At 33.4% G+C, this 57,671-nt stretch carries 55 protein-coding genes, 1 tRNA gene and 1 pseudogene (2 of these 57 only partly in view); 18 read left to right on the forward strand and 39 right to left on the reverse strand.

What is annotated here, in order from left to right:
- The 5 genes from KHA98_RS16560 to KHA98_RS16580 all read right to left on the reverse strand — a co-directional run.
- On the reverse strand, positions 1-567 hold the 5' portion of the coding sequence (locus tag KHA98_RS16560; RefSeq protein WP_213259011.1) for a GIN domain-containing protein. Its footprint begins 267 nt before the window's first position; only the first 567 of its 834 coding nucleotides appear in the window; it begins with the start codon at positions 565-567; its stop codon lies beyond the left edge, outside the window.
- Positions 568-654: 87 nt separating this feature from the next.
- A complete protein-coding gene (locus tag KHA98_RS16565) occupies positions 655-1,389 on the reverse strand; it encodes a head GIN domain-containing protein (RefSeq protein WP_213259012.1) in 735 nt (244 codons plus the stop codon).
- A gap of 3 nt (positions 1,390-1,392) precedes the next feature.
- Positions 1,393-3,126 (reverse strand): PspC domain-containing protein, encoded by a 1,734-nt coding sequence (locus KHA98_RS16570; protein WP_213259013.1) that lies wholly within the window; start codon positions 3,124-3,126, stop codon positions 1,393-1,395.
- A gap of 3 nt (positions 3,127-3,129) precedes the next feature.
- On the reverse strand, positions 3,130-3,462 hold the full coding sequence (locus KHA98_RS16575; RefSeq protein WP_213259014.1) for a PadR family transcriptional regulator: 333 nt from the start codon (positions 3,460-3,462) through the stop codon (positions 3,130-3,132).
- A 156-nt stretch (positions 3,463-3,618) separates the two neighbouring features.
- Entirely contained in the window at positions 3,619-4,098 is a 480-nt protein-coding gene (locus KHA98_RS16580) for a DUF4870 domain-containing protein (RefSeq protein WP_246522370.1), read from the reverse strand.
- Positions 4,099-4,330: 232 nt separating this feature from the next.
- On the opposite strand from KHA98_RS16580, the gene KHA98_RS16585 reads away from it, so the two are divergent.
- Complete coding sequence (locus KHA98_RS16585; RefSeq protein WP_213259015.1) at positions 4,331-4,783, forward strand: DUF4442 domain-containing protein; 453 nt, start codon at positions 4,331-4,333, stop codon at positions 4,781-4,783.
- Between the two features lie 115 nt (positions 4,784-4,898).
- Here KHA98_RS16585 and KHA98_RS16590 read toward each other — a convergent pair whose 3' ends face one another.
- From KHA98_RS16590 to KHA98_RS16630, 9 genes are all read right to left on the reverse strand, one after another.
- Positions 4,899-5,063 carry a hypothetical protein gene (locus tag KHA98_RS16590; RefSeq protein WP_213259016.1) on the reverse strand — a complete coding sequence of 55 codons (165 nt, stop codon included), beginning with the start codon at positions 5,061-5,063 and terminating at the stop codon, positions 4,899-4,901.
- A gap of 129 nt (positions 5,064-5,192) precedes the next feature.
- Positions 5,193-5,876, reverse strand: coding sequence for an SH3 domain-containing protein (locus tag KHA98_RS16595; protein WP_213259017.1), 684 nt, complete (start codon positions 5,874-5,876; stop codon positions 5,193-5,195).
- Between the two features lie 9 nt (positions 5,877-5,885).
- The gene (locus KHA98_RS16600) at positions 5,886-6,308 is read right to left on the reverse strand and encodes a hypothetical protein (protein ID WP_213259018.1); all 423 of its coding nucleotides are present in this window, start codon (positions 6,306-6,308) and stop codon (positions 5,886-5,888) included.
- Positions 6,309-6,421: 113 nt separating this feature from the next.
- Entirely contained in the window at positions 6,422-8,674 is a 2,253-nt protein-coding gene (locus KHA98_RS16605; protein WP_213259019.1) for a multicopper oxidase family protein, read from the reverse strand.
- A gap of 9 nt (positions 8,675-8,683) precedes the next feature.
- A complete protein-coding gene (locus KHA98_RS16610; protein ID WP_213259020.1) occupies positions 8,684-11,215 on the reverse strand; it encodes a heavy metal translocating P-type ATPase in 2,532 nt (843 codons plus the stop codon).
- A gap of 640 nt (positions 11,216-11,855) precedes the next feature.
- Entirely contained in the window at positions 11,856-12,374 is a 519-nt protein-coding gene (locus tag KHA98_RS16615; RefSeq protein WP_246522373.1) for a helix-turn-helix domain-containing protein, read from the reverse strand.
- 44 nt (positions 12,375-12,418) lie between these two features.
- Positions 12,419-12,949, reverse strand: coding sequence for a DUF3347 domain-containing protein (locus KHA98_RS16620; protein ID WP_213259022.1), 531 nt, complete (start codon positions 12,947-12,949; stop codon positions 12,419-12,421).
- 112 nt (positions 12,950-13,061) lie between these two features.
- Positions 13,062-13,445 (reverse strand): hypothetical protein, encoded by a 384-nt coding sequence (locus tag KHA98_RS16625; RefSeq protein WP_246522375.1) that lies wholly within the window; start codon positions 13,443-13,445, stop codon positions 13,062-13,064.
- Positions 13,446-13,515: 70 nt separating this feature from the next.
- Entirely contained in the window at positions 13,516-14,349 is an 834-nt protein-coding gene (locus KHA98_RS16630) for an AraC family transcriptional regulator (protein WP_213259023.1), read from the reverse strand.
- Between the two features lie 104 nt (positions 14,350-14,453).
- Between KHA98_RS16630 and KHA98_RS16635 the strand changes: the two genes are divergently transcribed.
- The 4 genes from KHA98_RS16635 to KHA98_RS16650 all read left to right on the forward strand — a co-directional run bounded on the left by KHA98_RS16635 (position 14,454) and on the right by KHA98_RS16650 (position 22,810).
- A complete protein-coding gene (locus KHA98_RS16635; protein ID WP_213259024.1) occupies positions 14,454-15,620 on the forward strand; it encodes an MFS transporter in 1,167 nt (388 codons plus the stop codon).
- A gap of 534 nt (positions 15,621-16,154) precedes the next feature.
- A complete protein-coding gene (locus KHA98_RS16640) occupies positions 16,155-19,361 on the forward strand; it encodes a SusC/RagA family TonB-linked outer membrane protein (protein ID WP_213259025.1) in 3,207 nt (1,068 codons plus the stop codon).
- Between the two features lie 17 nt (positions 19,362-19,378).
- On the forward strand, positions 19,379-21,202 hold the full coding sequence (locus KHA98_RS16645) for a RagB/SusD family nutrient uptake outer membrane protein (RefSeq protein ID WP_213259026.1): 1,824 nt from the start codon (positions 19,379-19,381) through the stop codon (positions 21,200-21,202).
- 39 nt (positions 21,203-21,241) lie between these two features.
- Positions 21,242-22,810 (forward strand): DUF5123 domain-containing protein, encoded by a 1,569-nt coding sequence (locus KHA98_RS16650; protein ID WP_213259027.1) that lies wholly within the window; start codon positions 21,242-21,244, stop codon positions 22,808-22,810.
- 217 nt (positions 22,811-23,027) lie between these two features.
- Here KHA98_RS16650 and KHA98_RS16655 read toward each other — a convergent pair whose 3' ends face one another.
- The 5 genes from KHA98_RS16655 to KHA98_RS16675 form a co-directional block, all read right to left on the reverse strand.
- On the reverse strand, positions 23,028-23,600 hold the full coding sequence (locus KHA98_RS16655) for a pentapeptide repeat-containing protein (protein WP_213259028.1): 573 nt from the start codon (positions 23,598-23,600) through the stop codon (positions 23,028-23,030).
- Positions 23,601-23,634: 34 nt separating this feature from the next.
- Positions 23,635-23,835 carry a hypothetical protein gene (locus KHA98_RS16660; RefSeq protein WP_213259029.1) on the reverse strand — a complete coding sequence of 67 codons (201 nt, stop codon included), beginning with the start codon at positions 23,833-23,835 and terminating at the stop codon, positions 23,635-23,637.
- A gap of 71 nt (positions 23,836-23,906) precedes the next feature.
- On the reverse strand, positions 23,907-24,827 hold the full coding sequence (locus KHA98_RS16665; RefSeq protein ID WP_213259030.1) for a helix-turn-helix domain-containing protein: 921 nt from the start codon (positions 24,825-24,827) through the stop codon (positions 23,907-23,909).
- Positions 24,828-24,829: 2 nt separating this feature from the next.
- Positions 24,830-25,393, reverse strand: a complete 564-nt coding sequence (locus tag KHA98_RS16670) for a DUF6642 family protein (RefSeq protein WP_213259031.1) — start codon at positions 25,391-25,393, stop codon at positions 24,830-24,832.
- A 124-nt stretch (positions 25,394-25,517) separates the two neighbouring features.
- On the reverse strand, positions 25,518-25,976 hold the full coding sequence (locus KHA98_RS16675) for an Lrp/AsnC family transcriptional regulator (protein WP_213259032.1): 459 nt from the start codon (positions 25,974-25,976) through the stop codon (positions 25,518-25,520).
- A 160-nt stretch (positions 25,977-26,136) separates the two neighbouring features.
- Between KHA98_RS16675 and KHA98_RS16680 the strand changes: the two genes are divergently transcribed.
- The 3 genes from KHA98_RS16680 to KHA98_RS16690 all read left to right on the forward strand — a co-directional run bounded on the left by KHA98_RS16680 (position 26,137) and on the right by KHA98_RS16690 (position 28,696).
- Positions 26,137-27,042: an EamA family transporter gene (locus KHA98_RS16680; RefSeq protein WP_213259033.1), complete on the forward strand. Its 906-nt coding sequence runs from the start codon at positions 26,137-26,139 to the stop codon at positions 27,040-27,042.
- 150 nt (positions 27,043-27,192) lie between these two features.
- Positions 27,193-28,005: a helix-turn-helix domain-containing protein gene (locus KHA98_RS16685; RefSeq protein ID WP_213259034.1), complete on the forward strand. Its 813-nt coding sequence runs from the start codon at positions 27,193-27,195 to the stop codon at positions 28,003-28,005.
- Positions 28,006-28,084: 79 nt separating this feature from the next.
- Complete coding sequence (locus tag KHA98_RS16690; protein WP_213259035.1) at positions 28,085-28,696, forward strand: DUF417 family protein; 612 nt, start codon at positions 28,085-28,087, stop codon at positions 28,694-28,696.
- 46 nt (positions 28,697-28,742) lie between these two features.
- Here KHA98_RS16690 and KHA98_RS16695 read toward each other — a convergent pair whose 3' ends face one another.
- The 9 genes and pseudogenes from KHA98_RS16695 to KHA98_RS16735 form a co-directional block, all read right to left on the reverse strand.
- On the reverse strand, positions 28,743-29,555 hold the full coding sequence (locus KHA98_RS16695; RefSeq protein WP_246522377.1) for a DUF4249 domain-containing protein: 813 nt from the start codon (positions 29,553-29,555) through the stop codon (positions 28,743-28,745).
- A gap of 31 nt (positions 29,556-29,586) precedes the next feature.
- Positions 29,587-32,205: a TonB-dependent receptor gene (locus tag KHA98_RS16700; RefSeq protein WP_213259037.1), complete on the reverse strand. Its 2,619-nt coding sequence runs from the start codon at positions 32,203-32,205 to the stop codon at positions 29,587-29,589.
- Positions 32,206-32,306: 101 nt separating this feature from the next.
- The gene (locus tag KHA98_RS16705; protein ID WP_213259038.1) at positions 32,307-33,146 is read right to left on the reverse strand and encodes a FecR family protein; all 840 of its coding nucleotides are present in this window, start codon (positions 33,144-33,146) and stop codon (positions 32,307-32,309) included.
- 12 nt (positions 33,147-33,158) lie between these two features.
- Positions 33,159-33,368: a hypothetical protein gene (locus KHA98_RS16710; RefSeq protein WP_213259039.1), complete on the reverse strand. Its 210-nt coding sequence runs from the start codon at positions 33,366-33,368 to the stop codon at positions 33,159-33,161.
- A 46-nt stretch (positions 33,369-33,414) separates the two neighbouring features.
- Positions 33,415-33,936, reverse strand: coding sequence for an RNA polymerase sigma factor (locus KHA98_RS16715; RefSeq protein WP_213259040.1), 522 nt, complete (start codon positions 33,934-33,936; stop codon positions 33,415-33,417).
- A gap of 777 nt (positions 33,937-34,713) precedes the next feature.
- Positions 34,714-35,118 (reverse strand): helix-turn-helix domain-containing protein, encoded by a 405-nt coding sequence (locus tag KHA98_RS16720; RefSeq protein WP_213259041.1) that lies wholly within the window; start codon positions 35,116-35,118, stop codon positions 34,714-34,716.
- Positions 35,119-35,431: 313 nt separating this feature from the next.
- Positions 35,432-35,689 carry a hypothetical protein gene (locus tag KHA98_RS16725; protein ID WP_213259042.1) on the reverse strand — a complete coding sequence of 86 codons (258 nt, stop codon included), beginning with the start codon at positions 35,687-35,689 and terminating at the stop codon, positions 35,432-35,434.
- A 166-nt stretch (positions 35,690-35,855) separates the two neighbouring features.
- Positions 35,856-36,113 (reverse strand): annotated as a pseudogene (locus KHA98_RS16730) (GIY-YIG nuclease family protein).
- A 51-nt stretch (positions 36,114-36,164) separates the two neighbouring features.
- Positions 36,165-36,238: transfer RNA gene (locus KHA98_RS16735), tRNA-Met, on the reverse strand.
- Between the two features lie 150 nt (positions 36,239-36,388).
- Here KHA98_RS16735 and KHA98_RS16740 point away from each other — a divergent pair.
- Positions 36,389-36,781 carry an START-like domain-containing protein gene (locus KHA98_RS16740; RefSeq protein ID WP_213259043.1) on the forward strand — a complete coding sequence of 131 codons (393 nt, stop codon included), beginning with the start codon at positions 36,389-36,391 and terminating at the stop codon, positions 36,779-36,781.
- 54 nt (positions 36,782-36,835) lie between these two features.
- The gene (locus tag KHA98_RS16745; RefSeq protein WP_213259044.1) at positions 36,836-37,672 is read left to right on the forward strand and encodes an aminotransferase class IV; all 837 of its coding nucleotides are present in this window, start codon (positions 36,836-36,838) and stop codon (positions 37,670-37,672) included.
- Here the strand turns inward: KHA98_RS16745 and KHA98_RS16750 are convergent.
- The 6 genes from KHA98_RS16750 to KHA98_RS16775 form a co-directional block, all read right to left on the reverse strand.
- Positions 37,669-38,229: a YqgE/AlgH family protein gene (locus tag KHA98_RS16750; RefSeq protein ID WP_057117838.1), complete on the reverse strand. Its 561-nt coding sequence runs from the start codon at positions 38,227-38,229 to the stop codon at positions 37,669-37,671. The genes KHA98_RS16745 and KHA98_RS16750 overlap by 4 nt on opposite strands.
- Before the next feature lie 127 nt (positions 38,230-38,356).
- Positions 38,357-38,629: an HU family DNA-binding protein gene (locus KHA98_RS16755; protein ID WP_012022249.1), complete on the reverse strand. Its 273-nt coding sequence runs from the start codon at positions 38,627-38,629 to the stop codon at positions 38,357-38,359.
- 180 nt (positions 38,630-38,809) lie between these two features.
- Positions 38,810-39,757, reverse strand: a complete 948-nt coding sequence (gene fmt, locus KHA98_RS16760; RefSeq protein WP_213259045.1) for a methionyl-tRNA formyltransferase — start codon at positions 39,755-39,757, stop codon at positions 38,810-38,812.
- Entirely contained in the window at positions 39,757-41,652 is a 1,896-nt protein-coding gene (locus KHA98_RS16765; protein WP_213259046.1) for a RecQ family ATP-dependent DNA helicase, read from the reverse strand. The genes fmt and KHA98_RS16765 overlap by 1 nt, the downstream gene beginning before the upstream one ends.
- A gap of 64 nt (positions 41,653-41,716) precedes the next feature.
- On the reverse strand, positions 41,717-42,250 hold the full coding sequence (locus KHA98_RS16770; RefSeq protein WP_213259047.1) for an AAA family ATPase: 534 nt from the start codon (positions 42,248-42,250) through the stop codon (positions 41,717-41,719).
- A 294-nt stretch (positions 42,251-42,544) separates the two neighbouring features.
- A complete protein-coding gene (locus KHA98_RS16775) occupies positions 42,545-43,462 on the reverse strand; it encodes an alpha/beta hydrolase family protein (RefSeq protein ID WP_213259048.1) in 918 nt (305 codons plus the stop codon).
- 262 nt (positions 43,463-43,724) lie between these two features.
- Here KHA98_RS16775 and KHA98_RS16780 point away from each other — a divergent pair, with 262 nt between their 5' ends.
- The 4 genes from KHA98_RS16780 to KHA98_RS16795 all read left to right on the forward strand — a co-directional run bounded on the left by KHA98_RS16780 (position 43,725) and on the right by KHA98_RS16795 (position 47,118).
- Positions 43,725-44,021, forward strand: coding sequence for a DUF493 family protein (locus KHA98_RS16780; protein WP_213259049.1), 297 nt, complete (start codon positions 43,725-43,727; stop codon positions 44,019-44,021).
- Positions 44,022-44,024: 3 nt separating this feature from the next.
- Positions 44,025-44,747, forward strand: a complete 723-nt coding sequence (locus tag KHA98_RS16785) for a DUF4290 domain-containing protein (protein WP_213259050.1) — start codon at positions 44,025-44,027, stop codon at positions 44,745-44,747.
- Positions 44,748-44,836: 89 nt separating this feature from the next.
- Positions 44,837-46,150, forward strand: coding sequence for a UDP-N-acetylglucosamine 1-carboxyvinyltransferase (murA, locus tag KHA98_RS16790; protein WP_213259051.1), 1,314 nt, complete (start codon positions 44,837-44,839; stop codon positions 46,148-46,150).
- An 89-nt stretch (positions 46,151-46,239) separates the two neighbouring features.
- Positions 46,240-47,118, forward strand: coding sequence for a cation diffusion facilitator family transporter (locus KHA98_RS16795; protein ID WP_213259052.1), 879 nt, complete (start codon positions 46,240-46,242; stop codon positions 47,116-47,118).
- A 274-nt stretch (positions 47,119-47,392) separates the two neighbouring features.
- On the opposite strand, the gene KHA98_RS16800 is transcribed toward KHA98_RS16795, so the two are convergent.
- The 3 genes from KHA98_RS16800 to KHA98_RS16810 all read right to left on the reverse strand — a co-directional run bounded on the left by KHA98_RS16800 (position 47,393) and on the right by KHA98_RS16810 (position 51,036).
- Complete coding sequence (locus tag KHA98_RS16800) at positions 47,393-49,882, reverse strand: DUF5686 and carboxypeptidase regulatory-like domain-containing protein (protein ID WP_213259053.1); 2,490 nt, start codon at positions 49,880-49,882, stop codon at positions 47,393-47,395.
- Positions 49,883-49,952: 70 nt separating this feature from the next.
- Positions 49,953-50,366 carry a type II 3-dehydroquinate dehydratase gene (aroQ, locus tag KHA98_RS16805; protein ID WP_213259054.1) on the reverse strand — a complete coding sequence of 138 codons (414 nt, stop codon included), beginning with the start codon at positions 50,364-50,366 and terminating at the stop codon, positions 49,953-49,955.
- 112 nt (positions 50,367-50,478) lie between these two features.
- Positions 50,479-51,036: a porin family protein gene (locus KHA98_RS16810; RefSeq protein WP_213259055.1), complete on the reverse strand. Its 558-nt coding sequence runs from the start codon at positions 51,034-51,036 to the stop codon at positions 50,479-50,481.
- 583 nt (positions 51,037-51,619) lie between these two features.
- Here KHA98_RS16810 and KHA98_RS16815 point away from each other — a divergent pair.
- The 4 genes from KHA98_RS16815 (at position 51,620) to KHA98_RS16830 (ending at position 55,559) form a co-directional block, all read left to right on the forward strand.
- The gene (locus KHA98_RS16815) at positions 51,620-52,195 is read left to right on the forward strand and encodes a porin family protein (RefSeq protein WP_213259056.1); all 576 of its coding nucleotides are present in this window, start codon (positions 51,620-51,622) and stop codon (positions 52,193-52,195) included.
- Between the two features lie 137 nt (positions 52,196-52,332).
- Positions 52,333-52,920: a porin family protein gene (locus KHA98_RS16820; protein WP_213259057.1), complete on the forward strand. Its 588-nt coding sequence runs from the start codon at positions 52,333-52,335 to the stop codon at positions 52,918-52,920.
- An 81-nt stretch (positions 52,921-53,001) separates the two neighbouring features.
- Complete coding sequence (gene xerD, locus KHA98_RS16825) at positions 53,002-53,898, forward strand: site-specific tyrosine recombinase XerD (protein WP_213259165.1); 897 nt, start codon at positions 53,002-53,004, stop codon at positions 53,896-53,898.
- Positions 53,899-54,038: 140 nt separating this feature from the next.
- On the forward strand, positions 54,039-55,559 hold the full coding sequence (locus KHA98_RS16830) for a sensor histidine kinase (RefSeq protein ID WP_213259058.1): 1,521 nt from the start codon (positions 54,039-54,041) through the stop codon (positions 55,557-55,559).
- Between the two features lie 79 nt (positions 55,560-55,638).
- Here the strand turns inward: KHA98_RS16830 and rny are convergent, their stop codons facing one another.
- Both rny and KHA98_RS16840 read right to left on the reverse strand, forming a co-directional pair.
- Positions 55,639-57,201, reverse strand: coding sequence for a ribonuclease Y (rny, locus tag KHA98_RS16835; RefSeq protein ID WP_213259059.1), 1,563 nt, complete (start codon positions 57,199-57,201; stop codon positions 55,639-55,641).
- Positions 57,202-57,408: 207 nt separating this feature from the next.
- Positions 57,409-57,671 carry the 3' portion of a cell division protein ZapA gene (locus tag KHA98_RS16840; protein WP_213259060.1) on the reverse strand. Its footprint extends 31 nt past the window's final position, so only the last 263 of its 294 coding nucleotides appear in the window; the start codon falls outside the window, past its right edge — the gene reads right to left on this strand; its stop codon occupies positions 57,409-57,411.

Raw genomic sequence — 57,671 nt, forward strand, 5'->3', positions numbered from 1 at the left:
ATCGCATTTGAATTTTATAGCAGAAACTAATGATTTAATTGCGGCATTTTTGCTTAATTGAATACTTGCATCTTCTGCTTTTAGATTTATTTCAGCTCTTGATTTGTCATCAGAAACTAGATTGAATTTTTTTGCATTAACATTTAAAAAGAGTTTTGAATAATCAACACTATTAAAAGTAATATCGTCTAATTTTAATTCCTGAATGGCATAAATTACAGCTTCATTTTTTGCAATAACTTTATTCAGAGTACCAGTATAAATAACATGAACAGTTAATTTTTTAAAAATAGTACTTTCTTTAGAGGTATATAAACGTAACGTTTTATCTCGTAAATCCATACCAACAATATCGTGTAGGTTATCATCGGCTTCAATTTTTATTTCGTTTTTCTCGCCACGTTCCAGGTAAACTTCCAAATTGTCATCTACTTCGAGTCCGTCAAAACTTTCCACTTCTTTTATAGATGTGGTTACAATCTTAGTTCCTTTTACTTTTTCTCTTTTTTGAGCAAAGGTTAATGTAGTAATACATAATAATAGGAACAGGGCAGTACTTTTTTTCATTAATTCTAGATTTGATTTTGACAAATATAAAAGAAATCATCCACTTTGGGTGAATGATTTCTTTTATATTTAACACATATATAAGGTTTAGCCTTTATTAATGTTTCCTCCTGAGCTTTGACTTTTCTCGATAGTTTTAGGCGTAATGTCATAACTAATGTTTCCGCCGCTGCTTGCCTGAGCTTTAAGACTTACAATTGGGTGAACACTTACAGTTCCTCCGCTTGACGCATCTGCATCGATATCATTTGCCAGTAATTTTGTAGCTTCAATAGATCCTCCGCTTGATACCGAAGTTTTTACTTTTAAGGCTTTTCCTGTAATATTTATAGAACTTCCGCTATCAGAATCCAAGGCAATATTATCCGACTCTACATTAACATCCATAGACGCTGCACTTGAAGCTTCTAACTGAACGTTCTCGCCTGTAAGTACATTTTTGCTGTGAACAGATGAAGCGCTTGATGCTTCTATTTTTTCAATTTTCGGCATTTTTACTGTAACCTTTTTCATGGTTACATTTCGGTATGAATTGAATTTACATGAAATTACTAATGTTCCGTTTTCCACTTTTGTAATAATTTCTTTTTGTAAATTATCGTCAGCTTCAACTTTAATTTCGGTCGAATCAGATTGCTCGATTACCAGGTCAATTGCATTGCTTACTGATATATTTTTAAAATCGCCCTGAACAGTTCTTTTTTCCGTAGTTACATTTCCGCTTCCTTCAATGGCATTCATGTTAAAGTTACAAGAAGCAAACAATAGTGCAGTAATAGTGGCAATTATAAATTTCGTAATATGAATGATTATTTTTATCATGGTTTAGTTAATTTTAATTATGACTCCGTTTTTATCAGTGGTTAGCTTTCCGTTTGTTTTTTTTCCGTTTAAAACTTCTTTTCCATTAATTTTAATCGAAACTTCTTTTACAGTATCGTTGTCGATAGTGTTCTCGTCATTATAGTCATTATCATTGTCATTGTATTCGTTTTCATCTGCCGGGCAGTTTAAACATTTTATTTTAGAACCTTCTACTTTATAGTTATAGTTACCACTAAAGTGTAAGTCGAAAAAATCATTCTCAGAATCGTCATAATCTTGTATCGATGAATCTGGTTTAAAAAGTTGTCCTTCCGGCAGATACAAATATACATCAACTTCTTGTCCTCTAAACTTATTTTTTACATCTGTCAGAAAATAATTATCTAAAATCAAATGATTTCCGTTAATCTGAAGGTTGTAATTAATTTTTTCGGCTCTTTGTTTTGCACTTGCTAATGAATTTCCTCTTGCACTTTTTTCAATCTGCATATAAGGAGAAGCTTCGTCAGTACGCAAAACATGTATGCGAACATCGTTTGAATAGATTAGATCATGGTTTGCAGAATCTTGAACAAATTCAAATTCTCTATGGTGATTCAGACTTTTTGCGTAATAATCATTGTACCTGAATTTTACAAAAAGAGTATCTGTCGGTTTAATGTTGATCGCTTTTTTCTCAACCGTTTTATTATCATAAGATATTTCGGTGGCTTGTTTGATTCCAATACTAATTACAATCGCAATGGCAATAATCCAAATTGCTAACAAGGTATATTTTGTAATATTTCCAATTGATTTTAAGTTTGGAGATAACAATTTAAAACCTAATAATGTTAGAAAGAAAAATGGAATTCCAACAGCAAAAAGCATCAATAATCCAAAAGACCAAAGCGGATATTCTGTAAAGTTTCCTGCTTCAATAAAGTTTTGCCAAGGAAAATCAATAAATACATTTGATCCTAAAGTAAACACTCCAATCAATAATAATATTAAAGTGGTAATTCCTGCCATGATTAAAATTACACCTAAAAATTTAGCGAATATTTTAAAAACCGTCATGACAAAGTCTCCAAATGAACTACTTATTCTCTCAGCTCCCGACTTTACCTGGTTTCCCATTTTATCATAATCTGCGTTTTTGAACTTGTCAGACAATGAGTCAATTTCTTCACGAACTTTTTTTTCGATGTTAGAAATTGTAACCGGTTCTCCTGTCATTTCCAGTTTTTCTGAAGTTGTAATTGCTTCAGGAGTCACGATCCAAAGTACAAAGTAAGCCAAGATTCCTGTTCCAAAACCTGCAAAAACAAATACTAAGAATATGATTTTAATCCAAACAGCATCAATTCCAAAATAATGTCCTAGACCTGTTGCAACACCACCAATCATACCTTTTTCTTTGTCACGATATAATTTTTTGTGTTTTCTTGCACCATAATTATTAAACGATTGATTTTGATTGTCTTCATCCTCGATTCTGTAATCTTCCGGTTGTCCCATCACTGTAATCACCTCGTCAACATCTTTCAAGCCAACAACATGTTTTTCACTTTTTTGTTTTTCTGTTAATAATTCAGAAACACGCATTTCGATGTCTTTAATAATTTCATCTTGTCCAGATGAATTGTTCAATGATCGTTTTATAGCGTCAAAATAGCGTGTCAATTTTAAATATGCGTCTTCATCGATGTGAAAAAACATACCGCCTAAGTTAATATTTACTGTTTTGTTCATGACTTATTGATTTTGATTGGTGATTAGATTTACGGCATCAGATAATTCTGTCCAGGTGCCGTTAAGTTCGTTTAAAAATGTTTGTCCTATCTCGGTTAATCCATAATATTTTCGTGGTGGCCCTGAGGTTGATTCTTCCCATCGATAATTAAGCAAACCGTCATTTTTCAATCGGGTTAAGAGCGGATAAACAGTGCCCTCAACAACTAATAATTTGGCGTTTTTTAAGGTGTCTAATATTTCAGATGTATATGCGTCTTTTTCTTTTAATACGGATAAGATGCAAAACTCAAGAACACCTTTGCGCATCTGTGCTTTTGTGTTTTCAATGTTCATAATTTCATTTTGTTTTTTTTAGATTGAACAATTCGTTTTTTGATTGATGATGATTGATTGATGATTGATTTCGAAACTGTTATTGATGATTGATTGTTTCGACTATAACTTTTAATTTTTTATGTCAGGCTGAGCGAAGTCGAAGCCCTTTCTTATTTACTTTATAAAATTGATTGTCAAAGGATATTTGTACAATTCTCCGTTTGAAGCTTTTATTGAAGCATAAATCACTAAAAAGAATTCAACAAATTTTAAAACTCCGAAAAGTAAAACGGCTGTTGCACCAATACTTAATAATGGAATGTTTCCCTGAAAATCAAAGTTTCTAATTGTATAATTGTCGTCGTTAAAAAAAACTTCCATTGGAATGTTTTGCAATACGACAGTTAAAAAAATCGGAATTGCGATTAAAGCTAAAATCAAAGTGTAAAGCAATAAACTCAATTGAAAATTCAAAGTTTGTTTTCCGTGGTGATTTACAAATTCTGATTTGTCTTTGTAGCTCGACCAGATTATAATTGGGAAAATATAATTCCCAAACGGAATAATGTACTGGCTTAATGTACTTAAATGCGTAAACGCAGCTGTGTTTCTTTCTGATGTTGTTTCCATGATGAGTGGCGTTGTTGTTTCCATGATTAAAAGTATATAGTAATTTCTTATGCAAATATATATCTAAAAGACAGTATCTTGTTTTGCATAGTACCATATATTAACAAAATTTTAACAAGTTTTAAATTTGTAAGTAGGTGGTAATTCCTTGAAAATCATTCTGAGTAGCTGATTTTACTGGGTATTTTGGAAAGTATTACGAATTTATTGTGCGTGCATAGTTTTTTTGTATTTTTACATAAAAAAATAAAATCACATGGCAGTTTCAGTTTCCAAACTCAATAAATTTGTATTATTCAAATTACCATCGGCATACATTTGCGGTGTACGTGTAAAAGCAATCGACAAAGAAAGTTGTGTTGTAAGTGTTAAACACAGATGGATCAATCAAAACCCTTTTAACTCTATGTATTTTGCAGTTCAGGCAATGGCGGCAGAGTTGACAACGGGGGCTTTAGTGATTTCTCAAATTCAGGAAAGCGGAAGAAAAATTTCGATGTTAGTGGCCAACAATAAAGGAAACTTTACCAAAAAAGCTACGGGAAGAATTACATTCGCCTGTAATGACGGACATTTAATTGCCGACGCCATCAAAAGAACTATAGAAACGGGAGAGGGACAAACATTCTGGATGAAATCTATCGGAACAAATGAAGAAGGCGTTCAGGTTTCTGAAATGGATTTTGAGTGGAGCGTTCGTTTGAAATAATTTTATACAGACTCTTAAGAACTTTGTCAAAGTTTTAAACTTTGACAAAGTTTCGAAGGACTAGATAAAAAAAAAGACCTCAAGTGAGGTCTTTTTTCTTGAAATAGAATTTCGATTATTTTTTAACGCAACAAGATTTTTTATCTTTTTTGTCTGTTGATGTTTTCTTGCAGCACGATTCTTTTTTATCTTTTTCTTTTTTAGGAGCAGGTTTTGTTTCCTGGGCCGTTACACCAATTGAAAATAAAGCAGCAGTCAAAATTGTAATTACTTTTGTCATTTTGTTTTAATTGTTTTTTTGTTAGAAGCATTGTATTTGGTAAATCAAATATAGTAACAATTATCAGCGTTGATTCTTACAAAAAGTTAATGTTTTTATAAAAGAAAAGCCTTTGTTTCTTAAAGAAAATTAAAATCCACGAGCAATTTTTCGTTCTTTATATTTTCTTTTTTCAATAACCCAAACAAGTTCGTAGCCTCCTGCGCCATCACCATTACTGGAAGATATGTAGAGAATGTCGTCTTTTTTATTGTAATTTATCTCTGTATAAGAAAGTGCAGGCTCAAATAAATCAGCATAAGCGTTTGCAGGGAGTTCAATAGTTTTACCGCCAATAATGATTGTTATTAATTTATATGAAGTTCTTGGAATATTTCCATCTGTTCCCCAAATTTCTTTCCCGTTAATTTTTGTTAGAAAAGATTTGTCTTTTGAGTATGTAAGTTTTGCTGTTTTTGAATCAAACTTTTTGCTTTCAATAACGATGTTCAGACTATCTTTCTGAAAAATTACTTTTGTTGGAGTTTCTTTTGTTAAAGGGATTTTTGTGAATTCTGATAAATACTTAATCCTGTCTTTGTAAACATAACCGCTTTTGTCATTATTGTTTTTGGAATAATCTATACCAACCCAGTTATTATCGGGTTCGAAACCATAAACGATAAAGCCATTTTCTAATTTATCTGAAATATTATTGCCTTTCTGTGCTTCGCTTCTTATGTTTACATACCCGTCGTTATCTTTTATTATTGCAAATTGAGCATATGATCCGTTACTTAAAAGTAACATTAGAAAGAAAAAAGTAATCTTCATAGGTATTGTTTAATTTAGTAAATCATCATCAATAGTAATATCTATCGATTTAAAAAGTAATCCTTTTTTGTTTTCAAAGAACAGATTATTTATTTCGTTTTGCGATTTGTAAATGATTTTTTTATCCTCGTTTTCAATCTCAATGCTTTTTATAGATTTACTAATCTCAACCATTGTTTCTTCATTCCATCTTCCTCTTCCAAAGTAAATTAATCCTTGATTTTTTTCTGCATTCTGAGGGATTAAATTAAAAACAATTGAATCTCCTTTTTTTATTTCATCTAATTGTTCGTTTTTAACCTCAGCGTTTACTATCAATTTTACTTTTACATTGCTTTTACTGTTATTTGTAAAAAGCATATTCTGTGAAGGATCACAGCTTGTTGATGTTATTGCAGATGTAAGAAGCATTGCAAAATATATTTTCCTCATGTTTTATTACCAGATCAATCATTAAGGTTAAAAAAACTAAGATATAATTTATTCTGTTTTCAGCGCATATATTTTAAATGAACTTACATCACTTGTATGGTTAAAAAAAGAAATTAATAATTCAGATTAACTCCAAAACCAATTCCCATGTCGCTGTCATAATGCGTTGTGATTCCCAGGTTTCTGGTGGCTACATATTTTAGTCCGGCCATATATTCCTTATCGGTATTCCACATTAAATTCATGCGTAAACGTCTGGAAAGCGGAATATCTTTTCGTTCAAACTGTATTCTGACATTTCCGTCGGTATAAACCTCAACCTGTGCTTTTACCAGCATTGGTAAAGTATATTCGGCTCCCACGCTAAAAACAGAACGATTGTCTTTGGTGTTTTTTTGCCCGAACAAGTTTTGCTCCTGTTCATCCATTCCCATTTTTCGGTAGCGCCAGTCAAAACCAATAAACGGCATAAACCATTGATTTTTTCCAATATAGCGTCCAATATGGGTTTCGGTTTCATAACCATGTTTGTCGTTGTAACCCAGTCTCCATTCTGTACCAATACTCCAGCGTGTGTTGCTGAACATTGCTTCACCATCATTTCCATTGGTTGCAAAATCATTTTCGGCCATGAAATGAAACATACGATCATCCATTTTTAGCATTTTGTAAGCCATTTTCGGATCGTGAATCAACGGATTCGGAGCTGAATTTTCATAAGTAAAAATACGTCCCATTCCTGCCATCATGTGATATAATATATGACAATGAAAAAACCAGTCGCCATCTGCATTTGCCTGAAATTCGATGGTATCGGTTTCCATTGGCATAATATCAATCACATTTTTAAGCGGAGAATATTCGCCATGCTCATTTAAAATTCTGAAATCGTGTCCGTGTAAGTGCATTGGATGGCGCATCATAGATCCGTTGTACAATACAATTCGAACATTTTCACCTTTTTTAATTAAGATTTTATCTGTCTCAGAAATCACTTTATTATCCATACTCCACACATAGCGGTTCATATTTCCGGATAAAGTAAAGCGCAGTTCTTTTACCGGAGCATCTTTTGGCAACGTTGTTATGGTAGGCGATTTTAGCATTCCGTAATTCAAAGTTGTAATCTCGGCAGTTTCTGTAGAATCGCTCGACATTTTCATATCGTCCATTTTCATGCCTTCCATAGTATGCATAGAATGATCTTCAGTTTTTGTAGATTCCTCTTCGCCTGAAATTTCAGGATACATTACGGCATTCATGTCCATTTTATTTAAGGACATTTTCATTCCCATATCATTCATTTCACCGTTCATTTTCATCATGTCATTCATCATTTTCATTCCTTCGAAATATTTTAATTTCGGAAGATGGGAAACAGGTTGTTTAACGCCATTTCCTAAAAACATTGAAGCAGATCCGGTTCTGTCTTCGGCTGTAGCCAGAAAAGCAAATGATTTATTGTCTTCGGGAATGGTAACCACAATATCATAAGTTTCAGAAACTGCAATAATTAAACGATCAACTTCTATAGGATCGACATCATTTCCGTCGCTGGCAACTACTGTTATTTTTCCGCCACCGTAAGTCAGCCAGAAATAACTGGATGCGCCGCCGTTTGCAATTCTAAGTCGGACTTTTTCTCCGGGTTTAAACTGCGAAAGCTGTTGTTCGTTTTTACCGTTAATTAAAAATTTCTCATAATAAACATCACTAACATCCATCGCGTTCATACGTTTCCATTCGTTAGTAACTTTTGTCGAAAATTTCCCATGTTGAATGGCCTCGGCATAACTCTGAGTAGTTCCTTTTTTTATAGCAAACCAGTCATTTGCATTGTGCAGCATTCGTTGTACATTTTCCGGTTTTAGATCGGTCCATTCACTTAAGATTACCGGAACAGTTGGTAAATCATCAATTCCTTTTCTAAAAGTTGAATCGTCTTTCTTTTTATTAATAATAAACAAACCGTATAAGCCAATTTGTTCCTGTAAACCGGAATGACTGTGATACCAATATGTTCCGTTTTGAATAATGGGGAAACTATATTTATGAGTTGTTCCGGGTTTAATAGGCATTTGAGTTAAATAAGGAACGCCATCTTCTTTATTCGGAAGAAATAATCCGTGCCAATGCAAGGCAGTGTCTTCATTTTTAAGTTCGTTATGCACGTAAATTTCGGCAGTATCACCTTCAGTAAAAGTTAAGGTTGGCATCGGTATTTGTCCGTTTACGGTTAAGGCGCGTTTTTCTTTTCCGGAAAAATTCACAATAGTATCCCGAACATAAAGATCGTATCGAACTACTTTTTGGGCTTGCGCACTTATAGTGATTAAAAAGACGATTAGTATATTTTGTAATTTCATATTGCTGTTTTAAAGGTTTAGATTGCGTAATCGCAATGCATTTACAATGACTGAAACCGAACTTAAACTCATTGCCAGCGCAGCCAACATTGGCGAAAGCAGGATTCCGAATACTGGAAATAAAATTCCGGCTGCAATTGGAACGCCTAAAACATTGTATATAAAAGCAAAAAATAAATTTTGTTTGATATTTCTCATAACCGAATAACTCAGTTTTTTAGCTTTTACAATGCCGTTTAAATCTCCTTTAACCAAAGTAATTTTAGCACTTTCGATGGCAACATCAGTTCCGGTTCCCATTGCGATTCCAATATTTGCCTGCGCAAGGGCTGGAGCATCATTGATTCCGTCGCCGGCCATGGCTACAATTTTACCTTCAGCCTGCAAACGCTGAATTTCTTTTAGTTTATCTTCGGGAAGACAATCGGCTTTAAAAGCACTTAAATGCAATTGATCGGCAACTGCTTTTGCAGTATTAGCATTGTCACCGGTTAACATAATAACCTCAACGCCCTGATCGATTAAATCTTTAATAGCTTTTGCACTATTTTCTTTGATGGCATCTGTAATCGATACATAGCCCAGAGCAATACTATCGACTGAGATATAAGAAACTGTTTTTCCTAAATTTTGTTCAGCAATAATTTTGTTTTCAAGATCTTCAGAAATTTTAGCACCAACCTGATTCATTAGTTTTTTGTTTCCTAAAGCGACTTTTGTATTGTTTACAGTTCCTGTAACTCCTTTTCCGGCAACGGCTTCAAAATCGGGAACTTCAATTAAAGTTTGGTTTTTAGCTTTTGCAAAATTGACAACGGCTTGCGCCAACGGGTGTTCGCTATATTGATTTAAGGAAGCTATGTTTTGCAATAAGTTATCTTCATTATTATTGATGGCGTATATTTTTTCTACAGATGGTTTTCCTTCGGTAATTGTTCCGGTTTTATCTGTAATTAAAACATCAATTTTATCCATGTTTTCCAGTGCTTCGGCATTTTTTATCAAAATACCATGTTGTGCACCTTTACCAACTCCAACCATAACCGACATTGGAGTTGCTAATCCTAAAGCACAAGGACAAGCAATAATTAAAACAGCAATGGCATTAATTAATCCGTAAATGTATGCGGGTTCGGGACCAAATTTTGCCCAGACAAAAAAGGTTAAAACTGAAATAATAACTACAGTTGGAACAAAATATTTGGCAACACGATCGGCGAGTTTCTGAATTGGAGCTCTCGAACGACTTGCATCATTTACCATTTGTATAATCTGCGAGAGTAAAGTTTCTGAACCTACTTTCTCGGCAATCATTACAAAAGATTTAGTTCCGTTTATCGTTCCGGCAATAACATTATCGCCCGTTTTTTTATCTACTGGAATGGGTTCTCCGGTAATCATCGCTTCATCGATACTGCTTTCTCCGGTTGTTATTTTTCCGTCTACGGGAATTTTTTCTCCCGGTTTTACGCGCAATAAATCACCTTTGTTGATATTGTGAATAGAAATTACTTTGTCGTTTCCGTTCTCTACTAAAGTTGCTTCTGTAGGAGTCAGTTTCAATAAAGCTTTTATAGCACCATTTGTTTGTCCGTGTGCTCTGGCTTCTAATAATTGTCCTAGCAAAACTAAGGTAAGAATTACTGTTGCGGCTTCAAAATACAAATGAATGGTTCCATGATGTGATTTGAATTCGTCCGGAAAAACATCAGGAAATAATAAACCTGCAATACTAAATAAGAATGCAACACTTGTTCCGATACCTATTAAGGTAAACATGTTTAAATTCCAGGTGATAATCGATTTCCAGGCGCGCACAAAAAACATCCAGCCTGCATAAAATAAAACGGGAAGTGAAAATAGAAACTGAATCCAATTCCATTTTTCAATTGACATTATCGTATAAAGCGGATTATTCGGAATCATTTCTGACATTGAAATGATGAAAATTGGGAGCGTAAACAATATCGCTATTTTCATTTTTTTCAATAAATCAGTATAGGTTTTGTTTTCTTCATTATCAGCAACCTGCATCGGAACTAAATCCATTCCGCAAATCGGACAATCGCCCGGTTCATCTGAAACAACCTCGGGATGCATTGGGCAAGTATATTTTGCAGCGCTGATTACTACTTGCGGAACTAAGTCCATTCCGCAAACAGGACAATCTCCAGGTTTATAGTATGTTTTGTCTCCTTCGCAATGCATCGGACAATAATAAACGCCATTGGTTTGTTGATGTGTGTGCGATTCCTTTTTAGGTTGATGTGTGTGATTCTCTTTTTTATGACCGGAACAACAAGATTTAACTGCTGTTTCAGTATGGTTTTTAGGAGAATCCATCTCAATAGTATATTTTCCTGCTGCTGCCAGAACTTCCTGAAATTTTTCTGTTGCAACGTGTTTTTCCATTGTTATGGTAGCCAATGGCGGATTTAGCGTCACTTCGGCCTGAATTCCTTCAATTGTATTTAAGGTTTTCTCGACTTTCTTGCGACAGCCATCACACGACATTCCTGAAATTATATATTGATGTGTCATTGTTATAGGTGTTTAAAGTATTACAATGCAAATTTCCGAAGTATTGATCGTTTCGGTTTGTATAATTTTGGGTATGATTTGTAAGATTTACTAAGGTAAGGTTTTTTTTTATCGCAAAGCACGCTATGGTTTTTTGATGTTCGGGCTGTTATAAAAACGCAAAGTTCGCAAAGCTTTTAAAATAACTTTGCGAACCTGGATTAAAAACATAACCCAAGGTTTCAACCTTGGGGACGTATCGTGTTTCAATCTTTGTGTACCCAAGGTTGAAACCTTGGGCTACGTTCTGAATAAATTGCGAAAAAATTATATAAAAAGTTAGCCACGGATTAAAAGATTATCACAGATTTTTAAAATCCATTTAATCTGTATAATCTGTGGCTAAATAAAACCTTTGCGTACTTAGATTAAAAACATAACCCAAGGTTTCAACCGTGGGGGCGTATCGTATTTCAATCTTTGCGTACCCAAGGTTGAAGCCTTGGGCTACGTTCTGAATAAATTGCGAAAAAATTATATAAAAAGGTAGCCGCGGATTAAAAGATTATCACAGATTTTTAAAATCCATTTAATCTGTATAATCTGTGGCTAAATAAAACCTTTGCGTACGCCTTTGCGCTCTTTGCGGTTAAGCTAAAACTTATATATTCTCGATCTGAATACGTTTCTTATCTTTCAGTTGTTTGAAATAGGTAGGAGTAAAACCAGTAATTTTTTTAAACTGATTACTCAAATGCGCTACATTACTATAATTTAGAATATCGGCAATTTCGCTTAACGAAAGTTCATTGTAAATCAGTAATTCTTTTACCTTTTCTATTTTCTGACTGATAAAATATTTTTCGATAGTAGTGTTCTCTATTTCCGAAAAAAGATTACTCAGTGTATTATAATCCTGATGGAGATTTTCAGCCAGATAATCAGATAAGTTGACTTTGAGTTCGTTGTTTTTATGGTGAACCAAATCAACAATAAGATTTTTTATTTTTTCGATTGTTTTGCTTTTTTTGTCATCAATGATATGAAAACCTAAAGCTTGCAGGTTTTTAAGCAAAATCTCTTTTTGATTTTCTGTAATAGCGTCCTGTAGTTCAACTTCACCCAATTCAACAGAAATAGTCTGAAGTCCGAGTTTTTCAAACTCAGACTTCACAACCATTTTGCATCGACTACACACCATGTTTTTGATGTAGAGCTTCATATTTATTTGATGGTTTCTACCACGTTTCCGCAAGTTAACATCGAAGATCCGTAATACGGATTTTTAACTGCTTTTTCTTTACTTAACCAATCAGCATCGGCCATTGGGCAATATTGTTTGTAAATTGGCTGCTCCGGGCTAGATACTTTTATAAGATCGTAAGTGCTTTTAGACAACGATTTAAAAGTTTCGCGTTGTTTTTTAAGATCTGTTGTAGACGAAATACTTTTGGCATCGGCAGTAAGTTTTTTCATGACTTTCATCCAAACCGTATGTTCGTTACTTTTCAGTTTATCCATTTTTACAGCTGTAATTGCCGTAAGTAAAGTTGCGGCTTTCGCCGAAGTTAATTTACTGTCACTTTTAATAAGAGCATCTTTTACGGTGAAATAAGCATCATAAACTGGTTGTAACTCAGTTGAAGTTAAAACTTCGATTTCGTTTGTTTCTGTTTTTACTGCTTTTGCGTGAATTGTACTTGTAGTAAAAACGAATGCGATTAATGCCCCTATAATTGTTATTGATTTTTTCATTTTGTATATATTTAGAAGGAATTTAGTATTCCTTATTAGATTTAATTCTTAAAGTGTTTTGCAGATTTTGCGTAACGTTTAGAGCCAGTTATGGCTGTCACAAATAGAATTATTATATTTTTGGAGGTGCCCAAATAGAGGTAAAGCCATCAGAAATACTATTGTTTTCATAGTAAGTGATGGGTGTTTTGAAAGAGAAATTCAATAATTGGTTATTGAATTCAAAATCATTTTCTGCAATTAAACTAAACTGTAAACCCGAAGTAGTACAGCCAGAGTGATCACATTTTCTGTTGCAACCGTGCTGATCCTTTTTAGAATCCTTACTTTTTTTGCAACATTCTTTTTGACAGGAATCAGATGATGTATTAGATGAACTTGCTGTTTTCCCGCAAGTACTTTTTTCAGTAGATTTTCCACAAGCATAACCCGTAGTTGACATCAAAGAGAAGCCAAACAGTAAAACGAGAAATAATATGTTTGTTTTTTTTATCAAGGAAAAATATATTGTTGATACAAATTTAGATAAAAATTCTTAGCTCCGATCTCTTTTAAGATTTCAATAACTAAAGCTTTTTAAAATCGGTCGGTTTCATATTCTTTCGTTTTTTGAAATAATTCGACAAATGACTTTCATCGGTAAAGCCAAATTCATAAGCAATTTGCTTGATCGGTAATTGATTGTTATGGAATCGTTTTTCGATTAAAGTAGTTCTTAAATTATTAATGTAATCGCGATAACTAATCGAGAAAGTCCTTTTGAAATAAGCACTAAAGTAAGTTGGTGCAATATTAAAATGTTCTGCAATAACCTTTATCTGAACCAGTTTTGGCTGATAAATATTCTGATGAATATAATTGGCGATTTGTTCATTATCGATATGCGTTGATTTCATTTGAAGATTCATACCGCGAATGGTTTCTTTTATCAGACCAAAAAGCGAAAGAATTTGGTAAAAAACAATTGGCGAAGTCGTAACATCAATATAACGATCGTAGGTTATAATATTCTCTACCGTATTTTTTAAGATAGTTTTGCAAGGTTCATCAAATTTTAAAACCGTTTCTTTCAGGATTTTGTCGCGCATAAAACTTTCGGGAGTATTCACCAGAAATTCATCACAAGTCAGGTTTTGTTTGGAATTAAAATAATTGTCTGTGAATTTAATATAAACAAAACGCGTGTTTTTTTTGATGTCAAAGTAGTGTTCATCTTCGGGAGAAATTACAAATAAATCTCCGGCTTTATATGGGAGAAGATTTTTATTGAGATGATGAATACCAGCTCCTTTTTTGATATAAATGATTTCGTAATACGTATGCGTATGTGGCGGAAGGTGAAATTTCTCATCTTCAAATTCATGAATAACAAGAGTCTCAAACTGATTTAATTTAGGCATGACTTAAATTTACAAGTTTATGTCGTAAATATACAACTATTTTTGCGCTTAACGGTGTTAAATTTGTCCCATAGAAAATATATTCCTTTCTTATTATAAAACAGATGAAAAAAAGTCTTATTGCCTTGTCTTTAGGAGGCTTAACTATTGGAATAACCGAATTTGTAATGATGGGTTTATTGCCAGATATTGCTTCAGATATGAAAGTTTCGATTCCGGTTGCCGGATACTTAATTTCAGCTTACGCTTTGGGCGTTGTTATTGGTGCACCTCTATTGGTTATTATAGGTAGAAATTTTCCACCCAAAAAAATGCTTTTGATTTTAGCATTAATGCTAACCGTTTTTAATGCACTTTCTATTATTGCTCCAAATTATAATTTCTTGTTTGCTTCAAGATTTCTTTCGGGATTACCGCATGGTGCTTTCTTTGGAGTAGGAGCGGTAGTCGCAAGCCGTTTGGCAGATAAAGGAAAAGAAGCCCAGGCAATTGCTATTATGTTCTCGGGTTTAACGCTGGCTAATTTAATTGGCGTACCAATTGGTACTTATATTGGTCACCACTTTATTTGGCGTTATACCTTTATATTAATTGCTATAGTAGGAATGCTGACCTTTTTGTTTATTTCCTTGTGGATGCCAAATTTGGAAAAAAGCGGAGATGTAAACATGAAAACTCAATTGTTGTTTTTCAAGAAAACGGAAGCCTGGTTAATTATCGGAATTACCGCAATTGGTTTTGGCGGATTGTTTGCCTGGATTAGTTACATTGCGCCTTTGTTAATCAATGTATCAAGATTTTCTCCGGAAGATGTTTCGTATATATTGATTTTGGCAGGACTTGGAATGGTTGTAGGGAATTTTGCAGGAGGAAAACTGGCAGATAAATATTCGCCTGCACCAACCGTATTAGCATTATTGTTTGTTATGGTGCTGGATTTATTAATGGTCTACTTTTTCTCTTTCAATCAATATGTTTCGTTGTTTCTGACTTTCTTAACCGGAGCGATTTCATTTTCTGTAATTGCACCAATTCAAATGTTGATGATTCGCACGGCAAAAGATGCAGAGATGATTGCTTCAGCAGCGCTTCAGGGCAGTTTTAATATAGGGAACGCATTAGGAGCTTTCTTAGGTGGATTACCTTTGGCAGCTGGTTATAGTTTTGCTTCTCCAAATCTTATTGGTATTGGAATGGCCATAACCGGAATGATTATTACTTTTGTACTAATGCAAAAACACAAAGCAAATTTGCAGTTGCAAAGCGCTTAAGAAGATACTTTAAAAATTAAAGAACCTTAAACTTAATTGTTTAAGGTTTTTTTGTGCCTGATTGTTCCTGAATTTTAATGGGCTGATGAATTAATGTAAGAATCGTTTCCCTTTTTTTATTTCTTGTTAAAATTTATTTCACTTTTATAGTTCCTGTTGTATTTTCATGTAATCGATTATTTTTTTAATAAAAGCGGAAGAATTTTTTATTTCTCAATATTAAATTTGGTATTTATTCATAATATAAATTACAGATGTCGTATTAAAATCAGGCTTTATTTTTCATTTGTAATTTTTTTTAGCAAATTTTTAGGAAAATTAATTTTTTAATTAAAAAAAATATTTATGTTTGTGTAATCGATTACATCATTTGTTTTTAATAAAATTAAAGTTATTTTTATAAAGCGAAATCGATTGAAAATCCTTGCTTTTATTAAGCTTTCAAAGATTTTGTGACAATATTAACAAGAGGATTTATGATGTCAAAACTAGAGAAAAACTATTTAACCAATTAATAATTTTAAACAATAAACCATGAATTTTAAAGATTTATTAAACAAAGGAGGAAATTTTTGCTCTGCTCTTGTTTTTTTATTGTGCTTGCTTATGAGTAGTCAGGTAAATGCGCAGACTCCAACAATAGAGGGAACTGTCAGAGATGCGGCCGGTATGTCTCTTCCAGGAGTTAACGTACTGGAAAAAGGCACAAAAAATGGTGTCTCTACAGATTTTGACGGGCATTACAAGATTAAATTAACAAACCCAAAAGCAATCCTGACTTTTTCATTCATCGGATTTAAATCAACTGAAGTTTCAACTTCAGGAAAAAATAAAGTTGATGCTCTTTTACAGGAAGATTCTAATAATCTAAATGAAGTTGTTGTAATTGGTTATGGTACAGCAAAAAAAGGTGATTTAACAGGAGCGGTTTCAACTTTATCAGGTAATGAAGTTAGAAAAACACCTATTGCAAATGTGGCAGAAGCTTTAACAGGCCGTATTGCGGGTGTGCAAGTTATATCTTCAGAGGGTTCACCAGATTCTGAAATCAAAATTAGAATTCGTGGTGGTGGATCACTGACTCAGGATAGTTCGCCATTAATCATTGTTGATGGATTTCCTGTAAATAGTTTAAATGATATTTCGCCTTCAGATATTGAAACTTATACGACTTTAAAAGATGCTGCATCTACTGCTATTTACGGTTCAAGAGGAGCAAATGGAGTTATTTTGGTAACTACAAAATCAGGTAAAGACGGGAAAATTGCAGTAAACTTTAATATGTTTTATGGTATGAAAAAGATGGCTGATGAGATTGATGTTCTTGAGCCGGAAGATTTCGTGAAATGGCAATATGAATATGCTTTGCTGGCTAAAAAACAAGATTCGTATGAAAAGTATTTTGGCAACTGGCAGGATTATGATATGTACAAAGGGGTTAAAGGAGATAACTGGCAGAAACAAATCTACGGTCGTACCGGAGAGGTTCAAAGTCGTGATTTAGGAATTAGAGGTGGTACAGATAAAGCTAATTTTAACTTTAACTACGCACATTATGATGAAAAAGCTATTATGCTTGGATCTGATTTTAAAAGAGACAACTTATCTCTTGCTTTAAAAAGTAAAGCAAGTGACAAAATCGATCTTGCGTTTACTATGCGTTATTCAAATACAGAAATTAACGGAGGAGGAGCAAATGAGCAAAACGAGTTTTCATCTAATGATTCCCGTTTAAGACATGCAGTTGGATATTCACCAATTCCAATGCCGGGATTAACTACAGATGATACAGATGAGGCAGTTTCAGGATATCTTATAAATCCGTTTGTATCTGTAGCAGATAACGATCGTCAGCAGCTTAGAAAAAACTTTAATATGCTTGGAAGTTTTTCATGGAAACTAACAGATAAACTGGTTTTTAAAACAGATGTAGGTTTAAATAACTACAATAATTTAGATTACCGTTTTTACGGACGCACTACTTACTATGTTGCAAATAAGCCTTCCGGAGCTTTACAAGGAATGCCGGCTATGATTTCAAGCGACAGAAAAGATGTAACGTTTAGAAATGCCAACACGCTTAATTATGATTTCAAAAAAACATTGGGTGACAATCATAACTTAAAAGTATTGGTTGGAGAAGAAATGATTAATACGCAACGAAATGAAGCAACATCTGTAGTTCAGGGATTGCCTAAGTTTTTTGACTTTGATCAGGCTCAAAAACTTACATCACAAGGAACACCAATTGTATTTGATAATTACTACTTTCCGGATGATAAATTGCTGTCATTCTTTGGCCGTTTAAATTATGATTTTAAAGACCGTTACATCTTTTCGGCAACATACCGTGCCGATGGTTCAAGTAAATTTTTAGGAGATAATAAATGGGGATTTTTCCCGGCAGCAGCTGCAGCTTGGAAAATCTCAGAAGAAAACTTCTTGAAAAATGTAGATTGGTTAAGTGCACTTAAAATAAGATTTAGTTATGGTGAGGCAGGAAACAATAATATCCCGACAGGTCAGACAGTTCAAAATTTTCAGTCAGGTCAGTCTGCATGGATTAATGGGGTAAGTAATTACTGGGCTACATCGCCAGTTATGGCTAATCCTGATTTGAAATGGGAAACAACAGTAACTCAAAACCTTGGTTTGGATTTTGATTTTTTCAAAAGCCGTATCAGTGGTTCATTTGAATTGTATAAAAACAAAACAAAAGATCTTTTAATTAATTTTCCTGTAGGAGGTTCTGGATATGAGACGCAATACAGAAACATGGGAGAAACCGAAAATAAAGGATTTGAAGCTACTTTGAATGTTACAGCGATTCAGAAAAAAGACTATGGTTTAAACTTCTCATTTAATGTGGGAATAAATAAAAACCGTATCAACTCTCTTGGAGTAATGAATGATTTTACAGTTTCAAGTTCTTGGAACAGTGATATTGTTGGAGATTATTTAGTAGCAGTGGGGCAGTCTATTGGTACAATGTACGGATACAAAAGCGACGGACGCTACGAGGTTTCTGATTTTGACTATGATGGTTCAAAATATACCTTAAAATCAGGTTTGGTAAATAGTTCGGGTGTAGTAGGAAGTGTACAGCCAGGATATATGAAACTGAAAGATTTGAATGGTGATAATGTAGTAGATTCAAAAGACCTTACTATAATTGGTAATTCAAATCCAAAATACAATGGTGGTTTTATTATTAATGGTAATGCTTATGGTTTTGATCTTTCGGCTTCCTTTAACTACAGTGTAGGAAACGATATTTACAATGCTAATAAAGTAGAGTTTACATCTTCTACACCAAGAGGTCAGTATAGAAACCTAAGTACAGATATGGCAGATGGTCAGAGATGGACAAATTTAAATCCAACAACGGGTCAGTTGGTTACAGATCCGGCAGAATTAACGGCTATGAATGCCAATACAACAATGTGGTCACCATACATGAGCCGTTTTGTAACGTCTGACTGGGCAATTGAAGATGGTTCTTTTTTAAGACTTAATACACTTACTTTAGGATATACTACTCCAGAGTCATTTACTTCTGCAGCTGGTATTGCTAAATTGAGGTTTTACTTAACGGCAACCAATGTTTTTCTTATTACCAATTATTCAGGGCCAGATCCTGAAGTTTCAACAAGAAGAAAAACTCCGCTTACACCGGGTGTAGATTATTCAGCTTATCCGCGTAGCAGACAGTTGGTTTTTGGTTTAAACCTTAATTTTTAATTTAAAACTTATCAGAAATGAAACATAAAATAATTATAGCAGGACTAATCATTGCGGGTCTTTTTAGCTCTTGTCAGGACGACTATCTTGATGCTCCCGCAAAATCGACACTAGATGAGGCATTAATTTTTTCTGATCCCGGAATGGCCAAAAGTGCAGTCGATGGAATTAAAATACCATTTGGAGATCAGAACGGACATCGTGGAAGATTCCTTTCTTATTACGGATTTAATACAGATGTGGAATGGTTCAACTCGTCAGAATCAACTTCTGATGATAAACCGGCACTAAGTATTTATGATGCAAAACCAACAAATAGTCAAATGGATTTTGATGCGCCGCCTACAGGTGGTGGTAACCCATGGACTTCTATGTATTCTGGAATCGAACGTGCTAATATATGTATTAGAGGTTTACGCCAGTACGGAGATCCAAGACCTGGAACAGAGTTAGGATATCTTTTAGGAGAAGCGTTAACATTACGTGCCATTTATTACGCTGATTTAACAAAAGCACATGGAGATGTTCCGGCACGTTTTGAACCAGTTAATTCTTCTACTATTTATTTGCCAAAATCAAATCGTGATATAATTTATAAACAATTAATTAGTGATCTGGGCGAAGCCGCTACATTGGTTCCGTGGCCAAATGAAACTGCAGCAACAAGTAGTGTCGAAAGAGTAAATAAAGCATTTGTAAAAGGATTGCGCGCTCGTTTAGCATTGGTAGCATCCGGATATCAGCAATATCCTGACGGAGTAAGAAGAAGTAGTGACCCTGAATTATCAGTTGGTAATATGTATGCATTGGCTTTATCAGAAGCGCGCTCTGTTATTGAAAGCGGAAAGGCTCATTTAGAGACTACATTTGAAGCATTGTGGAGAAAATACAATCAGGAAAATATACAGGCCGGAGGAGAATCTTTATGGGAAATTCCTTTTGGAGATGGTAGAGGAAGAATGTTGTTCAGTTTTGCAGTTAAACATGCGGCTAATGACCAGTTTCATGCCAACGGAAACAATCGTGGTGGTACTGCAGGACCTTTGCCTTTTATTTTCTATGATTACGACCAACAAGATACTCGTAGAGATGTAACGTGTGTACCTTATACTTACGGAACTCCGGTAAACGGAATCGCTAAACAAGAATTGGCAGTAATAAATAAATGGTGTTTCGGTAAATACCGTTATGAGTGGATGACGCGCAGAGTTACATCAGACAATGATGACGGGGTTAATAAAATATACATGCGTTATGCTGAGGTTCTTTTAATAGCTGCCGAAGCGGCAAATGAATTAGAAGGTCCGGGCGCGGCAGCTCCATATCTTAAAGAAATTAGAAGAAGAGCATTCCCTGCTGCATCTCAAGCAGAAAAAGTAGACAATTATGTAGGTCTTTTGACTAGTAAAGAAGCCATGTTTAATGCTATTGTAAATGAAAATAAATATGAGTTTACAGGAGAAATGGAGCGTAAACAAGCTCTTATTCGTTGGAATTTATTGAAAATAAAACTAGACGAAGCAAAACAAAAAATGGTTGACTTACAAGCTCGTTCAGGAGACTACACTACTGTACCGGTTAATTTATACTATAAATATAAAGAAGATAACCAAACGCTGATTATCTACGGTTTGAACAGAGGAGAAAGCACAAATCCGGGTGCTGATTATACTTTTTATGTAGACAGTAAAGGTGCAGGTGCATGGAACGTTCTTACAGAAAGTAAAATAAACTCATTGTATAAGTTAGGTGTAGATCCTAATACCAGACAATTTTGGCCAATCTGGCAAAAAGTAATCAATGCAAGTAACGGACAATTAGTTAACGACTACGGTTATTAAACTGGAAAAAATTAGTAGTAATTTATAAGATATTTATTTATGAAAGCAAAATATATTTTTAAAGGTTTAATAGCAGCCTTATTAATAGCCTTTACAATTTCGGGTTGTGAAAGTTTTAATGAAGAGTTATTAACTGATATTGGAGCAGACAGAGCATTTTCTCCAATTGGTCTTACGACAAAAGTTAGAAATCAAACGACAGTTGAATTAAACTGGACTTTAAAAGAAGATGCAGATCATTATGTAGTTGAATTTAGTGCAGATGATCCAGAGTTTAAAACAATTTACAAAACCATAAATGTAGTGCCAAAAGAATTGCCGGTTTCCGTGCAATTAGAAGGTGAAACGACTTATTCCATCAGAGTAAAAGCGGTTAGTGCAACAGGGTTAGAAGATTCTAAATGGTCCGTTACGACAGCAACAACATTGACAGAACAAATTTTCTTCCCGGTTCAGGATGCCGATATTGAAGCGAAACAAGTAACTTTAAGATGGACGCCAAATAGTAACGTAACACAAATTACTGTAGCTCCGGGCAATATTACACATGTTATTACAGCTGAAGAAAAAACGGCAGGAGTTGCTGTTGTTACAGGTCTTACAGGAGAAACAGCTTATACTGCAACTTTATTAAATGGAACAAAGAAAAGAGGTGTAGTAACTTTTACAACCGGAATTGACATTGGAAGTGGAATTTTGGTTAAACCGGAAGATGATTTAAGTGCGAAAATTGCCGAGTCACCAGCTAATTCTGTTTTAGTTTTAATGCCAGGAGATTATAAAGCATTGACAGGTGAAATAGTTTTAAATAAACCAATCACCATTCGCGGATTACGTCCTGGAGATAAACCAAAATTACATGTGAGATTTACTTTAGCTGTTGGAGTAACAAGTCTTTCATTAATTGATTTAGATTCAGAAGGTACAGGAGTAGGAGACACAAACTTTATCACTATCTCAGGAACAGCTACTACTTACGAGAGTATTTTAATAAGCGGTTGTTATGTACATGATTATTTACGTGCCCTAGTTTATGGAAATGCAAGTACTGCAAAAGTAACTTCATTTACGGTAGACAATAGTATTGTTAGAAATGTAAATACAAATGCACAAGCAGATTTTATAGATTTCAGAAATACATACGCTGCAAATATCACGGTGAAAAACAGCACATTTGATACTTGTTCTGTTGGACGTGATTTTGTGAGAGCAGATGCAGTTGCTCCTGCTAATGGTTTCTCAGGAACTGGTTTAACGACTAATGTATTAATTGATGGTTGTACTTTGTATAAGGTATCAAACACCTCAGCGCCAAAAAGAATTTTATACGTTCGTTTTGCAACAAATGCATCGACAGTAAGAAATACTTTGATTACATCTACAACGGCAATTTATACCAATCAGCCAACTACGGTTATGCCAACATTTAGTAAAAACTACTATTTCGCGGCGCCAAGTTTTATCGATTCTGCAATTGTAAATAATAAAATCGATTCTTCGGCTACTACAGCAGATCCACAATTTGTGAATGCTGCTCAGGGAGATTTCACAGTTAAAAACCAAGACATGATCGACAACAAAATTGGAGATCCACGTTGGATAAAATAGTTTTTATAGTTAGTTTTAAAAGGGATGCAGCAATTATACTGCATCCCTTTTTTATTTACAGAAATAAAAACGGAAAATCTTTAAAATCTGCAAATTCGGGGTTTTTAAATAGTATACCATTTAGATTTATATCCTAATCCAATGTTTTCGGGTATAATGCCGATGTAATATGAAAATAGTACAATGCAATTGGACTATATTGAATATACAATCGGTATTATTCAATTTCCAAATCAAACTTCTCCAGTAAACCGGCTAAAGCAGTATGAGAGACTTTTGTTTTTTTAATTTTATTTTCTGAAGGATCAAAAGTATAATTACGCGAGGTCCTAAAATCTGTTTTTTCCAGATTACATTCCACGAAAGTGGCATTAGACAAGTCACAGTTTTTAAAAAGAGACAATGACAAATCGGTATTCGAGAAATCGACATCCTTTAAAGAGCAGTCGATAAAATTCGTTTTCTTTAGTTTCTTATAAATGAAAGTCGAATAATCTAAAAGACAATCCTCAAAATTCATTGAAAACAAAAAACTATTGCTAGCGCTAAAGTCTAAACCCATTAATTTACAGCCAATAAATTGAATGTTTTTTAAACCGGTATTGGTAAGAATCGCCAGCGAAATATTACAGTTTTTAAAGGTAGAATCTAAAAATTCATTATAACTTAAATCGCTTTTAGAGAAGTTACAATTGATAAATTCGCAATTAACAAATTCAGTGTGCGATAAACTTTGATCTGAATAGTCAATCGTATCAAAAGTCCTGTTTTGATAAAGTTTTATTTCCATGATATAGTAAGTGAGAGGATAATGAAATGGGATATTATTCTAATTCGATACAATCGAAAAAACCGTTGTTTATAACCAAATCGGTTATTTCGGTTTCACTGTCGACTCTTAAAATATTATCACAATCTTCAAGATCAAAATTCCATTTAGAATCAGGAATTAATTGATAAAGTAAAGTTGAAGCCGATTCTAATTTAGAGTGATTATCAACGGAAGTTTTAAAAACATAAATCATAATTTGCACTTTTTAAGCCGACAAATTTCTGAAAAATGTATTCCTTTTTATTAGGATAGGATAATCAATAATTAGGATTTATCAATCATTTTTCGATATTGAACAGGAGAGGTGCCTTCGTGTTTTTTGAAAAAGCGACTAAAGTAAGATTGATCCTCCATACCAACCTGAGCAGCAATTTCGCCCACAGAAAGAGTAGTTTGATACAACAGATATTTAGCTTCTAATAATATGGTCTCATCAATCCATGTTGCTGCAGATTTTCCTGTAGTACGTTTCACCGATTTGTTTAAATGATTTGGAGTTACATTTAATAATGAAGCATAATAACTTACCTGATGTTCTGTTTTTACAGTCTGGTAGATTAATTCCTTAAACTTGTTTGTAATCGTTTCTGCGGCTGTTGAGTTTTTAGACGCCTTTATCTTGTTTTTATTCATTTCATAGAATAATGCAATCAGGTAAGCCTGTACAATATTCAGATTGGCAACAGTAGTCTCCGTATATTCTTTTTGTAAACGTTTAAAAATAGAAATAATCAAAGGAACATCTTCGACAGGAATAATTGTTTTGGGATATCCGGAAATTTTTAAAAAATCAAAATCATTCAGCATTTCTCTGTTACCATATTTACCAATTAAAACCTCAGGATGAAATTGACAAATGTAACCCTCATGTGTATTGTTGATGTTTTCTAATGAAAAAACCTGTTCGGCAGCCACCACCATAATTTCATTGGCAACAGTTTCATATTCTTCGTGACCCACTTTCATTTTGTGAGATCCGGATTCAACAAAGATCAAAGTGTGACAGCTGTGTTTTGATGGCGGAACCGGATAACGCAATTTCATTATTTCTTCTGTTTTTAAACAAAAGAAATGATCTGAGTTGGATTTAAAAAGCAAATGCATAGGATTATCTTCTCCAAGAAATTTTTCGCGGAATCCTTTTGCTTCATACGTTTTTATTTTTTCACTGCTCTTGGTCTTCATGCCTAATAATACAATCTAAAATCAAGTAATTTGCAAAGGGCATAATGCTTTTGGTACAGTTCTTCAACCACTTCGGTCAAATCATCATTTTCCTGATATAAACTAAAAAATGCTTTATCAATAGTACTACAGCTCGCTATTTTATTATAAGATGAACCATAACCGGAAATGGCACGGGCGCCGGTAATATCCAGAAAATATTGCGCTTCGTCATCGTTGAGGTCTAATCTTTTTTTGTTGGCAAAATGAATGATTTTACCTTTCATTTTTCCCTCAAAAAGTTCAGCTATTTCCTCAAGGCTGTAATAATAATCATGAAGGCAAATGTTGTTTTCCTGTCCCGGCATCACCAGATAGATGATCTCATAATCTTTAAAATTATGATCATCATAAAGCAATGAAGTCAGACTTTCTTCTAGTCCTTCAATAGTATCACATGTTTTATGAATACTGGCAATTCCTTGATTAATAGCAATTTCTTCCAGATTCTTAACCACATCAGTATCCGTAATTTCCTCTACATCCTGAACGCCTTCAAGGCAGAAAATAAATTTTTCATTATCCATACAAATGTCTTTTAGATTTCTTCTGTTAACGGTAGAAATGTGGTTTTAGGCAAAAGTATTTTTTTATAAGATAAAAGTGCTGGTTTATTGGGATTTTAACTTGTTTTTAGCGATTGACTAAAGTTTAAAAGTGCAAAACGGTAGACTGTTTAATATAACTCATAACAAAAGAACTCTGAACGGTGCTAATATTTGGAATATCAGACAGTTTTCGAATGAAATCATTAAATGCTTCGGGGTCTTTAACGACAACTTTTAATACATAATCAAAAATACCTCCGGTTACATAACCTTCAACAACTTCTTCGAGTGCAGCAACTCGTCTTGAAAACTCTTCAACAAGTTCTAGACGCTGACTGTTTAGTGAAACGTTAATAATCACCGTAAAATTTAATCCCACTTTTTTTGGATCAATTATAGCGACATAATCCTTTATGTAACCTTCGTTTTCCAGTTTTTTTATTCGGTCGTAAACAGAAGTTCGGGACATGTTTAATTTTTCGGTCAGATCTGTAATATCAAATCGGGCATTTTTCTGAAGGATTCGAAGTAATTCAATTTCTTGTTTGCTTAATTCTTGCATCGGATTTTTTCCAGTTAAGGTATTAAAAATAATTCATTTTTGGATAAAATATTCTTTATAAGCTATTTTTAAGGAATAAATACATATTTTATTCTATTATAATGGCTGTTGTTCTTTGTTTTATACTTTTGATCGTACAAAACATATTTTAAGAATAAAAATGAACAAATATATTATCATTGTAGCGATGGGAGCATTAAGCTTCGGAATGTTGTCTTCATTTGCAAAGATCGCATATGGTGAGGGATATTCTCCCGGAGAAATTACCTTGACGCAAGCACTCGTAGGAACATTAATTCTATGGTCGATGGTAATTTTCAGGAAGTTTAAAAATAGAGAAAAGCTAACCCTTAACTGGCGATTGCTTTTGGCAGGAACTTCAATGGGAACCTCAGCTTATACGTATTATCTTTCTGTAGCTTATATTCCGGCTTCTTTAGCTATCGTTTTATTGATGCAGATAACCTGGCTGAGTATTGCTATTGAATGGATCTTTTTTAAGAAAAAGCTAAGTTCTATTGAAATTGGATCATCGGTGTTTATTATTTTGGGAACCGTTTTGGCAGGGAATCTTTTAGACCTAAACGGAGCAAATGTTTCTTTTAAAGGGATTTTGCTAAGTTTATTAGCAGCAATTCTCTATACGCTATACATTGTTTTTACCAGCAAAATTGGAAAAGAAACACACATGTTTGAGAAAAGTGCCTTAATGACCAGCGGATCTGCCATGATTATATTTTTAATCAATTTTGAAGCGATCACAACAAGTACACATCTGGATTTTGGACTGTTACAGTGGGGCACATTTTTAGCTATTTTCGGAACAGTAATTCCGCCAATTTGTTTTACAGTAGGAATGCCAAAAATTGGTGCAGGCTTAAGTTCAGTTTTATTAACACTTGAATTGCCCGCCGCAGTTTTCTGTGCGCATATTATTTTAGGAGAAAAAGTTACATTTATGCAATTAGTTGGAATAGCCATAATGCTTGGAGCAATAGTATATCTTAATATTTCAAAAGCAAGAAAAGAAAAAGTGATGCAAAAAGAAACAATTGTATGTTCATAAATAATTAAGAACGTTGCTGACTTTATTGCGGGATAAAGTTTTTAGAAGTTGGAACGTAATACCCGTTTACATTTTGTGTAATTTTGTTAGAAGACGAGATTCTTAGAATCAATTCTGAAAAATTCCACATTTCTGAAAAAAAATGCAATAATGAAAATCGAACTAGCGAAATCTTCTTCAATAACTCAGGAAATAAATGAACCTTACTATATTATTCTGATATTTGACGGACATGCTTCTTTTTCTGTTAATCTTACCGATTATGAATGCGAAGGAAAAAATCTTCTTTTTTTATCTCCTTATCAATTATTAAAGTGGAATAATTCTACGGCGCCACTTGTTAATATAATACGTTTTCACGGAGATTTTTACTGTATTGAATACCATAAAAAAGAAGTCGCCTGCAACGGAATCCTCTTTAATGATATTTACAGTGAACCATTTGTTACGGTTTCTGAATTTATATACGATGAAATAATTAGTATTTGCGAAAGAATGCAAAGAGTAGAAAACTCAAAATTGGATTATGATAATTCGATTCTTAAATCCTATTTGCAGGTAATATTAGCATTGAGCAGTAAAGAAAAACAACTCAAAATGAGCCCTGAAATTCAGGAAATGATTGGGAATGCTGATATACTAACATTTCAGAGTTTGCTCGAAAAACATTTTCTCGAAGCAAAAGAAGTGGCTTTTTATGCCTCAAAATATAACCTGACGGTGAATACATTTAGTAAAAGAATCAAAAAACATTTTGGAAAACCGCCTACAAAATTAATTCAGGAGCGTATTGTCTTAGAAGCAAAAAAACTATTGCATTTAACAGTTAAAACTATTAGAGAAATAGCGCTTGATCTTAATTTTGAAGATGAGTTTTATTTTAGCAGATATTTCAAGAATAGTGTAGGGGTTTCTCCAAAAGAATTCAGGAAAGAAGTTGGGATTTCAATCGTGGCAAAATAGTCCATGAAAAGTCCTTTCGGTCCATTTTTTTGCCCTATGTAATGAAGTAATTTTGACATAAATAAAAAACATATTTATCATGGAAAAATTTATAAGATTTATAGCAGAAGGACAAAATTACTTTATCAACTTTATGAGAATTGCCATATTCGTTGTAATGGCATGGATTGGCGGATTGAAAGCGTTTCAGTATGAAGCAGACGGAATTGTGCCAATGGTAACGAACAGTCCGTTTATGAGTTTCTTTTATAAATATGCAGGCGAAACCGAAATTAATGCCGACGGTAAAGAAGTTGCAGCTTATACATTACACAAAAATCCTGAAGGAAGCGTAGTGGAGAAAAATATTAAATGGCATGAAGAAAACGGAACTTATATTTTTTCTTATGCGCTGGGAACTGTTATCGTTTCTATTGGTTTGTTGGTTCTTTTGGGAATTTGGTTTCCAAAAATCGGATTATTTGGGGGGCTCTTGACATTTGGAATGTCTTTCGTTACGCTATCTTTTTTAATAACTACTCCGGAAGTTTATGTGCCAAATCTGGGAGGTGATTTTCCAACCCCGCAATTTGGATTTCCTTATCTTTCTGCCGGTGGACGTTTAGTCATAAAAGATATTATAATGATGACCGGAGGATTGATAATCGCGTCAGACAGTGCAAAGAAATTTTTAAACAGTATAAAATTGTAAATAAAAAAAGCCTCATCATGAGGCTTTTTTTATGAATAGAAGTTTCTTATTTTACTAAAAAAGAAACAGTATCTGCTTGACAAAGTCTAAAATAACCGAAAGCATAATTATCCGGATTCTTGGGGTTTAAGATGTTTCCTCTAATATTTCCGGGAGGAATTGAGATAGGAACAGTGTTTGAAGTACTCAAAACTAAATTCATATAATCATAGAAGTTTTTAGAAACACCTCTGTGCGTAATGTTTACTGTTTTTCCCGGCTGTAATTTTTCATCAGAAAACCCAGTAGTATTTTCATTTCCATTAGTATATTCATCACTTGAAAGGGAATATTGAGGAAATCTATAGAAATCAACTACAAAGTCTGTTACATAAAAATTGAGTTCATCAGCAGGATCTGTATAGTGTATTTTAACTTCAACAGAAGTCGTTCCGTCCGGTTCATATACAAGTTCCTGAGTTGTCTCGTCAATTGGAGCATTAGAAATTAATTTTTCGACTGCAGTAAAACTTTCTCCTTCAACATCAACAAAAAGTTTGTATTCCATGTTAATTACAGGAACAAAATTGGTACAGGCATAAGATCCGGCTTCCGTTTCATTAAAAGTAAAAATATCACCGTTGCTATTCTCGATTCTAACTTTTGCACCAGAAACTTTTGGTGTAGTCGGATCGTAAAAATTAGCTGTTTTACTAATTTTTATTACCTGATCACTTCCGGTAGTTCCATTTTTCCATAATATTTCTGCATCGACTACAATTCTCGTTTGTCCTTTTTCTAAATCAAGATGTACGACCTCTTCACAGGAAGTTAAAAACAAGACAAAAACAAGACTTAATAATGCTAGTACTTTATTCATTTTATCACTCTTTTTTAATTGATTCATAGCATTAAAATTTAAAATTATAAGAAACAGACGGTACCGCACCGAAAATTGAAAGTTTTTTGGTTTCATTAAGTCCTGAAGAATTGTCTGTAGTAAAACTCATAGAAGCCGCATTTTTTCTGTTGTAAATGTTGTAAATACTGAAAACCCAGTAACTCTGCCAGCCTTTCTTTTTCTCTGGTTTTGGGGTATAAGTAGCACCAAGATCAAGATGATGAAATATTGGTAATCTATTCTCGTTTCTCAGCGTATAATTAGGGATATTCATTCCGCCAAATTCATAATAACCATTTGCATACGTTACAGGCTGACCTGACTGAAGACTGAAATTAGCATTAAACGACCATTTAGGGCTTAATTCATAATTTCCCACAACATTTAAATTATGCAGTTTATCATATCCTGATAAATACCAGTCACCATTTGCAATTCCAGGTTCATCTGGAGTTCTTCCCGGTGTTTTTTGTTCGGCGCGTGATAAGGTATAAGAAACCCATCCGGTAAAAATACCTTTGTTTTTTCTAAACGATAATTCCATTCCGTACGATCTGGCTTTACCATTCAAAATGACCTGCTCAATATTGTTGTTTGCCAAAATGCCTGCACCGTCGATATAGTCGATACGGTTTTTAACAGTTTTATAGAAAAGTTCTCCTTCAAAAGAATAATCACCTTCATTGAAGTTTTTAAAATAACCCATCGCATATTGATCCAAAAGCTGAGGTTTGGTAAATGGACCACTTGGAGTCCAGATGCTCATAGGTAACGGAAATTGTGTATTGGATAGAATATGAATGTATTGCGCCATTCTGTTGTAACTTGCCTTTACCGAAGTGTTTTCATTAAAAGAATAAGACAGAGCAGCTCTTGGCTCAAAGTTTCCGAAATTACTAATTGTTTTTCCGCTTCCGTAATGAATACTTCCCGTTGGAGTTCCTTCCTGATAAATTTTATACAACTGATTATATACTACAGCCTGACCATTTTCATACGTGTTGATGTCTTCTGAACCTAAACGGTAAAATGTGCTATAACGAAGACCGTAACGAAAGTTTAATTTCTCTGTAATTTTACTTTCAAAATCAATATAAGCAGACGTTTCCAGCGCATATTTTTTATCTAGCTGCTGATAATTAAATTGCGAATTAGAACTTGTAGGTTGTACAGTTCCGGGATTGAAGTCATAATACAAGGCTTCAATTCCAAAATTCGTTGTAAACTTATCTGATTTTTGAAACACCCAATTGTATTTTAAACCATAGTTTTTTATGTCATTTTTCCACTCAAAGCTTTCTGTTGAAAGACCAAGATTAAACTTGTAATCACTATAAAAAGCAGAAAGATTAGTATTTAAACGATCAGAAAATTTATGTTTCCAACTTACGATTCCCATAGTATTTCCGTAAGTCATAGAAAAACGATCAGCAAGATCAAAAACGTCGTTTCCTAAATATCCTGAAAATGCAACTGAATTATTAGCATTGATACGATAGTTTAATTTAGCATTAAAATCATAAAAGAGAGCAGAGTTATTAATATCTGCCAGTTTCAAAAACAAGTGCGCATAAGAAGTACGACCAGAGACAACAAAAGAACCTTTTTCTTTTTTTATTGGTCCCTGAACCAACAGTCTGCTTGTGATAAGACCAATTCCTCCGTTTACTTTGTATTTTTCAAAATCTCCGGTTTGTTGCGACACATCTAAAACAGACGAAACACGTCCTCCAAATTTTGATGGAATTCCCCCTTTATACAATTCTAAACCGCTAACCATGTCAGCATTAAAAATCGAGAAAAAACCTAGCATGTGTGAATCAGCATAAACAGGACCACCATCTAAAAGAATTAAATTCTGATCAGCAGCACCTCCACGAACATTAAATCCTGAAGATAATTCTCCGGAATTGGTAACTCCGGGTAATGTGATGATTGATTTTAACGGGTCAGGTTCGCCCATTGCAGAAGGAATACGTTTTATTTCCTGCATTGATAATCGGTTAACGCTCATTTGAGGCGTTTTCACATCAACAGCCTTATTGCTCGTTATAATTACTTCGCCTAATTGCTGACTATCCGATTCTATATTGAAATTGAAGGTAACATCATCAGAAACTGTAATTTGTTTTTCTTTATCCTTAAATCCAACATAACTGATAACAACGGTATAAGTTCCATTCGGAATTTCGATGCTGTACTTTCCATTAACATCCGTTACGGTGCCCGTTTCTAATTCTTTAATAAAAACATTGGCACCAATAACAGGTTGTTTTTCATCATCAATAATCTGTCCCTTTAGCTTACTTTTTTTTTTAGCCGGCTTAGAAGATTGAGGTTTTTGCTTTACAAAAATATTATTGCCTACAATAGAAAATTGCACAGCAGCAGTTTTGTTTAATTCAGTAATAAGTTTCTCGATTTCGATTTGCTTATAAGTGCTTTTTTTAGTGAAATATTTTTTGCTGGTATCAATCTGATCCGTAAAGGCAAATTTAAAATCAGATTGGCCTTCTATCTGCTTGAAAAATTCTTTTAAAGTTACATTTTGATCTACAGTTACGGTCACCTTTTGTGCAGACGCGTATAAACTGATTAAAAAAAAGCATGCTGAAATTATATGCTTCATGAAATTTCGTATTTTTGAATATTATTAAATAGAATAACCTCGTGTTATCCTGAATATAAGGAGGATGTGTAGTTTCGCGGCTTGCATCCTTTTTTTCTTTTCTATTGAAAAGTAATCTGTTTTAAATCTTCATTTATTTCAAAGTTTAGGTTATACATTTCTGATATTAATTGAACTATTGTTTTTAAATCCTCTTTTTTATTGATTCGAATCGTGATTTTTTCCTGCTGATTTTCTGCCGGAATAATGACTTTGTAACCATAGTTCTCTTGGATATATTGACTAAAAGCAGCTAAGTTTTCATTATCAAAATCTTTAAAGCGGCTAAATTCAACTACTGAAGCAGTTGGGTTTGCGTAAGTGAATTTCTCGCCTGGTTTTAAAATCCATTTTTGATCCTGGCCTTTCACATTCATCTGAACACTTCCTTCATAAAGCTCAACCGTTACTTCTTTCTTTTCAGATTCTTTTACAATAAATGAAGTCCCTAAAACCGTCGTAGTAGTCTCATCACAAAAAACCTGAAAAGGATGTTGTTTATCTTTTTTTACTTTAAAATAAGCTTCACCAATTAATTCGATTTTTCGGTTTAAGGCAAAATTGTTGGCATAAGAAATTTTAGAATTAGGACTCAATTCTATTTTGGAACTATCAGGTAAAACAACATATTTAATTTTTGATGTCGTGTTTTCAATTACATTTTCGGCAAGAACAATATTCTCTTGTTGCGGTTTGTTAAAGTAAATTGCTGCTCCTGCAGCAGCAAAAAGTAACACTGCAGCAGCGGCAGCATAACGCCACGGTCTAAAAACACGTTTGTTTTTTGCAAAAGTTTGCGAATGGAATTTTTCCCAGGAATCCTCTTTTACATTATCAGAATGCGAGAGGGGAGTTTCATTCCATAATTTTTCAAAATCATTATCTAATTTTTCCTTATCCATGTTTTTGGGGTATTAAACGATTTGACAATGAAAACCTTGTTTGTTAAAAACACCATAAACCATTTCCTTAATGTCTCGGTTTGTTTCGATTTTTAGATTTCGTTCACGATCATCTAAATCAAAATTTATGATACAATCAGAAATAATGAACTGCAAAAGAACTGCAATTTTGTTTGCATCTTTTTTTGTTCTCACATTTGTTTTATACGCTTCAATATGCATTTTATGTTCTCGTTTTTATAGATAACAAACGAGAATGGAAAAGTTCCTAATGCTCTTCGATTTTTTTTCGAATAAATTTACTGGCAAGATAAATATGATTGGCAATGGTCTTTTCAGAAAGATCCGTAATTTCTGCAATCTCCTTATAGCTAAGGTTTTCCAGTTTGTGTAAAGTGAATATTTTTTGTTGTTGCTCAGGCAGCTGATTAATGAAGTTGTATAATTTTTCTTTTCTTTCGTCAAAAATTCCAGAATCAGATTCTTCCTGTACAATGTCAACCTGAGAGGGATCAAGCTGAACTATTTTATTTTCTCTGTTAACGTGATTGATGATAATGTTCTTGCAGATGGTAAACAATTGCTTATCAAACAAAACATCTTCGTTAAGTAATTCTCTTTTATTGTAAAGTCTTAAGAAAGTCTCCTGCACAAAGTCTTCTGGAGTGAGAACGGTAAAGTTAAATCGTCTGGCAATATTGGTAAGTTTGTCGTAGTAGTTGAAGTACACCTCTTTAAAAGCCGCTTCATTCCCTTTTTTTAAACTTAAAATAAACTTTTTATTGTCCATAACGAAAATATAGCAACTAGTTTTTACTAGTCTAAACTCATTGGTTTCAATATTATTGTATTTGAAATTTGGTAGATTTCAAATCATGAATGTAATTAGTTACAAAGAACCGCATTTTAATTTTAAGATTAGACGCAGTTGACTGAAAAATGTTACAATTATTACAAATAAAAAAATCCTTAGACAGGAATTCAGTTTAAGCATTTTCATTTTGCTGTTATATTTGAGTGTTATATGTTTGTATGGCTTAACTTTACGTGCACAGATTGCAAATCTGCGCAATTTTTGTGTTGATATATCTACGTCATTCGGGAAAAAATAACTTATTATGGAAAAAAATAATTTGATTAGTCTAATAAATTATATAAAGCAACTTGGGAAATTATCGATTTCAGTTTCTGTTTTGTTTTTATCGTTCTATTTAATGAGAGGAGTTAATATTTTTGCTAATTCTGGAAGGTTATTAATTGTGTTTGGAATACAGTTGTTTATAATTATTGGTTGTAATTATTTATTGAAGATTTTGAATAAATAGTAAATATGCCTATCACTCAGATATATTAACACAACGAAAGCACAGATTTGCAATCTGCGCCCGTAAAGTTAAGCCACACAAAAATAATAAAAACAGAAAGCCACTTCATTACGGAGTGGCTTTGGTTTTATAGAGTTGCTGATTTTTTTTAACTCTTAGAATTGTTCGAGCGAAAATCTGCGCAAATGTCTATGAATAGCTCCAAAATAGTATTTAACTTTTTAGATAGTTTAAATGGGAAATTATTTCTTGATTAAATTTTCAAGCCTTGCCATCATTTCATCTTTTTCTTTTAGCATACGCTCGTATAATGCAATTTTTTCTTCGTGTAATTTTAGCACTTGATCTATAGGATTAAAAGTAGGATTGTCATTTCTCTGATATCCAATACCATTATCTCCAAAGGTATTAGCAATAACATTTACTGCTTGCTCTTCATCAAAATTCTGAAAAGCTTCAACTGGAATTTTTAAAATTGCTGAGATTTGTTTCAGCAGATTATCTTCAATTACCTCTTTTTTCTCCAGTATAGAAATTTTCTTCTGGTTCCATTCTTCACCTAGATCATAAGCCAATCCTTCTTGCTTTATGTTAAGTATTTCTCTGAAGCGTTTTACGTTTCTCCCCTGATGAATTTTCTGTTCCATAATGATTGTTATTTTTCTATGCGCTCAAAGATAAAGCTATCGGATTAAAAAGTCTGATTTTCAAAGATAAAAAATATCTTGCAAATTTCTGTTCTGCCTGATATTTTGTCTGTTTTTTAAAAGTATGTCTTGTCAGAAGTTAAGCAACTCCTACAACTTTCAGTATTGTTTGTTGTAATGAATGTTTTGCAGAGCGATGTGGCCTTCAGTTGAACACTTTGAAGTACTGGGGCTTATTTAAGATAAAAAAGCTTCTACCTGTTTTGTTTATAATAAGGCAGAATAGAATTTTAATTAGTAGAAGATAGTTGGTCTATTTTTTCTCCTCTACATTATCAGCATCAGAAATCTGATCCAGGATATTAGTCTGGTTTGGTGCAATGTAGTTTTTGTTCTCAACAGCATTTTCTTTTTTAAACAAAAGATCTAAGGCATTGTATAGTTTTAATAAAACATCTTTGTCTGCTTTTTCAATTTCCAGCGCAGTATTAAAGTTAAAAACATAATTATTCGAATTGCGTACTTCTACTTTTATCGTTTTTGATGTGATTTTAAATTTAACTATGTCCATGCTGTTTCTAAGTTACTTTGTTTGCAGATGCTAATTTAATAAAGTTCCTCACTTAATAAAGACTTATTTTGAATAAAAAAGCTTAAATATTGCTGTTTAAGGGTTTTGTCTTTTATAGGAAGGACGAGAGTTAAACTCGTGTCCGCCGCGGCGGATATGAATCTTGCTATATGTTTGACTTAATAAGATTTTTAATGAATTCTCTTCCAGTTCCGGATTTTAAATGTTTTTCTTTTTTCATGGCTTCAGCTTTAGAAGTGAAAAACTCAACATAAATTACTTTCCATGGTCTAAACTTTAAAGTATATCCCTTAGTTCCAAGCTAATTATGAGATTTAAAACGTTCAATTAAACTAGAGGTGAATCCAGTGTAGTTCTTATTGAATTTTTCGGAGTATAAAATGTAGACAACAAATTCTTCCATAACTTAAAGTTTATAACAAAAAAAAACACCACAAAAGTGGTGTTTTAACTGTAGCGAGGACGGGAGTTGAACCCGTGACCTCAGGGTTATGAATCCTGCGCTCTAACCAACTGAGCTACCTCGCCTGGACTGCTATCATGAATTCCTGATTGCGGGTGCAAAGATAGAAATATTATTAAAGCAAACAAGCATAAAATGAAGAAAAAAAAATATTTTTAAAAATGCATTGTTTTCGGACATATATTCTTATATTTCGAAAAAATTAAAAGTAGCACATGGATCAAAAAATACGTTACGAAATCGAGTTTCCGATCAATTCTTCGCCGCAATTATTGTATCAATATATATCAACTCCGTCAGGTTTATCAGAATGGTTTGCTGACAATGTTAATTCAAGAGGTGAATTTTTTACATTCATCTGGAATGATTCTCAGGAAAAAGCACGTCTGGCTTCTAAAAAAACCGGAGAAAAAGTAAAATTTAAATGGGTTGATGAAAGCAGTAAGGATACTGAATACTTTTTTGAATTACATATTTTAGTTGATGAGTTAACTAAAGATGTATCATTAATGGTAGTTGATTTCGCTGAAAAAGAAGAAGTAGGAGAAGCTAAACAATTGTGGGAGAATCAAATCTCAGACTTAAAACATCTTATAGGATCTGTTTAGTAAAAGTCTATTATATAACTTATATTTGCCCTGAACAAAATTCAGGGTTTTTTTATGATCAATTTTAACGGAAACATCGGACTAGAAGAAAATGTATTAACTCAGAATCGTGCATTTTTGTACGGCGATGGCGTTTTTGAAACAGTAAAAATCATCAACAATAAAGTTTTGTTTCTTGAGGATCATTATTTTAGATTAATGGCTTCAATGCGAGTGGTGAGAATGGAGATTCCAATGAATTTTACCATGGAATATTTTGAAGAGCAAATTTTAAATCTTGTTCAGCAAAAAAATATTGCCTCTTCAGCCAGAGCACGAATCACTGTTTTTAGAAAAAACGGAGGATTATATTTGCCACAAACCAATGAAGTGTCATTTTTAATTCACGCAACGTCTCTTGCAAACACTTCATACGTATTAAATACAGCTGAATATGAAGTTGATTTGTATAAAGATTTCTATGTAACCAAACAATTATTATCGTCTATTAAAACGACTAATAAGATGATTAATGTTACTGGAAGTATATTTGCAAGCGAGAATGGTTTGGCAAACTGTATTTTAATGAACGACAGTAAAAATGTTGTCGAAGCTTTACAGGGAAATCTATTTATGGTTGTGGGTAAAAAGTTGGTAACGCCTCCAGTATCAGAAGGTTGTTTAAACGGAATTATGCGCAAGCAGATTTTGGCCCTTGCAAAGAAAATGGAGGGCATAGAAGTTGTAGAAGAAGTAATTTCGCCTTTTGATCTTCAAAAAGCGGATGAATTATTTCTAACCAATGTAATCATGGGAATACAGCCGATAACTAAATACCGAAAAAAAGAATTTACAAGTAATTTGGCTCAGTTATTAGCGAACAAATTAAATGAATCCATATCTGAAAATTAATTCAGATATGGGTTTTCAGGTGCATTTGACCAAATAAGATAATCACCGCCAAGCTCAATAATTTGTTCTTTCCAAAAATGAGTGGTCGATTTACCAATAATCTTGTTCTTGTAATTATTATCAGCAATGATCCAGGAGTTTCCCTGCATTTCATTTTCAAGCTGATTTTCGTCCCAACCGGTATAGCCTAAGAAAAAACGAATATTATTTTTACTAATAGATCCGTCATTTATTAAGTCCTTTGTTGACTCAAAATCTCCGCCCCAATAAATTCCATTAGAAATCTCGACACTATTCGGGATCAGTTCTGGAATATTGTGAATAAAATACAGATTGTCCTGTTCAACAGGTCCTCCATTGTATATTTTAAAGTTGGCCTCAATCTCCGGTATTAAGTCATTAATAGTATATTTTAATGGTTTATTAATGATAAAACCTATTGATCCTTCTTTGTTATGGTCTGCTAATAATATTACCGATCTGTTAAAAGATAAATCTCCAATTATTGAAGGCTCGGCAATAAGCAGGTGTCCTTTTTTTAATTTTTCTGAAATCATACGGCTACAATTTTTATTAAATTTAATCATAAAAAAATTAAAATCCCAAATAAAATCGTTAAACCGCATAAAAAAACCTTCCATAAGGAAGGTTTTGATTATAATATAAGTTTAGAGAACTTGTAGATTAGTTCACTGCACCTTCTAATTCAGCTCCAGCTTTAAATTTTACTACGTTTTTAGCAGCAATTTTGATAGTTTTTCCTGTTTGAGGATTTCTACCATCTCTAGCAGCTCTAGCAGATACTGACCAAGATCCGAAACCTACTAATGAAATTCTTCCGCCTTTTTTCAAAGTAGTTCCTACATTTCCTAAAAATGACTCTAAAGCTAATTTTGCCGCAGCTTTTGTGATTCCTGCATCAGCAGCGATAGCATCGATTAATTCTGATTTGTTCATAATAATTAGTTATTAATTGTTGGTTAAAAAAAATTGTTAATACACAAATTTAGTAGGAAATCCGTTGCGTGCAAGTGTTTTCCATAAATTTAGCTATAATTGTTAATAACTTGCTTTTTTTGTTCATAAAGCAGGTTGTTCATCGATCAAAATCAGGTAGAAACCCCTGTTTTACTGAGCTTAATACACCTTGGCACTATCAGAAAAAGTGATGCCGTTGAGCAATTCTGCAACTTGCATTCTTTTTTTTCCGGGTAATTGTAAACTTAATAGCTGAATGTAGCCTTCTTTAATCGCAATTTTGATTTCTTTTTTACCGCTAATTAAACTTCCGATTTCGTGTGAATGATCTTCAGGAACTAGTTTTGCCTCATATATTTTCACATTCAACTCCTCATCTTTATCCTTCAAAAAACACCATGCTGCCGGATAAGGGCTTAAACCTCGAATAAGATTATTGATTTCATCGCCAGATTTTGTCCAGTCGATCTTACAATTTTCCTTATTTAGTTTATAAGCTGTTTTTATTTCAGCATTATCTTCCTGAATTGTAGTAGTTACATTTCCGTTTTCAATAATTTTCAAAGTATCAATAACAGTTGTGCTTCCTAAATTCATTAATCGATCATGTAGTTGTCCGGCATTTTCTGTTGGCTCAATTGCAATTTCTGAGTTTAAGATCATAGCTCCGGTATCGATTTTATCATCAATAAAGAATGTAGTGACACCAGTTTTAGTTTCTCCATTAATAATAGCCCAGTTTATCGGAGCTGCTCCTCGATAGTTTGGTAATAAAGAAGCATGAAGATTAAATGTTCCCAGACTTGGCATTTCCCATACAACTTTTGGCAACATTCTAAAAGCAACAACAATTTGAAGATTTGCATTTAAGGCTTTTAATTCAGCCAGGAAACCTTCGTCTTTTAAATTAGTAGGTTGCAAAAGTGTTAGATTATTTTCTAAAGCATATTCTTTTACAGCCGAATATTTTATTTTTTGTCCGCGTCCTGCAGGTTTATCTGCAGCTGTAATAACACCAACAACATCGTAATTGTTTTTAAGAATGGTATCCAGAATGCCAACAGCAAATTCCGGAGTTCCCATGAATATAATACGTAATTTTTCCATTATGATTTTAAAGTATATTTATTATTCGCCAAAATAACGATATGATTGTTTTCTAATAATTCCTGAAGCACCAAAAGAATGTCGTTTGCATCTAGTTTTATCTGATTCTGAATTTCTCTGGAAGTCAAAGCAGTCGCTTTTAAAAGATGCAAAATTTTATCGGCAATAGAATCGGCTTCGGTGATTTTTCCTTTTTGAGTAATACAATAGGAGCATACACCACAATTTGCTGTAGTTTCTTCGCCAAAATAATCCAGAACCAATCTGTTTTTACACGTTTTGTCTTCCTTTATATAGTATAAGACAGAAGAAAGCTGATCTCTTTTAAGTTTGTTTTGTTTTTCGAGATATTTAGAAATCCTGTTTATAGTTAAATCATCTTCGCGAACTTCATTAAACAAAATTGTTGCGTCGTTGTTTTTAGATTTATATTCGATGATTTCCTTTTCTTTTAATTTTTCTAAAAGCGCCGAAATCTGCTCTTCAGAATGATTTGATTTCTTCGCAATTAACGAAAGATTCAGCGGAGTTTTCATTTCGTGAATTCCCGGATAGGTTCTCAAAATAGCCAGAATAATTTCTTCGTCATTCGGATTCAGACTCATGTATCGAATTACTTCTTTCGATTCGATTAAAAACTGCATTGTAACTTTTTCTGAAAATTCCTGAGACATTGTAATGATTCCCTGCTGATTCAGAAATTGCAAAGCATTATACGTTTTTAAAGTAGGAAAGTCGTATTTATTACAAAAATGATTCATTTTAAAAGAAAACGAATCGTCTAAACCTTCGCCATAAGCAATCTGAAAATAATTACAGAGCTTAATGTACATGGTTTTTAGGAATTTCTTATCGGGAAGAATGCTTAAAAATTGCTGTTCCGTTTGATTGGCGTCGGAGTTATTAAATAATAATACCGAAAAGGCTTTCTCGCCATTTCGTCCCGCTCTTCCGGATTCCTGATAGTAATTTTCTAAGTTTTCAGGTAATTGTGTATGAATAACGGTTTTAACATTGTCCTTGTCAATTCCCATTCCAAATGCATTTGTCGCCACGATAACTTGCGCCTGTTCCGACATCCACAATTGCATATTCTTATCTTTTTCCTGAGAAGAAAGTCCTCCGTGATAATAGGTTGCCCTAAAGCCCAGAGATTGTAATTGTGTTGAAATATTCAAGCAAGATTTTCTATTTCGCACATATATAATAGAGGGCTGAGGATTTTTCTTTAAAATCTGCTCAACGCGATATAATTTGTCTTCAACTTCAAAAACCATGTAAGCAATATTCTTTCTCTCAAAAGACTGCTGAAAAAGTGTAACATCTTTTAAACCTAGTTCGGTTTTAATATCTTCAACAACCCTTGGAGTAGCTGTCGCGGTCAAAGCCAAAAACGGAATTTTAGGAAAGAACTTTTTAAGTTCAGAGATTTTTAAATAAGCTGGTCTAAAATCATGACCCCATTGTGAAACGCAATGCGCCTCATCAATAGCAATTAGATTGATAGGAAGATTTTTGATACGTTCCAGAATCCAGTCCGATTGTAAACGTTCCGGCGAAAGATAAAGGAATTTGTAATTTCCGTATTGACAGTTGTCCAGAAGATCGATAATCTCTTCCGTGTGAATTCCGCCTGTAAGTGCAATTGCTTTAATGTTTCTTTTCTGCAAGTTCGCCACCTGATCTTTCATTAAAGCAATCAAAGGCGAAACCACAAGACAAATTCCTTCGCGCATCATCGACGGAACCTGAAAACAAATTGATTTTCCGCCTCCCGTTGGTAACAGCGCAAAAGTATCGTGACCCTCTAAAACCGAATCGATAATTTCCTTTTGCAAAGGTCGAAAACTTTCGTGTTTCCAGTATTTTAAAAGAATCTCTTGTGCTTCTTGCATGGCCAAAGTATTAAAGTTAAAAATTTAGAAATCAGTTTCTAGTTTTGCAACTTTAAACCCGCCACTAAATTTTATCTAAGATATAAAGAATTCTGTTTTCAACTGTATCTTTAGGAACCTCAATTAAATCGTAACCGTATTTCTTATAGGTTTCAATAAGGTGATCCTGAATTTCCAATGCCTGTTCAAAATTTTCATAACGCTCGGTGTCGCTCTGATAAATTTCTTCCCAAGGTGGTAAAATAAAAGTTTTAGAATATTTGAAATCCTCACATGCTTTTGTAAAATGTTCTGGGTATTCATCACCAATATAATCCATATAAGCGACAACATCTGGAATTCCCCTGTCTATAAAAACAACATTGTCCGGTTCTTCTTTAGCATTTTTAAATTGCTGAATACGACCTTCCAGTAGCATTTCACTAAACAATAAAGGCTCTTCCAAAAACAATTGGTCAATGCCTCGTTGCTGCGCTTCGAGTGTAACTTGTCTGGAAATTTCAGGGTAACAGCAGTAGCCACGAGCTACTAATTCGTTAATAAGCGTAGATTTTCCTGTACCAGGACCGCCAAGGAGAACTATGATTTCTTTTTGCACTATTCTAAAAATAAAGCGCAAATTTACCTAAAACTTATTATAATTAAAAAGAATATTTATTAGAAACGAAAGATTTGGTATTTTAATGAAATTGGAATGCTTTTGTAAACCGAACCAAAGTCCGGCGCAACAGTATGAATTGTTCCTTCGAAACCGAAGAAAAAAGAGCCAGTGGCTCGCAAAATTTTGTAGGGCTGGACTTTAGTCCAGTCGAAATGATAATTTTGAGTTGCCGTTGGTTTTAACCAACGGAATTCTTATGATTTGTAGTATTTCGGCTTTAGCCAAATTCATTTAGTTACAAAACAAATACTTCTCAGAATCCTTGCCTTTTTTATTTGAAGGAATAATCAAATGTGATTGGAATTTATTTTCTTTCAAAACATCATTCACAAAGTCCAAAACATATTGCTGTCCCTGATGAAAAAGATAGCCGGAGAATTCATGTCCGCCTCCGCAGAAAGTAATCAGCTCGATATCCTTATGTAAAACATTCATTTGATTGTAAACTGCATAAGAACCAAAAAGAATCAGCCAGCCTGAAGCATTTGTTGGGCATGAGCGATGTGAGCCCGCACTGTACGGAACCGTATCGTCATTATTTCCGTGCGCCAATAACATCGGAATCGCTTTTTCTTTTGTAATTAAATTAATATCCTGAATGGCGCCCGAACCACCGATAAAACCTTTGTATTTGAAATTTTCAGGCAAATTATTTTTATATAAATTCATTAGTTTATAATCCCAAAAAGTGGCGTGAAAACCAATTTCGGCTCCGGCACTAATTCCGGAAATAAAGATTTTTGAAGTATCGAGATTATATTTATCGGCATTTTCAATTAAATAAGAAGTTGCCTGCCACATATCGCTAACGCCAATCTGAATGGCTTTTACTTTTTCGGTCAAGGTTCCTTTGCAGCCAAAATCTTTTCCTTTCATATATAAAGTATACGAAATGCTGGCAACTGCATAACCATTTTGGGCCATAAACATTCCGAATTCCTTTTCGCTTGTACGTTCGCCACCAGAGAACCCTCCTCCAAAAGCAAACATAATTAGCGGAATTTTTTCATTCGCTTTTTTCTTTGGCAGATATAAATCTAAATCCAGTTTTAAAGTATCGTTTTGGAAGTAAGCCATGGTTTTTACTTCTTGTGCATTACTGTTGAAAAAAGTAAAAAATGTAAAAAGGAAGAAGATGATTTTTTTCATCGCATTGTGTTTTTAATCTCGCAAAGACGCAGAGGCGCAAAGTTTTTGTGCTACGAATTTGACAAATTTGGCTAATTTTTATTTTTTTGATTTGCCAAGTTAATTAAAATTAAGGAAATTGAGTTTTAAGATGGAATAATTAGTGCTGATTAGTGTAATTCGTGTCAAAAACACACACTCATTTTTAGAGTCAAAAAATCTAAATTCTAAAATCATAAATCTAAAATCAAAAGCGTATATTTGCGTTTATTTTTAATTACGAATGGAGAACGATAAAGAAAAAAATACAGCCGAATTTTACGAAAGATTAAAGGTCGAATTAGATAACTCAAATACTTGGCCTGCAGAATATTTGTATAAATTTATAGTGCCAACACTTGCAGATAATGTAGAGCGTGTTGAAAAAGCTTTTGACAGTATGGGTGCCGTTATTAAAACAACAAAATCTAAAACCGGTAAATTTACCAGTATTTCTGTAGACGTTACAATGCACGGTTCTGATCATGTGATTAGTAAATACAAAGAAGTTTCTACAATAGAAGGTATAGTTTCATTATAACTTATGAACGAAAAATATAAAAAAGAGAATGCCAACGACGTCGTTTTTAATTTAGAATACAATTCTGAAAGACAGCGTTTATTGATTCCGGAGTATGGTCGTCATTTGCAAAAACTGATCGATCAGGCAACTGTTATTGAAGATGCTGAAACGCGTAATAAAGCGGCAAAATACATCATACAGGTAATGGGGAGCTTGAATCCGCATTTGCGTGATGTACCCGATTTTCAGCATAAATTATGGGATCAGCTTTTTATAATGTCTGATTTTAAATTAGATGTAGAGTCGCCATATCCAATTCCGTCGAGAGAAGTTTTGGAGTTAAAGCCGGATGTTTTACAATACCCGCAAAATTTTCCGAAATACAGATTTTATGGTAATAACATCAAATATATGATTGATGTTGCCAATAAATGGGAAGATGGCGAGATGAAAAACGCTTTGGTTTTGGTGATTGCAAATCATATGAAAAAATCATTTTTGAGCTGGAACAAAGACACGGTAAAAGACGATGTCATTTTCGAACATTTATATGAGTTATCCGGAGGAAAAATCAATTTATTACAAAGCACAGAAGAGCTTCTGAATACAACTGATTTAATGCGTACAAATAAGCGTATGTCAAATAAAATCTCACCGGCCGGACAGCCAAAAATTCAGAACAACAAGAATAACAACAATAAAGGCGGTAAAAAACCTTTTCAGAAAAATAATAATCAGAAATAAAAAAGGGGCTAAGATGCTAAGAGACTAAGATGCTAAGATTTTAGCTCAGAACCTTAGAATCTAAGAACTTTAGAACCTAAAAGAAATCTATGGGAATTTTTAAAATCGAAGGAGGTATTCCTTTAAAAGGAGAAATCACTCCACAAGGAGCAAAAAATGAGGCATTACAAATTTTATGTGCCGTGCTTCTAACAGGAGAGAAAGTAAAAATTAATAATATTCCTGATATTATAGACATCAATAAATTAATCACTTTGTTGGGTAATTTAGGGGTGAAAATTCAACGCAATGAACCAAGTTCAATCACTTTTCAGGCTGATGAGGTTAATGTTGGATATTTAGAAACTGAAGCTTTCAAAAAAGAAGGTGGAGCACTTCGTGGTTCTATTATGATTGTTGGACCGCTTTTGGCTCGTTTCGGAAAAGGATATATTCCAAAACCGGGAGGAGATAAAATTGGTCGTCGTAGATTAGATACGCACTTTGAAGGTTTTATTAACCTTGGAGCAAAATTCAGATACAACAGAGAAGATCACTTTTATGGTGTTGAGTCTCCTGAAGGAGGTTTAACAGGTACAGATATGTTATTAGACGAAGCATCTGTAACTGGAACAGCAAACATTGTTATGGCTGCAGTTTTGGCAAAAGGAATTACGACAGTTTACAATGCTGCTTGTGAGCCTTACTTGCAACAGTTATGCAAAATGTTGAACTCTATGGGAGCCAAAATCACTGGAGTTGGTTCTAACTTATTAACTATCGAAGGTGTTGAAAGCCTTGGTGGATGTGAGCACAGAATTTTACCGGATATGATCGAAATTGGTTCTTGGATTGGTCTTGCGGCTATGACAAAAAGTGAAATTACAATCAAAAATGTAAGCTGGGAAAATTTAGGTTTGATTCCGAATACTTTTAGAAAATTAGGTATTACAATCGAAAAACGTAACGACGATATTTACATTCCTGCTCATAAAGACGGATACGAAGTAAAAACAGATATCGATGGTTCTATCCTTACAATTGCAGATGCACCTTGGCCAGGATTTACTCCAGATTTATTAAGTATCGTTTTGGTTGTGGCAACTCAGGCAAAAGGAGATGTTTTAATTCATCAAAAAATGTTCGAAAGTCGTTTATTCTTCGTGGATAAATTAATTGATATGGGAGCAAAAATCATGTTATGTGACCCGCACAGAGCGGTGGTTATGGGGCATAATTTTGAGTCTCAACTAAAAGCGACAACAATGTCTTCTCCTGATATTCGTGCAGGAATCTCATTATTGATCGCAGCGCTTTCTGCAAAAGGAACAAGTACAATCCAGAATATCGAACAAATCGACCGTGGATACGAGCGTATCGATGAGCGTTTAAGAGCAATTGGAGCAAAAATTGTAAGAGCCTAAATTGAAATAGCCACGAATTCACGAATTATTTTTGATAATCTTTGAAGATTTAAATTCGTGAATTCTTGGAAAAAAAATAGATGTCCGTTATGACAAACGAACAAAAAGCTATAAAAGCTACATACTTTAGTATAGTTGGAAACACCTGCTTAGCCCTTGTAAAAGGTTTAGCAGGTTTTTTTGGCAATTCTTACGCCTTGATTGCAGATGCAATTGAGTCAACAACCGATATTTTTTCGTCTTTTCTGGTCTTATTCGGAATCAAGTATTCTAATAAACCTGCCGATGAAAATCACCCTTACGGTCATGGTCGTGCAGAACCTTTAATTACTTTTTTGGTAGTTGGATTTTTAATTACTTCGGCAACTATTATTGGTTACGAAAGTATTGCGAATATCAGGGTTTCTCATGATTTGCCTAAATCCTGGACCTTATATGTTTTGGGAGCTATTATTATCTGGAAAGAATATTCATTCCGACTAGTAATGAAACGCAGCAAGCAAACTAATAGTTCTGCTTTAGCTGCCGATGCCTGGCACCATCGTAGTGATGCCATAACTTCGGTAGCGGCGTTTATCGGAATTACGATTGCGCTCGTTATGGGTAAAGGTTATGAATCTGCTGATGACTGGGCGGCACTTTTTGCTGCTTTTTTTATTCTTTATAATAGTTATAAGATTTTCAGGCCGGCACTCGGTGAAATCATGGATGAAAATTTAAATGATGATCTAGTTGAAGAAATTCGCGTAAAAGCATTGTTGGTACCAGGAATTCTTGGAACCGAGAAATGTTTTATCCGCAAAGCAGGAATGCGTTATCACGTAGATCTTCATGCCATAGTTTCGGCTAAAATTTCGGTAAAAGAAGGACATGAATTGTCACACAAATTGCAAGATAAATTAAAAGAAGAAATCCCGGAACTCGGAAATGTGTTGATTCATATCGAGCCAGATGATTATCATTCTTAAAGGTTCAAAGGGGCAAAGGTTCTAAGGTACTAAGGTTTTCCTTTGATAACGCTTGTCAGGCTGAGCGAAGTCGAAGCCCTCGCAAAGTGTAGTACAAAAATAAAAAAATCCGCTTAAATCTGTGAAATCTGCGTAAAACCAGACCACAATTTAAGCGGTTTTTTTATTTTAAACTATGAGATTTACTCTTATAAACATAACCTTTGGTTTTAACCAAAGCGGAGTTTAGAAAAAACTTAGAATCTTAGCATCTCAGAACCTCAGCACCTTTCCTTTAATCCAACACATTCAAAATCTTCAAACCAAACACAACACCATTTTGCTGAATTCCGCTTTGGTATGAATGAACATAATCTATTCTGAAGAATTTAAATTTTCCGAACCCAAGATTGTCTAGACCAACTGTAAACTCAGAATAAGGCTTTTTATCCGGAATTGCCAAAGCGTGAAATCCTATATTCATTGTCGATTTTAAAAGATTTATCAACGGAATTTTATTGGTTACAAATCCCATGTCATTATGTTCCAGATGCATTTCAAAATAGCTGTTATTTGTACTGTTAGCATAATAAGGCATTAGGTTGAAAACATTTAGATAACGATCAGTTGTGCCTATGTGAGTTTGGTTTCCGTTAAAATGTCTGTAATCGATAAAAGAAATATTTTCGGCATTAAAGAATTTTCCACCTCTAAAATTCATTCCCAGAATTCCTTTGTTTCCTAAGGACAAATCATATTGTACGGAAGCACCGATTCTTTCAAATTCATATTTCTTTTCGCTGGCAGCAAAAGCTTTTTCAATAGCCAGAAAGAGCGTTGGGTATTTATCATTTTTAAAATTATATCTTCCGTCAGGACGGGAAATATATTTATTTCCAAAATCGATTCGGGCGGTCAAAGCCGCTTTAAATAAATGATGAGGATCAAAAGCCGGAGTTGTAAAATCATTTGGTGCCAGCGGATTGTTGGAGGAATAAATATCATCTTTTTTAAAGAAAGAATAATCCGTTGTATTAAACAATGGTTTTCGTTGTTCGTAAGCTACTTTTGCATTTAGATTTATTCCGTTTGCCACATCTTGCGAATAATTGATCTGAGCAAATTCTAAATTGTAAAGTTTCATATAATTGTCTTTAAAAAACAATGAACTTATAGAATTGACAAAGTTACTTATTGGTTGAGCACTATTAAATTGAGCAACTTTTGTTCCGCCCGAAGCCCAAATTGTAGCATAATTTATATTGTTGAATTTGTGACTGAACTCGCCCGTAACGCGAAAACGTTCATCCGAGAAACCATAATTAAATGTTGTACTTATAGAAGTACGGGTTCCTTTTTCTTCATTCCATTTTTTAAATGAAAAACCAGAATCAAGATTAAATCCCTGTACCGTATTGAAACTTAATGAAGAAAGATTCAGTAAGCCGTTATACTCAAAAGAGTATTTTTTGAAAGTGTTTTTATATTCGTAACCCATAATGATATCCAATATTTTAAACTTATTGGTTTTGGCATCTATAGAATCAGTATATTTCTGAGACTTTCTTATGGTTTGTAAACTGTCTTTTTTAGTATAATCATTGCTTTCCTCAATCGTTAAAGGAATGGGTCTGATTTGATTCCAGAAAGCATCATCTTTTTTATTTGCGTCGGCTTCAAAAGCTACAATTTCATTGCCAAATGTTTTCTTTTCAAAAGAAGCCGGAAACTCATAATTCGAATAAACATAATTGAATTTTCCGGAAAACTTTACACCAAAAGCACCGGCATTAAAAGAAAGAGTCTGTGCATTTTTTGACCATACTTTATTTTTAGTGTTATAGCTGAAACTCTGCTTTAAGTTCATAGTTTCAGTAAATTCATTTTTCATTCTATACCCTTTTATGTCCAAATCGATGGCATAAATGGCAAAACTATCATCGACTATGTAAATGTAACCTTCAAAAACAGGTTCTTTATCACGTTTTGGTGTGACTTTAATTTTATTAATTTGCTGATTATTGTCGTCAAAAAAAGTACTTTCTAGTTTGTATTTGTAGTAATTGAAAGCATTATCTGCGATCGGAGAGATAAGGTTAATGTTGAATTCTAATGTATTGTCATAAAAATCATAAGTCGATAAAGTAGCTGTATTATAACTAAATCCTTTATTGTTTCCTGAAACTTTAGAAGCAATGATTTTCTCTTTTAATTTTCCGGGTTTTTCGAAAGAAATTTTCGAAATCGTTTCTGATAAATATAAAATTCCGGTTCCGGTCGAGTCTAAATTTGAAGCCATTTCCTCGCCGATATCGACCTTCAATCCCATTATTTTCTTTGGAAGATCTTTTATTTTAAACATTCCTTTGGAGTAAAAATCGGCAGTGTAACGTGCTGTTTTTTCAGAATTGTCTTTTTTATTTGCAATTGCACTTTTTATAATTGCATTTGCAGGATTGTTTTTGGGATCAATAACCACTTCATTCAATGCAAAACTTTCTTCCTGCAGTACAATGTTTAATGTCACGGTTTTTGAATCTGCTGAAACAGTCGATTTTTGAGTTTTAAAACCCAAATATTGAAAAACGATTCGGTTTTTACCAATCTCTTTTACGTTGAGTTGATATTTTCCCTGTTCGTTAGAAGTTGTTCCTGTATAAGTGTTTTCTTCAAAAACGGAAACGAAAGGCAAAGGATTTCCTTTTTCGTCTGTAATTGTGCCTTTGATTTGCGCAAAGGTTGAAATTGAAAAAAATAAAAAGGCAAATAAAGTATAGTTTTTCATGAAAGTGGTTTCTCTCACAAAAATAAAATAACTTAAAAATGAGCTTATTAATAATTTGTTAAATAACGTTTTACAAAAAAGACTGAATAGCTAATTCGTAGCTTTTTAAGCCAAAACCTAAAATAACACCTTTTGCATTTCCGGACAAATACGATTGATGTCTGAAGCTTTCACGCGCATAAGTATTTGAAATATGAACTTCGATTACGGGAGTTGTAACGGCTTTCATCGCGTCGCCCAAACCTATAGAAGTGTGCGTATAAGCACCGGCATTTAAAATAATTCCATCAAAAGTAAAACCACATTCCTGAATTTTTCCAATCAATTCGCCTTCTATATTACTTTGGTAATAAGAAAGTTCAATGTTTGGAAATTTTTGCTGCAACGTTTCAAAATAATCTTCAAAAGTCTGACTTCCGTAAACTTCCGGTTCTCTTTTTCCTAAAAGATTTAAATTGGGTCCGTTGATAATGCAGATTTTCATAAATGGTTTTAATTTTAATTAGAGTGATTTGAACTCATTTTTCAAGAAGTGTAAAAATAAAAAAACCGTTCTAATTAATAGAACGGTTTTTATAAAACTATGTGATATTCTTTTAGAACATGAATCCTGCAGAAATTTGAAATACTGAGTTTTTGATATCAGCATTTTTAGAAGCGTCTGTCAAACCTAAGCCGTAGCGACCTTGTAAAAAGATGCTCTCTGTAAGTTTTACTCCTAATCCGGCGTTAACACCAAACTCGAAAGTTTCACCATTTTTAACATCGAAGTCGTTTCTTTCGCTAACTAAAAAAGAAGCTTGTGGACCAACTTCCAGACTTATTGTTTTATTTAAATAAAATTTTGCCATAACCGGAATAGCGATATATCCTAATTCGTTTTTAATGTCTTCGCTAACATCACTAAATTTATATGATGCTCCAGTAGTAGAGTACAAAAGCTCTGGTTGTATAGAAAATTTCTCTAATAATTTTACTTCTGCAACCAAACCAGCATGAAAACTTGTAATTCCGTCTTTATTAATTTGATCTGGAAAATCTCCCGTTTGACTAGCAAAGTTAACCCCTGCCTTAACTCCTAATTTTAACAATTGTGCGTGTACTGTAGCAGATGTTGCAAGGCAAAATGCAGCTACTAAAAGTATCTTTTTCATAAAAAGGTTTTTAAAAATTGGTATTTATAAAATGTTATCTACAGGTCAAAACTACATTTTTTTAGATTTATTGTTTTATAACTTCCTTTATATAATTATTAAAATTGACACTTTTTTATTTGTCTTTAGGTAGCGAATGTTGATGATTTTCTTTTAATTGTTTGAAAATCAGTTGTTTATTTGTAGTCTAATTCTGTCTTATTTATTTAAGGCTTTTTTTGATTTCAATTATTTTTTAATCAGTATAGTCTTATTTTTAAATTTAAATTTCGAATAATAAATAATAAGAAAAGTTGTTCTTAGCTGCTTCTGATGGTTTTGGCAATACTAGAAATATCGACTTAAGTTAGTTTAAACGAATCAAAGAAAAATTGTTAATAAGCTTGATTTATACATAGTTAATATGAATAGTAAAATAAGATATGTCTGGAAAAATCTACGTATAAATTATTTAAAGATTTAAAGGAGTACTAAACGAGATTTTGATTATTGGGAGTACTAATTTATTTGTTAAAATAAAAGTGTTTTTTTAAGCAGTATATTTTTATATTTGGCTCAATTAATTTAATCCTAAACAAAAAAAATGAAAAAAATTATTTTATCTGCGATTGCAGTAATGGCTTTTGCATTTACGAATGCTCAGGAAACAAGATTTGGAGTAAAAGGAGGTCTTAATATCACATCTTTTGCTGGAGGTAATTACTATGATGCAAACTCTTTGGTAGGTTTTCAAGTTGGAGGTTTTGCCGAGATTAAAGTTATTGAGAGATTGTCTATTCAGCCAGAGCTTTTATTTTCTACTCAAGGTGCTCAGCTTAAATTTGGTAATAGCGATTTTGATACTAAACTAAATTATATCAACGTACCTGTTTTAGCTAAATTTTATATCACTAAACAATTTACTGCTGAAGCTGGACCACAATTAGGATTTTTAGTTTCTGCGAAAAGCGAAGGAGAAGATGTTAAAGATGGTTTTAAATCTGTTGATACAGGATTTAATTTTGGAGTTGGATACAACTTTACTGATAATTTTTCAGTAAATGCTCGTTATACTGTAGGTTTGTCTAATATAGCAGATAATGATGCTGAGACTTGGGACGATTATTACGATAGCCCAAAAAACAGTGTTTTTGCAGTAACTTTAGGTTATAAATTCTAATATCTTCTTAGAATAAAATACTTTAAAACCTTCCTGATTCAGGAAGGTTTTTTTATAAGTAATATTTAAATAAAAAACACAACAATGCTATAGGAAAAAACTTATTTTTGTAAATGATAATTTAAATAAGATAAAAAATGAAAAAAGTAATTTTATCTGCAATAGCAGTTATGGTATTTGGATTTTTGAATGCGCAATCGACCAGATATGGGGTAAAAGGCGGACTAAATGTTTCCAATTTTACAGGTTATCAGGAAGATGTCAAATCTTTAATAGGTTTTCATATTGGAGGTTTTGCGGAAATAAAGGTTGCGGAAAAATTTGCAATTCAGCCTGAATTTTTGTTTTCTACACAAGGAACAACAATTGAAGGTTTCAACGGAGATTCTAATACTACCGTAAAAGTGAATTATTTAAATATTCCGGTTCTGGCTAAATATTACATTACAGATGCATTTTCTGTTGAAGCGGGACCTCAAATTGGCTTTTTACTTTCTGCCAAAGCCAGAGGTGAAGATGTTAGTGATATTTTTAAATCAACAGATTTTGGTTTCAATTTAGGATGTGGATATAATTTTACAGAAAACATTTCTATAAATGCTCGTTACACTATTGGTTTAACAGATGCAAATGATACTTCTGATGAATCTCAGGATTATCCTGATTTGTATAATGCAAACTTTAAAAACAGCAATTTTGCATTTTCATTAGCATACAAATTCTAATACTTTCTTTGTATAAAATATTTAAAAACCTTCCTGACTCGGGCAGGTTTTTTTATGCTAAAAATGTTTTACTTTGTAAATATGAAATGGAGTAATTATATAAAAGATTATCAGTCGTATCTGCGCATAGAAAGAGGTTTGTCTAAAAATACGATCGAAAATTATAGTTTTGATATCGAGCGTTTGTGTCTTTTTTTAGAAACAAATCAAATTGATGTTTCTCCTGTAAAAATTAAGGACGAAACCGTTCAGGAATTTATATATGCGGTTTCAAAAGAAGTAAATCCGAGATCGCAGGCGCGCATTATTTCGGGGCTTAAAAGCTTTTTTAATTATTTGGTTTTTGAAGATTACCGAAACGACAATCCGTTAGAATTAATAGAGACACCAAAAACGGGACGTAAATTGCCGGATACTTTAGCGGTAAGCGAAATTGATGCACTTATTGCCGCAATTGATTTAAGTACAAATGAAGGTGAGCGAAACAGAGCAATTTTAGAAACCTTATATGGATGTGGTTTGAGGGTTTCAGAATTAATTTCGCTTAAAATATCGGATCTGTTTTTTGAAGAAGGTTTTATTAAAATCACCGGTAAAGGAAATAAAGAAAGATTTGTTCCTATCGGAAAACTGACTAAAAAATATATTGAGATTTACAAAAATGAAATCCGTTCTAATTTAATTATAAAGAAAGGTTTTGAGGATACTTTGTTTTTAAACAGAAGAGGTAACCAGCTTACCCGGGCTATGATATTTACTATTATAAAAGATCTCGCTGTTAAGGTAAGTTTAAAGAAAAATATTAGCCCGCATACGCTTCGTCATTCTTTTGCAACTCACTTATTAGAAAACGGCGCAGATTTAAGATCCATTCAGTTAATGTTGGGACATGAGTCAATTACGACCACAGAAATTTATGTGCATTTAGACAGAAGTTTCTTAAAAGAAGTGATGTATTCCTTTCACCCTCGAAAATAATTTTTTTGCAGGCAGGTATTTTTATCCCAAAAATTAATATATTGTATGATATTTTCTATTAAAGGTAAATAAAATCGACAAACTGCATTTTTTTACTTTTATCCTGTTTTAATGATTGAATTTGCTAAAAAAGGTAATGTATGGTTTTTGATTTATATGGAAATGAAGATTGCTTGGAAGTAAATAATTTTTATAAAAAATTATTGGCTGAAATGCCCGATTTGCTTTTTCAGTTTGTAATAGATAAAGATAATAATTACTCTTTTCCTCTTGTTAGTAAATCTGCTGATGATATTTTTGAGATTTCTGCTACAGAATTTACCAACGAAATTAAATTGCTTATCTACGACCGCATTTTTCCAGACGATCGAAATTTCTTTTTTGAGACTTTAGTTGCTGCACGAAAAGACGTAAAACCGTGGGAGATTGAATTTAGGGCTGTTTTACCCAAAAAAGGTTTACGATGGTTTAAGGTTTCCTGCAAAACTGAAAAATCTCCTGACGAACGCGTGAGTTTTTTTGGACATGTTTCTGATATCACCGATTTAAAAGATAAAGAAGAAAGGCTTCGTATATCCGAAGAACGTTTTCAGTTTGCTCTCGATGCTTCTACAGTTGGAATCTGGGATTGGAATATGGTAACCAATAGTGTTTTTTATTCTTCACTTTCGTTGAAAATTTTAGAATTAGAATCAACAGATATTTTTGATGATCCGGAACGTTGGGACAAAATTGTTCATCCTGATGATCTCCCAAAATATTACTCTGATATTCACGAGCATTTTGATAATAAGATTCCGTATTACGAAAATTACCATCGTGTAATGACTTCGAGCGGACATTATAAATGGATTCTGGATCGCGGTAAAGTGATTGAACGTGATGAAAACGGAAAGCCTTTGCGGGTCATCGGTACGCACACAGATGTCTCTTTGCAGAAAGAGAAAGAATTAGAGCTGATGAAAACAATGAAATTATACAGCGATCAGAACAGCAGATTGCTGAATTTTTCGCATATAGTTTCGCATAACTTAAATACGCAGGCGGGGAATATAAAATCAATTTTAGATTTTATTGATGCCGATGTCGATAAGCAAACCGTAAATGAGATGTTGATACATTTGCGAACTGTTTCCAATGATTTGAATGATACTATTTCAAATCTAACCCAAATTGTAAAAACGCAAAGTAATATCAATATTGCGGTTGTTCCGTTGAAACTTTGTGAGTATATTGAAAAAACAATTTCAACAATTAAAGGATTTGATAAACGTAAGCATGTTACAATGATTAATAATGTGCCAAATTATCTCACTATTAATTTTAATCCGGCATATCTGGAAAGTGTTTTGCTGAATTTTACCACCAATGCCATAAAATATGCGCATCCGGATCGTGATCCTTTAATTATTTTTGATTTTGCAATTGAACCGGACGGACATAAATCATTAAAAATTACAGACAATGGTTTAGGGATTGATTTAGCGATTCACGGCGATCTTTTATTCGGAATGTATAAAACCTTTCATAAACATGAAGAAGCTCGCGGAATTGGCTTATATATCACCAGAAATCAAATAGAAGCAATGAAGGGAACGATTAAAGTGGAAAGTGAAGTTGGAGTAGGGACGAGTTTTAAAATTATCTTTGGGGATTTGTAACGCTATTTTAAAACTGATATAAAACAAAGAAGGCTATCTAATTAAAGATAGCCTTCTTTGTTTTTATGTTTTAGAGGATTTATTTAGCAATATTAACTGCTCTTGTTTCTCTAATTACGGTCACTTTTACCTGACCCGGATAAGTCATTTCTGTTTGGATTTTTTGTGAAATCTCAAATGAAAGATTTGCTGCATTATCATCAGAAACTTTTTCACTTTCTACGATTACACGAAGTTCTCTACCAGCCTGAATTGCGTAAGCATTTTTTACACCAGAGAAACCGTATGCTACTTCTTCAAGATCTTTCAAACGCTGAATGTATGAATCCAGAACCTGACGTCTAGCGCCTGGTCTCGCTCCTGAAATGGCATCACAAACCTGAATAATTGGAGATAATAATGATTTCATCTCTATTTCGTCGTGGTGCGCTCCAATTGCATTACATACTTCTTCTTTTTCACCATATTTTTCAGCCCATTGCATACCTAAAAGTGCGTGCGGAAGATCGCTTTCTGTATCTGGAACTTTACCAATATCGTGTAGTAAACCAGCTCTTTTTGCTAATTTTACGTTAAGTCCTAATTCTGCTGCCATAATACCGCAAAGCTTAGAAACTTCTCTTGAGTGTTGTAATAAGTTTTGTCCGTAAGAAGAACGGTATTTCATTCTACCCACAACTTTAATCAATTCAGGGTGTAAACCATGAATTCCTAAGTCGATTACAGTTCGTTTTCCAACTTCAATAATTTCGTCATCGATTTGTTTAGCTGTTTTGGCAACAACTTCTTCAATTCTTGCAGGGTGAATACGTCCGTCAGTTACTAATTTGTGTAATGACAAACGAGCGATTTCTCTACGAACAGGGTCAAAACAAGAAAGGATAATAGCTTCTGGTGTATCATCAACAATGATTTCAACTCCTGTAGCAGCTTCCAAAGCTCTAATGTTACGACCTTCACGACCAATAATTCTACCTTTTACATCGTCAGATTCAATGTTGAAAACAGAAACGCAATTTTCAACTGCTTCTTCTGTTCCAACTCTTTGAATTGTATTAATGATGATTTTCTTCGCTTCTTGTTGTGCTGTAAGTTTTGCCTCTTCAATAGTATCCTGAATATGAGACATTGCTTTACTTTTAGCTTCGGCTTTTAAACCTTCTACTAATTGCTCTTTTGCTTCATCTGCAGAAAGTCCTGAGATTACTTCTAATTGCTGTAACTGACTTTTGTGAAGTTTATCAACTTCACTTTGTTTTTTATCTAAAACTTCAATTTTGTTGTTGTACTCTTGAGTTTTAGCTTCAAAATCATCGTTTACTTTTTTAGCTTTAGAAAGCTCGTTAGAAACTTGAGATTCTTTATCGCGAACGCGTTTTTCTACCTCAGCAACTTTTTTATCTCTTGCTAAAATAACTTGTTCGTGTTCAGATTTTAATTCGATAAAACGTTCTTTTGCCTGAAGGATTTTATCTTTTTTGATATTTTCAGCCTCTAAATTAGCGTCTTTTAAAATTGAAGCTGCCTCTTTTTTAGCGTTTTTGATTAGGTTAGAAATATTACTTTTCTCGATAATTTTAGCTATTGCAAAACCTGCTGCAATACCCACAATACCTGAAATAATGATCGTTATTATGTCCATGTTTGTTAAAATTTATATATAAAAAAGCCTACATTAATTGCTTGAATAAACTCGTAAAGACAAGTTTTGAGCTAACTCACTGTTCAAGTTTCCCAGCCAAAGGAGGGCATACTATAGTAGTGACGATTCGCTCATTCTAAATTGTTAGTGTTGAGTTTACCAATTGTGAACTAATGTAGGCAGTATCTTAGTTTCTGTAAAGAACGTTTAGTTTTCGAGATATTGATCTAAAAGCAAATTTAAATTTTTAATTCTTTCGATAGTTTCATTTCCATCGATTGCGTTGTCAATTTGTTTTTGTTCAACCTGTGATGCAAATTGCAGGGCGCACATGGCCAGTACATCTTGCTTGTCGCGAACGGCGTAACTTTCTTCGAATTGCTTGATCATAGCATCAATTTTTTTTGAAGCACTGCGAAGTCCTTCTTCCTGAGAGGGTTCAACCGTTAAGGGGTAAACTCTGTCTGCAA

It is taken from the genome of Flavobacterium branchiicola, assembly GCF_018383905.1.
In the GTDB taxonomy this organism is placed as follows: domain Bacteria; phylum Bacteroidota; class Bacteroidia; order Flavobacteriales; family Flavobacteriaceae; genus Flavobacterium; species Flavobacterium branchiicola.

Bases quoted from the DNA above. Each gene is read 5' to 3' on its own strand.
- KHA98_RS16565 (WP_213259012.1), bottom strand. From the start codon at position 1,389: ATGATAAAAATAATCATTCATATTACGAAATTTATAATTGCCACTATT.
- KHA98_RS16570 (WP_213259013.1), bottom strand. From the start codon at position 3,126: ATGAACAAAACAGTAAATATTAACTTAGGCGGTATGTTTTTTCACATC.
- KHA98_RS16575 (WP_213259014.1), bottom strand. From the start codon at position 3,462: ATGAACATTGAAAACACAAAAGCACAGATGCGCAAAGGTGTTCTTGAG.
- KHA98_RS16580 (WP_246522370.1), bottom strand. From the start codon at position 4,098: ATGGAAACAACAACGCCACTCATCATGGAAACAACATCAGAAAGAAAC.
- KHA98_RS16585 (WP_213259015.1), top strand. From the start codon at position 4,331: ATGGCAGTTTCAGTTTCCAAACTCAATAAATTTGTATTATTCAAATTA.
- KHA98_RS16590 (WP_213259016.1), bottom strand. From the start codon at position 5,063: ATGACAAAAGTAATTACAATTTTGACTGCTGCTTTATTTTCAATTGGT.
- KHA98_RS16595 (WP_213259017.1), bottom strand. From the start codon at position 5,876: ATGAAGATTACTTTTTTCTTTCTAATGTTACTTTTAAGTAACGGATCA.
- KHA98_RS16600 (WP_213259018.1), bottom strand. From the start codon at position 6,308: ATGAGGAAAATATATTTTGCAATGCTTCTTACATCTGCAATAACATCA.
- KHA98_RS16605 (WP_213259019.1), bottom strand. From the start codon at position 8,674: ATGAAATTACAAAATATACTAATCGTCTTTTTAATCACTATAAGTGCG.
- KHA98_RS16610 (WP_213259020.1), bottom strand. From the start codon at position 11,215: ATGACACATCAATATATAATTTCAGGAATGTCGTGTGATGGCTGTCGC.
- KHA98_RS16615 (WP_246522373.1), bottom strand. From the start codon at position 12,374: ATGGTTGTGAAGTCTGAGTTTGAAAAACTCGGACTTCAGACTATTTCT.
- KHA98_RS16620 (WP_213259022.1), bottom strand. From the start codon at position 12,949: ATGAAAAAATCAATAACAATTATAGGGGCATTAATCGCATTCGTTTTT.
- KHA98_RS16630 (WP_213259023.1), bottom strand. From the start codon at position 14,349: ATGCCTAAATTAAATCAGTTTGAGACTCTTGTTATTCATGAATTTGAA.
- KHA98_RS16635 (WP_213259024.1), top strand. From the start codon at position 14,454: ATGAAAAAAAGTCTTATTGCCTTGTCTTTAGGAGGCTTAACTATTGGA.
- KHA98_RS16640 (WP_213259025.1), top strand. From the start codon at position 16,155: ATGAATTTTAAAGATTTATTAAACAAAGGAGGAAATTTTTGCTCTGCT.
- KHA98_RS16645 (WP_213259026.1), top strand. From the start codon at position 19,379: ATGAAACATAAAATAATTATAGCAGGACTAATCATTGCGGGTCTTTTT.
- KHA98_RS16650 (WP_213259027.1), top strand. From the start codon at position 21,242: ATGAAAGCAAAATATATTTTTAAAGGTTTAATAGCAGCCTTATTAATA.
- KHA98_RS16655 (WP_213259028.1), bottom strand. From the start codon at position 23,600: ATGGAAATAAAACTTTATCAAAACAGGACTTTTGATACGATTGACTAT.
- KHA98_RS16660 (WP_213259029.1), bottom strand. From the start codon at position 23,835: ATGATTTATGTTTTTAAAACTTCCGTTGATAATCACTCTAAATTAGAA.
- KHA98_RS16665 (WP_213259030.1), bottom strand. From the start codon at position 24,827: ATGAAGACCAAGAGCAGTGAAAAAATAAAAACGTATGAAGCAAAAGGA.
- KHA98_RS16670 (WP_213259031.1), bottom strand. From the start codon at position 25,393: ATGGATAATGAAAAATTTATTTTCTGCCTTGAAGGCGTTCAGGATGTA.
- KHA98_RS16675 (WP_213259032.1), bottom strand. From the start codon at position 25,976: ATGCAAGAATTAAGCAAACAAGAAATTGAATTACTTCGAATCCTTCAG.
- KHA98_RS16680 (WP_213259033.1), top strand. From the start codon at position 26,137: ATGAACAAATATATTATCATTGTAGCGATGGGAGCATTAAGCTTCGGA.
- KHA98_RS16685 (WP_213259034.1), top strand. From the start codon at position 27,193: ATGAAAATCGAACTAGCGAAATCTTCTTCAATAACTCAGGAAATAAAT.
- KHA98_RS16690 (WP_213259035.1), top strand. From the start codon at position 28,085: ATGGAAAAATTTATAAGATTTATAGCAGAAGGACAAAATTACTTTATC.
- KHA98_RS16695 (WP_246522377.1), bottom strand. From the start codon at position 29,555: ATGAATAAAGTACTAGCATTATTAAGTCTTGTTTTTGTCTTGTTTTTA.
- KHA98_RS16700 (WP_213259037.1), bottom strand. From the start codon at position 32,205: ATGAAGCATATAATTTCAGCATGCTTTTTTTTAATCAGTTTATACGCG.
- KHA98_RS16705 (WP_213259038.1), bottom strand. From the start codon at position 33,146: ATGGATAAGGAAAAATTAGATAATGATTTTGAAAAATTATGGAATGAA.
- KHA98_RS16710 (WP_213259039.1), bottom strand. From the start codon at position 33,368: ATGCATATTGAAGCGTATAAAACAAATGTGAGAACAAAAAAAGATGCA.
- KHA98_RS16715 (WP_213259040.1), bottom strand. From the start codon at position 33,936: ATGGACAATAAAAAGTTTATTTTAAGTTTAAAAAAAGGGAATGAAGCG.
- KHA98_RS16720 (WP_213259041.1), bottom strand. From the start codon at position 35,118: ATGGAACAGAAAATTCATCAGGGGAGAAACGTAAAACGCTTCAGAGAA.
- KHA98_RS16725 (WP_213259042.1), bottom strand. From the start codon at position 35,689: ATGGACATAGTTAAATTTAAAATCACATCAAAAACGATAAAAGTAGAA.
- KHA98_RS16740 (WP_213259043.1), top strand. From the start codon at position 36,389: ATGGATCAAAAAATACGTTACGAAATCGAGTTTCCGATCAATTCTTCG.
- KHA98_RS16745 (WP_213259044.1), top strand. From the start codon at position 36,836: ATGATCAATTTTAACGGAAACATCGGACTAGAAGAAAATGTATTAACT.
- KHA98_RS16750 (WP_057117838.1), bottom strand. From the start codon at position 38,229: ATGATTTCAGAAAAATTAAAAAAAGGACACCTGCTTATTGCCGAGCCT.
- KHA98_RS16755 (WP_012022249.1), bottom strand. From the start codon at position 38,629: ATGAACAAATCAGAATTAATCGATGCTATCGCTGCTGATGCAGGAATC.
- fmt (WP_213259045.1), bottom strand. From the start codon at position 39,757: ATGGAAAAATTACGTATTATATTCATGGGAACTCCGGAATTTGCTGTT.
- KHA98_RS16765 (WP_213259046.1), bottom strand. From the start codon at position 41,652: ATGCAAGAAGCACAAGAGATTCTTTTAAAATACTGGAAACACGAAAGT.
- KHA98_RS16775 (WP_213259048.1), bottom strand. From the start codon at position 43,462: ATGAAAAAAATCATCTTCTTCCTTTTTACATTTTTTACTTTTTTCAAC.
- KHA98_RS16780 (WP_213259049.1), top strand. From the start codon at position 43,725: ATGGAGAACGATAAAGAAAAAAATACAGCCGAATTTTACGAAAGATTA.
- KHA98_RS16785 (WP_213259050.1), top strand. From the start codon at position 44,025: ATGAACGAAAAATATAAAAAAGAGAATGCCAACGACGTCGTTTTTAAT.
- murA (WP_213259051.1), top strand. From the start codon at position 44,837: ATGGGAATTTTTAAAATCGAAGGAGGTATTCCTTTAAAAGGAGAAATC.
- KHA98_RS16795 (WP_213259052.1), top strand. From the start codon at position 46,240: ATGACAAACGAACAAAAAGCTATAAAAGCTACATACTTTAGTATAGTT.
- KHA98_RS16800 (WP_213259053.1), bottom strand. From the start codon at position 49,882: ATGAAAAACTATACTTTATTTGCCTTTTTATTTTTTTCAATTTCAACC.
- aroQ (WP_213259054.1), bottom strand. From the start codon at position 50,366: ATGAAAATCTGCATTATCAACGGACCCAATTTAAATCTTTTAGGAAAA.
- KHA98_RS16810 (WP_213259055.1), bottom strand. From the start codon at position 51,036: ATGAAAAAGATACTTTTAGTAGCTGCATTTTGCCTTGCAACATCTGCT.
- KHA98_RS16815 (WP_213259056.1), top strand. From the start codon at position 51,620: ATGAAAAAAATTATTTTATCTGCGATTGCAGTAATGGCTTTTGCATTT.
- KHA98_RS16820 (WP_213259057.1), top strand. From the start codon at position 52,333: ATGAAAAAAGTAATTTTATCTGCAATAGCAGTTATGGTATTTGGATTT.
- xerD (WP_213259165.1), top strand. From the start codon at position 53,002: ATGAAATGGAGTAATTATATAAAAGATTATCAGTCGTATCTGCGCATA.
- KHA98_RS16830 (WP_213259058.1), top strand. From the start codon at position 54,039: ATGGTTTTTGATTTATATGGAAATGAAGATTGCTTGGAAGTAAATAAT.
- rny (WP_213259059.1), bottom strand. From the start codon at position 57,201: ATGGACATAATAACGATCATTATTTCAGGTATTGTGGGTATTGCAGCA.